General features: G+C 69.2%; 53 protein-coding genes and 2 pseudogenes (2 of these 55 running past the window's edge). 23 read left to right on the top strand and 32 right to left on the bottom strand.

The annotated features are described in order from the left end of the window. The 4 genes from G6048_RS01130 to G6048_RS01115 all read left to right on the top strand — a co-directional run. A protein-coding gene (locus tag G6048_RS01130) for an MMPL family transporter (protein ID WP_165337494.1) crosses the window boundary here: on the top strand, positions 1 to 218 show its 3' end. Its footprint begins 2,059 nt before the window's first position; the window shows 218 of its 2,277 coding nt (coding positions 2,060-2,277); its start codon lies beyond the left edge, outside the window; the stop codon is at positions 216 to 218. Between the two features lie 129 nt (positions 219 to 347). Beyond that, a complete protein-coding gene (locus tag G6048_RS01125; RefSeq protein WP_235989399.1) occupies positions 348 to 1,538 on the top strand; it encodes a helix-turn-helix domain-containing protein in 1,191 nt (396 codons plus the stop codon). Further along, positions 1,535 to 2,122, top strand: coding sequence for a hypothetical protein (locus G6048_RS01120; protein ID WP_165337493.1), 588 nt, complete (start codon positions 1,535 to 1,537; stop codon positions 2,120 to 2,122). The genes G6048_RS01125 and G6048_RS01120 overlap by 4 nt, the downstream gene beginning before the upstream one ends. A gap of 82 nt (positions 2,123 to 2,204) precedes the next feature. Continuing rightward, complete coding sequence (locus tag G6048_RS01115; protein WP_165337492.1) at positions 2,205 to 3,227, top strand: ketopantoate reductase family protein; 1,023 nt, start codon at positions 2,205 to 2,207, stop codon at positions 3,225 to 3,227. Positions 3,228 to 4,739: 1,512 nt separating this feature from the next. Here the strand turns inward: G6048_RS01115 and G6048_RS01110 are convergent. The 15 genes from G6048_RS01110 to G6048_RS01045 form a co-directional block, all read right to left on the bottom strand. After that, on the bottom strand, positions 4,740 to 5,219 hold the full coding sequence (locus G6048_RS01110; protein WP_165337491.1) for a hypothetical protein: 480 nt from the start codon (positions 5,217 to 5,219) through the stop codon (positions 4,740 to 4,742). A gap of 690 nt (positions 5,220 to 5,909) precedes the next feature. Then, positions 5,910 to 6,647, bottom strand: coding sequence for a sirohydrochlorin chelatase (locus tag G6048_RS01105; RefSeq protein ID WP_165337490.1), 738 nt, complete (start codon positions 6,645 to 6,647; stop codon positions 5,910 to 5,912). A gap of 6 nt (positions 6,648 to 6,653) precedes the next feature. Beyond that, positions 6,654 to 7,565, bottom strand: a complete 912-nt coding sequence (locus tag G6048_RS01100) for an ABC transporter permease (RefSeq protein WP_165337489.1) — start codon at positions 7,563 to 7,565, stop codon at positions 6,654 to 6,656. Then, positions 7,552 to 8,340, bottom strand: a complete 789-nt coding sequence (locus G6048_RS01095; protein WP_165337488.1) for an ABC transporter ATP-binding protein — start codon at positions 8,338 to 8,340, stop codon at positions 7,552 to 7,554. The genes G6048_RS01100 and G6048_RS01095 overlap by 14 nt, the downstream gene beginning before the upstream one ends. 59 nt (positions 8,341 to 8,399) lie before the next feature. Then, positions 8,400 to 9,521: an aliphatic sulfonate ABC transporter substrate-binding protein gene (locus G6048_RS01090; RefSeq protein ID WP_165337487.1), complete on the bottom strand. Its 1,122-nt coding sequence runs from the start codon at positions 9,519 to 9,521 to the stop codon at positions 8,400 to 8,402. A gap of 201 nt (positions 9,522 to 9,722) precedes the next feature. Continuing rightward, a complete protein-coding gene (locus G6048_RS01085) occupies positions 9,723 to 11,051 on the bottom strand; it encodes a sulfate adenylyltransferase subunit 1 (RefSeq protein WP_165337486.1) in 1,329 nt (442 codons plus the stop codon). Positions 11,052 to 11,223: 172 nt separating this feature from the next. Then, on the bottom strand, positions 11,224 to 12,159 hold the full coding sequence (gene cysD, locus G6048_RS01080; protein ID WP_165337485.1) for a sulfate adenylyltransferase subunit CysD: 936 nt from the start codon (positions 12,157 to 12,159) through the stop codon (positions 11,224 to 11,226). After that, entirely contained in the window at positions 12,156 to 12,725 is a 570-nt protein-coding gene (gene cysC / locus G6048_RS01075) for an adenylyl-sulfate kinase (protein WP_165337484.1), read from the bottom strand. The genes cysD and cysC overlap by 4 nt, the downstream gene beginning before the upstream one ends. Before the next feature lie 2 nt (positions 12,726 to 12,727). After that, on the bottom strand, positions 12,728 to 13,462 hold the full coding sequence (locus tag G6048_RS01070) for a phosphoadenylyl-sulfate reductase (protein WP_165337483.1): 735 nt from the start codon (positions 13,460 to 13,462) through the stop codon (positions 12,728 to 12,730). Beyond that, positions 13,459 to 13,638, bottom strand: coding sequence for a hypothetical protein (locus tag G6048_RS49125; protein ID WP_165337482.1), 180 nt, complete (start codon positions 13,636 to 13,638; stop codon positions 13,459 to 13,461). Before G6048_RS49125 ends, G6048_RS01070 begins: the two co-directional genes overlap by 4 nt. Positions 13,639 to 13,747: 109 nt before the next feature. Further along, entirely contained in the window at positions 13,748 to 15,445 is a 1,698-nt protein-coding gene (locus tag G6048_RS01060) for a nitrite/sulfite reductase (RefSeq protein WP_165337481.1), read from the bottom strand. A gap of 157 nt (positions 15,446 to 15,602) precedes the next feature. Next, positions 15,603 to 15,686, bottom strand: a complete 84-nt coding sequence (locus tag G6048_RS51265; protein WP_309486338.1) for a putative leader peptide — start codon at positions 15,684 to 15,686, stop codon at positions 15,603 to 15,605. Positions 15,687 to 15,823: 137 nt separating this feature from the next. After that, the gene (locus G6048_RS01055; RefSeq protein WP_165337480.1) at positions 15,824 to 16,393 is read right to left on the bottom strand and encodes a GNAT family N-acetyltransferase; all 570 of its coding nucleotides are present in this window, start codon (positions 16,391 to 16,393) and stop codon (positions 15,824 to 15,826) included. A gap of 48 nt (positions 16,394 to 16,441) precedes the next feature. Continuing rightward, positions 16,442 to 17,887 (bottom strand): hypothetical protein, encoded by a 1,446-nt coding sequence (locus tag G6048_RS01050; protein WP_165337479.1) that lies wholly within the window; start codon positions 17,885 to 17,887, stop codon positions 16,442 to 16,444. Positions 17,888 to 18,154: 267 nt separating this feature from the next. After that, on the bottom strand, positions 18,155 to 19,789 hold the full coding sequence (locus tag G6048_RS01045) for an acyl-CoA dehydrogenase family protein (protein WP_165337478.1): 1,635 nt from the start codon (positions 19,787 to 19,789) through the stop codon (positions 18,155 to 18,157). Between the two features lie 87 nt (positions 19,790 to 19,876). On the opposite strand from G6048_RS01045, the gene G6048_RS01040 reads away from it, so the two are divergent. After that, complete coding sequence (locus tag G6048_RS01040; RefSeq protein ID WP_165337477.1) at positions 19,877 to 21,037, top strand: YihY/virulence factor BrkB family protein; 1,161 nt, start codon at positions 19,877 to 19,879, stop codon at positions 21,035 to 21,037. On the opposite strand, the gene G6048_RS01035 is transcribed toward G6048_RS01040, so the two are convergent. After that, positions 21,034 to 21,870: an NAD(P)H-binding protein gene (locus tag G6048_RS01035; protein WP_165337476.1), complete on the bottom strand. Its 837-nt coding sequence runs from the start codon at positions 21,868 to 21,870 to the stop codon at positions 21,034 to 21,036. The two genes, G6048_RS01040 and G6048_RS01035, sit on opposite strands and share 4 nt — an antisense overlap. Before the next feature lie 81 nt (positions 21,871 to 21,951). On the opposite strand from G6048_RS01035, the gene G6048_RS01030 reads away from it, so the two are divergent. Together G6048_RS01030 and G6048_RS01025 are read left to right on the top strand one after the other, a co-directional pair. Beyond that, positions 21,952 to 22,887, top strand: coding sequence for an AraC family transcriptional regulator (locus tag G6048_RS01030; protein WP_165337475.1), 936 nt, complete (start codon positions 21,952 to 21,954; stop codon positions 22,885 to 22,887). 10 nt (positions 22,888 to 22,897) lie between these two features. Then, positions 22,898 to 23,587 (top strand): helix-turn-helix domain-containing protein, encoded by a 690-nt coding sequence (locus G6048_RS01025; protein ID WP_165337474.1) that lies wholly within the window; start codon positions 22,898 to 22,900, stop codon positions 23,585 to 23,587. On the opposite strand, the gene G6048_RS01020 is transcribed toward G6048_RS01025, so the two are convergent. Then, positions 23,567 to 23,971 (bottom strand): VOC family protein, encoded by a 405-nt coding sequence (locus tag G6048_RS01020; RefSeq protein ID WP_165337473.1) that lies wholly within the window; start codon positions 23,969 to 23,971, stop codon positions 23,567 to 23,569. The two genes, G6048_RS01025 and G6048_RS01020, sit on opposite strands and share 21 nt — an antisense overlap. A gap of 163 nt (positions 23,972 to 24,134) precedes the next feature. On the opposite strand from G6048_RS01020, the gene G6048_RS01015 reads away from it, so the two are divergent. Further along, positions 24,135 to 24,833 (top strand): DUF4389 domain-containing protein, encoded by a 699-nt coding sequence (locus G6048_RS01015; protein ID WP_165337472.1) that lies wholly within the window; start codon positions 24,135 to 24,137, stop codon positions 24,831 to 24,833. Positions 24,834 to 24,960: 127 nt separating this feature from the next. Beyond that, positions 24,961 to 25,662 (top strand): 2-phosphosulfolactate phosphatase, encoded by a 702-nt coding sequence (locus tag G6048_RS01010; protein WP_165337515.1) that lies wholly within the window; start codon positions 24,961 to 24,963, stop codon positions 25,660 to 25,662. 35 nt (positions 25,663 to 25,697) lie between these two features. Here the strand turns inward: G6048_RS01010 and G6048_RS01005 are convergent, their stop codons facing one another. Continuing rightward, positions 25,698 to 26,750, bottom strand: coding sequence for a LacI family DNA-binding transcriptional regulator (locus G6048_RS01005; RefSeq protein WP_165337471.1), 1,053 nt, complete (start codon positions 26,748 to 26,750; stop codon positions 25,698 to 25,700). A 272-nt stretch (positions 26,751 to 27,022) separates the two neighbouring features. Further along, entirely contained in the window at positions 27,023 to 28,156 is a 1,134-nt protein-coding gene (locus tag G6048_RS01000; RefSeq protein ID WP_165337470.1) for a protein kinase family protein, read from the bottom strand. Positions 28,157 to 28,396: 240 nt separating this feature from the next. Between G6048_RS01000 and thrS the strand changes: the two genes are divergently transcribed. The 3 genes from thrS (at position 28,397) to G6048_RS00985 (ending at position 31,578) form a co-directional block, all read left to right on the top strand. Beyond that, the gene (thrS, locus tag G6048_RS00995; RefSeq protein ID WP_408056106.1) at positions 28,397 to 29,665 is read left to right on the top strand and encodes a threonine--tRNA ligase; all 1,269 of its coding nucleotides are present in this window, start codon (positions 28,397 to 28,399) and stop codon (positions 29,663 to 29,665) included. Positions 29,666 to 29,818: 153 nt separating this feature from the next. Continuing rightward, positions 29,819 to 30,790, top strand: a complete 972-nt coding sequence (locus G6048_RS00990) for an ATP-binding cassette domain-containing protein (RefSeq protein ID WP_165337468.1) — start codon at positions 29,819 to 29,821, stop codon at positions 30,788 to 30,790. Then, complete coding sequence (locus tag G6048_RS00985; RefSeq protein ID WP_165337467.1) at positions 30,787 to 31,578, top strand: ABC transporter permease; 792 nt, start codon at positions 30,787 to 30,789, stop codon at positions 31,576 to 31,578. Before G6048_RS00990 ends, G6048_RS00985 begins: the two co-directional genes overlap by 4 nt. A 62-nt stretch (positions 31,579 to 31,640) precedes the next feature. On the opposite strand, the gene G6048_RS00980 is transcribed toward G6048_RS00985, so the two are convergent. Together G6048_RS00980 and G6048_RS00975 are read right to left on the bottom strand one after the other, a co-directional pair. Then, complete coding sequence (locus G6048_RS00980) at positions 31,641 to 34,784, bottom strand: ATP-binding protein (RefSeq protein ID WP_165337466.1); 3,144 nt, start codon at positions 34,782 to 34,784, stop codon at positions 31,641 to 31,643. Positions 34,785 to 34,880: 96 nt separating this feature from the next. Then, positions 34,881 to 36,257: an amino acid permease gene (locus G6048_RS00975; RefSeq protein ID WP_165337465.1), complete on the bottom strand. Its 1,377-nt coding sequence runs from the start codon at positions 36,255 to 36,257 to the stop codon at positions 34,881 to 34,883. Between the two features lie 126 nt (positions 36,258 to 36,383). On the opposite strand from G6048_RS00975, the gene mmuM reads away from it, so the two are divergent. After that, positions 36,384 to 37,319 carry a homocysteine S-methyltransferase gene (gene mmuM / locus G6048_RS00970; protein ID WP_165337464.1) on the top strand — a complete coding sequence of 312 codons (936 nt, stop codon included), beginning with the start codon at positions 36,384 to 36,386 and terminating at the stop codon, positions 37,317 to 37,319. A gap of 35 nt (positions 37,320 to 37,354) precedes the next feature. Here mmuM and G6048_RS00965 read toward each other — a convergent pair whose 3' ends face one another. After that, positions 37,355 to 37,735 (bottom strand): winged helix-turn-helix transcriptional regulator, encoded by a 381-nt coding sequence (locus G6048_RS00965; RefSeq protein ID WP_165337463.1) that lies wholly within the window; start codon positions 37,733 to 37,735, stop codon positions 37,355 to 37,357. A gap of 119 nt (positions 37,736 to 37,854) precedes the next feature. Between G6048_RS00965 and G6048_RS00960 the strand changes: the two genes are divergently transcribed. Beyond that, a complete protein-coding gene (locus G6048_RS00960) occupies positions 37,855 to 38,262 on the top strand; it encodes a RidA family protein (protein WP_165337514.1) in 408 nt (135 codons plus the stop codon). Positions 38,263 to 38,274: 12 nt separating this feature from the next. Here G6048_RS00960 and G6048_RS00955 read toward each other — a convergent pair whose 3' ends face one another. After that, complete coding sequence (locus G6048_RS00955; RefSeq protein WP_165337462.1) at positions 38,275 to 39,102, bottom strand: oxidoreductase; 828 nt, start codon at positions 39,100 to 39,102, stop codon at positions 38,275 to 38,277. 91 nt (positions 39,103 to 39,193) lie between these two features. Between G6048_RS00955 and G6048_RS00950 the strand changes: the two genes are divergently transcribed. Together G6048_RS00950 and G6048_RS51725 are read left to right on the top strand one after the other, a co-directional pair. Further along, positions 39,194 to 40,093, top strand: a complete 900-nt coding sequence (locus G6048_RS00950) for a LysR family transcriptional regulator (protein WP_165337461.1) — start codon at positions 39,194 to 39,196, stop codon at positions 40,091 to 40,093. Positions 40,094 to 40,211: 118 nt separating this feature from the next. Continuing rightward, positions 40,212 to 40,304: pseudogene (locus tag G6048_RS51725) on the top strand (RidA family protein); the annotation flags it as partial. Positions 40,305 to 40,332: 28 nt separating this feature from the next. Here the strand turns inward: G6048_RS51725 and G6048_RS00940 are convergent. Further along, the gene (locus G6048_RS00940; RefSeq protein WP_165337460.1) at positions 40,333 to 41,490 is read right to left on the bottom strand and encodes an FAD-dependent monooxygenase; all 1,158 of its coding nucleotides are present in this window, start codon (positions 41,488 to 41,490) and stop codon (positions 40,333 to 40,335) included. 92 nt (positions 41,491 to 41,582) lie between these two features. On the opposite strand from G6048_RS00940, the gene G6048_RS00935 reads away from it, so the two are divergent. The 5 genes from G6048_RS00935 to G6048_RS49115 all read left to right on the top strand — a co-directional run bounded on the left by G6048_RS00935 (position 41,583) and on the right by G6048_RS49115 (position 44,653). Continuing rightward, positions 41,583 to 42,140, top strand: coding sequence for a TetR/AcrR family transcriptional regulator (locus tag G6048_RS00935; RefSeq protein ID WP_165337459.1), 558 nt, complete (start codon positions 41,583 to 41,585; stop codon positions 42,138 to 42,140). Between the two features lie 166 nt (positions 42,141 to 42,306). Next, a complete protein-coding gene (locus tag G6048_RS00930; RefSeq protein WP_165337458.1) occupies positions 42,307 to 42,885 on the top strand; it encodes a GNAT family N-acetyltransferase in 579 nt (192 codons plus the stop codon). Between the two features lie 236 nt (positions 42,886 to 43,121). Then, positions 43,122 to 43,532, top strand: coding sequence for a hypothetical protein (locus G6048_RS00925; RefSeq protein ID WP_165337457.1), 411 nt, complete (start codon positions 43,122 to 43,124; stop codon positions 43,530 to 43,532). A 126-nt stretch (positions 43,533 to 43,658) separates the two neighbouring features. After that, a complete protein-coding gene (locus G6048_RS00920) occupies positions 43,659 to 44,075 on the top strand; it encodes a peptidoglycan-binding domain-containing protein (protein WP_165337456.1) in 417 nt (138 codons plus the stop codon). Between the two features lie 95 nt (positions 44,076 to 44,170). Continuing rightward, positions 44,171 to 44,653 carry a hypothetical protein gene (locus G6048_RS49115; protein WP_235989397.1) on the top strand — a complete coding sequence of 161 codons (483 nt, stop codon included), beginning with the start codon at positions 44,171 to 44,173 and terminating at the stop codon, positions 44,651 to 44,653. Between the two features lie 27 nt (positions 44,654 to 44,680). Here the strand turns inward: G6048_RS49115 and G6048_RS00910 are convergent. The 3 genes and pseudogenes from G6048_RS00910 to G6048_RS00900 form a co-directional block, all read right to left on the bottom strand. Continuing rightward, positions 44,681 to 44,959: pseudogene (locus G6048_RS00910) on the bottom strand (HD domain-containing protein); the annotation flags it as partial. A gap of 61 nt (positions 44,960 to 45,020) precedes the next feature. After that, the gene (locus G6048_RS00905) at positions 45,021 to 45,923 is read right to left on the bottom strand and encodes a serine hydrolase (RefSeq protein ID WP_165337455.1); all 903 of its coding nucleotides are present in this window, start codon (positions 45,921 to 45,923) and stop codon (positions 45,021 to 45,023) included. Next, positions 45,920 to 46,810, bottom strand: coding sequence for a LysR family transcriptional regulator (locus tag G6048_RS00900; protein ID WP_328825643.1), 891 nt, complete (start codon positions 46,808 to 46,810; stop codon positions 45,920 to 45,922). Before G6048_RS00900 ends, G6048_RS00905 begins: the two co-directional genes overlap by 4 nt. A gap of 137 nt (positions 46,811 to 46,947) precedes the next feature. On the opposite strand from G6048_RS00900, the gene bla reads away from it, so the two are divergent. Further along, positions 46,948 to 47,898 carry a class A beta-lactamase gene (gene bla / locus G6048_RS00895; protein ID WP_165337453.1) on the top strand — a complete coding sequence of 317 codons (951 nt, stop codon included), beginning with the start codon at positions 46,948 to 46,950 and terminating at the stop codon, positions 47,896 to 47,898. A 58-nt stretch (positions 47,899 to 47,956) separates the two neighbouring features. On the opposite strand, the gene G6048_RS00890 is transcribed toward bla, so the two are convergent. After that, on the bottom strand, positions 47,957 to 48,547 hold the full coding sequence (locus G6048_RS00890; RefSeq protein ID WP_165337452.1) for a GNAT family N-acetyltransferase: 591 nt from the start codon (positions 48,545 to 48,547) through the stop codon (positions 47,957 to 47,959). Further along, positions 48,547 to 49,548, bottom strand: coding sequence for a hypothetical protein (locus G6048_RS00885; RefSeq protein WP_328825642.1), 1,002 nt, complete (start codon positions 49,546 to 49,548; stop codon positions 48,547 to 48,549). The genes G6048_RS00890 and G6048_RS00885 overlap by 1 nt, the downstream gene beginning before the upstream one ends. Before the next feature lie 491 nt (positions 49,549 to 50,039). Between G6048_RS00885 and G6048_RS00880 the strand changes: the two genes are divergently transcribed. Further along, the gene (locus G6048_RS00880; protein WP_165337450.1) at positions 50,040 to 50,447 is read left to right on the top strand and encodes an ATP-binding protein; all 408 of its coding nucleotides are present in this window, start codon (positions 50,040 to 50,042) and stop codon (positions 50,445 to 50,447) included. Positions 50,448 to 50,728: 281 nt separating this feature from the next. On the opposite strand, the gene G6048_RS00875 is transcribed toward G6048_RS00880, so the two are convergent. From G6048_RS00875 to G6048_RS00865, 3 genes are all read right to left on the bottom strand, one after another. Next, positions 50,729 to 51,151 (bottom strand): hypothetical protein, encoded by a 423-nt coding sequence (locus tag G6048_RS00875; RefSeq protein ID WP_165337449.1) that lies wholly within the window; start codon positions 51,149 to 51,151, stop codon positions 50,729 to 50,731. Between the two features lies 1 nt (position 51,152). Next, positions 51,153 to 54,986 (bottom strand): hypothetical protein, encoded by a 3,834-nt coding sequence (locus G6048_RS00870; RefSeq protein ID WP_328825641.1) that lies wholly within the window; start codon positions 54,984 to 54,986, stop codon positions 51,153 to 51,155. Between the two features lie 743 nt (positions 54,987 to 55,729). After that, positions 55,730 to 55,821, bottom strand: partial view of a hypothetical protein gene (locus G6048_RS00865; RefSeq protein WP_165337448.1) — the final stretch only. The gene runs 208 nt beyond the window's last position; the window shows 92 of its 300 coding nt (coding positions 209-300); its start codon lies beyond the right edge, outside the window — the gene reads right to left on this strand; its stop codon occupies positions 55,730 to 55,732.

Genomic DNA, 55,821 nt, shown 5'->3' with positions numbered 1-55,821 from the left:
TGGGCGTCGGCCTCGCGGCGGCGGTCCTCATCGACGCGACGATCATCCGAGGCGTCCTGCTCCCCGCGGCGATGGCCCTCCTCGGTGAACGCAACTGGTACTTCCCGAAGTGGCTCAACCGCCTCCCGGACCTCACCCACGACGAGTCCCCGCAGGGACCGGTGTCTTCGCCGCCTCCGTCTCCGCCGGCGGTCGAGGGGGAGAAGGTGGGGGTCTGACCTTCTCGCGGTAGTCGCGGTGGTTCGGCACGTGGCCGGGGTGTGCGCATCCCGGCCACGTCGCTGTGTGCGGGGGTAGCCTGGTCGGGCGCGTTGCGATTTTCGCAAGACGTGGATACGGTGGGCGGTATGGACGAGACTGTGATCGACCGTGTGCGCAGGGTCATGGAAGCAGCCTCGATGAGCCAGGCCGCGTTCGCCGAGAAGGTGGGGCTCACGCCCGACAAGTTGTCGAAGTCCCTTGCCGGGGTGCGTCGATTCAGCTCGCTCGATCTCGCCCTGATCGCCGAGGCCGGCGGCCGGACGGTGGACTGGCTGCTCACGGGGCGGGAGCCGCTGCGCCCGTCGTTCGCGGCGCGTACGACCGCCGGATCGGCTCCCCGGCGGGACCGCGTGAGCGATGCCGCAGACCGCTTCACCGCGGCGTACGAGGTGCTGGAGCTGTTGGGCAGACCTCCGAAACTGCCGCCACTGCCCTCCCCGCGCTCCGACCTCGACCGCTTTGTGGACCAGGGGAAACGGCTGGCTCAGGACGCCGTCGACGTTCTGACGGCGGCGGGCGAATCCCGGCCCGTGGCCGATCTCGAGACCGATGTGCTGATCACTGAATGCGCCCAACTGTTCGGTGTGGACGTCTCGGTGACACGACTGCCCGACGGTGTGGACGGGCTCACCTGGCAGACGGACGCCTTCCGGCTCATCCTCGTCGGGCCCACGGAGACCTGGACCCGGCAGAGGTTCACGCTGGCTCACGAACTCGGCCACATCCTGGCCCGCGACGCCCAGGACCTCGTCGTCGAGTCACATGTGGCACCCGGCCGACAGAAGGACCTGACGGAGGTACGGGCCAATGTCTTCGCCTCGAACCTGCTGATGCCCGAGCCAGAAATCCGGCACCGGTTCCGGCAGGTGACCGACCGGCACAGCAAGCTCACCGACGAGGCCTTCGCCAAGCTGGTCGTCGCGTTCAAGGTCTCGCCCAGCGCGCTGGCCGCCCGGTTGAGCCAACTCCGCCTGATCGACGCGCAGTCGGCGCCGCACTTCCGGGGGCTGACGACGGAGACCTGCCACCTGCTGGCGGGCGCGACGGACGCCTTCCAGCGACAGCTCGCCTGGGCGGCGGCCGAGCGATTCCCCGTACGCCTCGTGGCCGCCCTCTACCAGGCCTACGCCGACGGCGAGACCACTCTCCGGCCCCTCGCCGCGCTTATGGGGATGGACGTGGACCAACTCCACGACCTTCTCGATCCGGCCGAGCCCGACACACCTGAACCGCTCGCCGGCGAAGCGGAAGAAGGGGACCTGGTCTTCCAGCCATGAGCACCTGCTGGTTCCCGGACAACACGGTGCTGTGCAACTTCGCGGCCGTCGACCGCCTGCCCCTGCTGGAGAAACTGCTCGACGGCCGCGGCCGCTGGACGGAGGCCGTGGCTCACGAAGCACAGCAGTCAGCCGCCTACCTTCCCCGCTTACGGGACAGAGTGGTGGCCGGCATGCTCGGCGAGCCGATCGCCATCACGGACGTCCGGGAAATCGCCGAGGTCGACCGTGTGCGCCGAGCCGTCTTCGGCGGTGTGGCCTCGGCACCGACCAAACACCTCGGCGAGGCCGAGACCTGCGTACTGATCACCATGCGTCGCGAGTTCCGCGACTCGGTGTGGATCACGGATGACCGGTCGGCCGGCGCCTTCGCGCGGCGATCGGGCATCACCACGAAGGAGACGTACGACCTGATGAACGAGGCCGTCGTCGGTGAGCTGGTCACTGCCGCGGACGGTCACGAGCTACTCGGTCGGATGGTGGCCGCCGGCCGCCACTTGCACCGCGTTTCGACGCGGCCCGACGAACTTATGCGCTGTAACCGCGGCGGTTCGCGCGGGCCTTCTCGTGCGGGCCCCCAGTAGCAGGGACATGCGAACTGCGGCGTGCGGTGGCCGAATCGAGCATGGGATGGGTGCTGCACGCGGCTGTGGCAGGCTCTGACCCATGCGATACATCATCATCGGAGCGGGGGCGGTGGGCGGGGCGATCGGTGGTCGTCTTGCCGGGGCCGGGTGCGAGGTCGTGTTGGTCGCGCGGGGGGCGCAGTACGAGGCGCTGCGCGAGCGCGGGTTGCGGCTGGTGGTGCCCGATGGGCCGCACGTGCAGCGGCTGACCACGGTCGACGGGCCGTACGCCCTCGGGGAGTTGCGGGCGGACGACGTGCTCGTGCTCGCCGTCAAGACGCAGGACAGTGCGGCGGCCCTGGAGAGTTGGGCTCCGGTCACGGTGGCGGGCGGAGGGACGGCGGGTGAGCGGCTGCCCCTGGTGTGCGCGCAGAACGGGGTGGAGAGCCAGCGGCTCGCGCTGCGGCGCTTTCGGCGGGTGTACGGCATGTGCGTCTGGCTGCCCGCGGCCTTTGTCGAGCCGGGCGTCGTGTCCGCCGCCGGCACGCCGCTGACCGGCATTCTGCACCTCGGCCGGTACCCGTCCGGCATGGATGAGATGGCCCGTCGTATAGCCGCCGACCTGGAGAAGTCCCGGTTCGAGGCGCCGGTCGTACCCGATGTGACGCGCTGGCAGTACGCCAAGCTCCTCGGCAACCTCGCGAACGCGATCGAGGCGGTCAGCGGCGTGCTCACCAGCGAGGAGGGCATCGCGCTCTACGACCGCGTCCGCGCCGAGGGCGAGGCCGTGCTCGCCGCGGCGGGCATCGCGTACGCCGGTGACGAGGAGCAGAAGCAGGCCCGCGCGGACAAGATGCGGTTCGAGCCCTTCGACGGCTCCGAGCGTGGTGCCGGCTCCTCCTGGCAGTCGCTCCACCGTGGCACCGGCACGATCGAGGCCGACTACCTCAACGGCGAGATCACCCTCCTGGGCCGCCTGCACGGCGTGCCGACCCCGCTCAACGACCTGCTGCGACGGCTCGCGAACGACTTCGCGCGCGAGCGCAGGGCGGCGGGGTCGATGCCCGTGTCCGAGCTGGTGCGGCTGGCCGACGAGGCGGTCGCGTCTGTTCAAGAGGACTGAGCGTCGCTTTTGCTCGGGCAGGGAAACAGCCGCGGGTCGTCCAGGTGGGAATGGTGCCGGTGACTGAGCGAGAGCGAGTGCCGGGGCCGGATGCGGTTGGCTGGCCCCGGCACTCACGCCGGGACGGTCTTCTTTGCCGGAGGGTGCGCTCTCGGTCTCCGTTCTTCGGGAGGGGAACGCGGGTTCTTGGGTCGAATAATCAGGCCATGAGTCACGAAGTCCGGTTCCGCGAGGGCGTGGAAGGGTCCGCAGATATACACAGTCAATGAGATGACTTCGTCGAACCAATGGTTCTGTCCAACAGGTGGCGTTGAGGTGTCGACAATTCGGCGTCGTCACCTTATTTTGCACGACCGCCCGTCAACGACTATGCGGTGCTGTGTCACGGTGCCCGAGGGGCTGACTGAATAGATATAACCCTTGTGGGTTACCAGCATGCTGTGTGCCTCGATTTTTGTTTCCTGCTTTGTGCCGAGGGTTGAAACGGTTGTCACTCTTTGGTCGGATATGAAGGCGCCACACTGACGAAATATTCCTATATCCCCGCCGTTTCTTGCGTGGATCGGAATGGAGGACTTCGAATGATTGGTCGAGGAGATGGAGATTTCTTGAGTGGAACTCTCGGCGTCCGCTGAGAACGCACCAAAAATGGTCGCTTCGTCGGAACTCACACAGTCGCTGGTGAATTTTTCCGAATTGCGCACCTTCCCGCCTGTGATCAATGAAACTTCAGCGGCCTTGTCGCCCGTCGTGAATGCTGTACCGTGCTCCGGTGAAAAGCAGCCGATTCCGCCGGGAAGTTTGGTAGATATTGTGGATGATGTTAGACGGTGCGCTCCTTCTAGAGGGAAGCGAAACGCGCTCCACCTGTTTGAGGAACCTGGCTGGATGGACACAACTAGCGTCTTCCTATCGATGGAAATTCTCCCCAAAGAGTCGGCTATTCCTCCCTTAAATTTCCTAGTGTGAATCCTGTTGTCTAGTGACCAGATCATAGAAGATTCCGATGTAGCTATCCAGTTGGTTTGATCCGAACTCCAGTGAACGGTGAGATTTTTAGTCGAGAATGAATGTTCAGTGGTGTCTCCATGGATTTTCCAGATGGCCTTTGATTTTGAGAGGCCTGGATTCATGTCAGTGGAGGCAGAAATTACAGCATTGGGGCATGAGGTTGCGCAATGTACGTCAGATGGAAAGTGCTGACGCTCTTTCCATTGCTCCGTGCCGCCTCGGGTATATCCGGTCAGGACTTCCCGTTGTGTGTCGTATGTGATATATCCGTTACTGTCTCCGTCGACGAGTACCAGGGATTCTTTTGAGGTCTCGCTCTTGTCGGCGTGTGACGCAGATGATGAACAGCCTGACGTCAGTACAGTCACGCTGACTACCGCCGCGATGACGGCAAGGGCAGGGCGAGTCCTCATTGGGTTTCCTGGTGGTCGTGACGTATGTGGCCGTTGGGTGTGAGTGGGTACGCCAGGCTACGATGTACCCACTCACGTCAGGGTGTGACTAGAACGCGAACGACTTGGAATTGCACTCGGTTGGCAATCCGTCCAGTGAATACCAGCCATGCGCGGCGAGGCGAGTATTCCCCCGCTTGGTCACCGGGCGCTCACTCTTGAGATATGTGAAACCCCAGCCGAAGTCACCCCAAGCGTGGCTTCCCTTCTTGGCCTCGTCGACTCCCTTACGTCGCTGGCCGTCCAGTAGGTAGCTGACGATGTTGAAGTCCCTCCGGGTCTTCCTTATTCCGTTGCTGGTCGGCCAGTATTGCCGCTTGGTGTGCTGCCAGGTCGTACGGGTTTTTGCCATGTAGAACGTCTTGACCTTAATCTTGGCGTCAGACGTAGACGTGATGGCTGCCGAACACGTCGTTTGCTTAGTGCGTTCGGTTGCGGCGGACGCTTCCGGTACTGCCAGCCCGGCGAACAGAATTCCGGCGATGACTGGTGTTGTCCATGCCGTTCGCCGCCCCGTGTGGTGTATCAAGGCCTTTCCTTTCCTTGTGGTGGCACCATCATGGGACGATTACTGCTGCTGGATCAAGGAAGTTGAGGATCATTTGAGCCTTGATCCACTGCGCGATAGTGGGCTGTGGACGGCGGAATGAGAAGAGGTTCCTGCTGACCTGGGATGATGGGAGTTCCTACGTCCTCATCAGTCCCACGAAGCAAGGCACCTCGTAAGTGAAAGTCTCCCGCAGCCCGGCGACGCTGTTCGCCGCGTTCGCCGCCCCGGATCTGATCGCCCGTGCCGGGATGGCCCCGACGATCCGGCTGGCCGAGCGGTGCGGCCTGCCCTAGTTGGTGGCCCAGAAGGTGAAGCTCACCGGCGCGAGGAACGGCGCCGGTACGGGGCCGCCGACACGAAGGCCCTGTCGATCGTGGGCGGCATGATCGCCGGGGCAGACAGCATCGACCCACGCGACCAACCTGCCCGTCCACAACCCGAAAGACCTTGGAGACCCCGCACCGGACAGCCATCCAGCAATAGCCGCTGCTCGCATCCCGAAGAAACACCCAGAACCCGCCCGACGCCCGTGATCAGAATTCACGCGGTGGATCGAGGTTGAGGTGATCATTCGTGCGGTGGCATACGGACGCAAAAGAAATGCGAACAGAAGGGATGAAATGGCCTGAGGTGATTCTTCTGGAATTGGCGGGCTATGAACCGGCTGCGTCAGGCCGTGCGCGTTGCAAGGCGCAGTGAGTTTGCTGCGTAATATCGAGCCAGTAGAATTTGTGCCACTTCTTGCGCCGATCCCAGCACATCCGCCAGTACATCCGCTTCCGCAGCACCCCGCGCGATTCGGTCCGGCAGGAATCCGGGCGCAAGGACATATGGGGCGACTGCGACCCGCGTGCAGCCAAGGGCGCGGAGCTCTCGGACGGCATCCTCCGTGCGAGGCAGTGACGCGGAGGCGAACGCAGGCCGCACGGCGCACCAACCGGTGTGCCGCCACTCCCGCGCGATTTCTGCGATCACTGCGATCGCCTCCGGGTCCGTGGACCCCGCCGAGGCCAGCACGACCCCGGTCGAGGACTTGGCGGCCGGGCTCAGCCCAGCCTCGTACAACCGCCGTTCGAGCGCGGCGGTCAGCAGCGGCGACGGGCCGAGGACCTCGGCCTGCCGGATCCGCAGCCGCGGCGGTGCCTCCCGCAGCACCGCCGGGATGTCGGCCTTCGCATGGAAGGCCCTGGTCAGGAGGAGCGGAAGGGCCACGACATCGCGTACTCCCCGTGCCGCCAGCGACTCCAGCACCCCTCCCACGGACGGGACGTTGAAGTCCAGGAACCCGGTCTCCACGCGCAGCTCCGGCCGCATGGCCCGCACCCGGCGTACCAGGGCGTGCACGGTCGCGGCATGCCGCGGGTCGCGGCTGCCGTGGGCGATGACGAGGAGGACCGGGTTGCGCATGGGAGTTCAGCTCCTCACGAGGAGACCGCGGCTGCGCAGGACCCACCGCTCCAGCGGACTGAAGATCAGCAGGTCGATGGCGATGCCGACGATCAGGATGAGGAAGATGGCGAGGAACACCATCGACATGGAACTGGTGTTGCGGCCGTTCTCCAGCAACTGGCCGAGGCCCACTCCGAGTTCGGGCGAGGACGCGATGATCTCCGCGGCCATCAGCGAGCGCCAGGAGAACGCCCAGCCCTGCTTGAGACCCGCCACATAGCCGGGCAGCGCCGCCGGCATCACGATGTGCCAGGTCCCGCGCAGGCCCGTCGCGCCGAGGGTGCGGCCCGCCCGCAGGAACAGCGGCGGCACCTGGTCGACGCCGGAGACGAGACCGTTGGCGATCGACGGGACGGCGCCGAGCAGGATCACCGCGTACATCATCTCGGGCTTCAGGCCCAGCCAGATCACGGCGGGCGGCACCCAGGCCACCGACGGTAGTGACTGCAGGCCGGACAGGATGGGGCCGATCGCCGCCCGTACGAACCTCACCCGGGCGACCAGCAGTCCCAGCGGGGTGCCGATCGCGAGCGCCATCACGAAGCCGAACAGACCGCGCGAGACGCTGGTCCAGATGAAGTCGAGCAGCGTGCCCTGCAGCCACGCCTCGCGGACTTCGCCCCACACGTCGGACGGCGAGGGCAGCTTGGCCGGGTCGTCGACGACCTTGAAGGTGATCAGCGCCTGCCAGACCACCAGGACCAGTGCGACGGCGACGATCGGCGGGAGGATCTTCTGGACGAGGGTCTGGCGGAACGGGGTCCGGCTCGTCTGGACCGTCTCCAGCGCGTCGAGGCCCGCCTCGAGACCGGCGAGATCATTGGCGTGCCCGCTGTCCTTGGCGTTCCCGTCGGCCTTGGTCTCAGTGCTGGCCATGGCGGCGGATCTCCCCACGCAGTTGTTCGGTGATCTCGACGGACAGCTCGGCGACGGCGGTGTCCTCGATACGGCGCGGCTGCGGAAGGTCCACCGTCCACTCGCGCGCGATCCGCCCGGGACGCGAGGAGAGGAGTACGACGCGCTGCGCGAGCCGTGCCGCCTCTCGCACGTTGTGCGTCACGAACAGGACGGACAGTTTCGTCTCGCGCCAGATACGGGTCAGCTCGTCGTGCAGCACGTCCCGTGTGATGGCGTCGAGGGCCGCGAACGGCTCGTCCATCAGCAGCAGCTTGCTGTCCTGGGCGAGCGCGCGGGCCAGCGCGACCCGCTGCCGCATACCGCCGGACAGCTCGTGCACCCGCTTCCCGTACGCGCCCTTCAGCCGGACGAGTTCCAGCAGCTCGTCCGCCTTGTCGCGGCGCTCGGACTTCGGAACTCCCCTGAGCTTCAGGGCGAGTTCGATGTTCTTGCCCGCGGTCAGCCACGGAAAGAGCGCGTGCTCCTGGAACATCAGGGCCGGTCGGCCGTCCGTCGTGATGCTGCCCGCGGTGGGGGCGTCGAGACCCGCGACCAGGTTCAGCAGCGTCGACTTGCCGCAGCCGGAGGCCCCCAGCAGGGTGACGAACTCGCCCGGCGCGACATCGAGCGTGATGTCGTCGAGGACGAGCTGCTGTCCGGCGGGTCCGGCGAAGGACTTCGAGACGTGCTCGATCCGCGCGGCGTACTCCACCGACGTCGTGGCGTCGGCGGCCTTGGCGAGGGCGGTTGCCATGGTCGTCACCTCCTGGGAACTCATCAGTGTCGGCTTGTGGACTTGCTCGGCCGGCGTGCTCACTTGGCTTGCTCGACGCCGAGACCGGCGTCGTCGACGGTGCTCTTGCCCTCGGCTGCGAGGACCTTGTTCAGGAGCCTGAGGTCGTAGATGCCGCTCAGATCGGGCTTCTTCAGCAGGCCCGCCTTCACCGCGTGCTCAGCCTCGGTGCTGAGGGTCGAGGCCAGCGGGTCGTCGGTCATCTGGATGGACTTCCAGGCCGGATCGAGCACTTCCGCCGGAAGCGGCTTGCCGGTGTCGGCCTTCAACTGCGCGTTCGCCGCGGCCTTCGCCTGGTCCGGGTTGGCGCTGATCCACGCGTTCGTCTTCACCGAGCCGCGCAGCACGGCCTCGACGACCTTCGGGTGCTCCTCGAGGAAGCTCTGCGACACGATGATGTTCGTGATCACGAACTTCCTCTCGGGCCACAGCGTCGACTCGTCGAGCAGTACCTTGCCGCCCTCGGCAACCAGCTTGGACGCGGTCGGCTCCGGCACCCAGGCGCCGTCGATCGAGCCCGACTTGTAGGCGTCCGGGGTGATCTTGTTGTCCGTGCGGACGACGGAGACATCGCCCTTGCCGCTCTCCGCGTCGACCGTCCAGCCCTTCTCCGCGATCCAGTTGAGGAACGCGACGTCCTGGGTGTTGCCGAGCTGCGGCGTGGCGATCTTCTTGCCCTTGACGTCGTCCAGGGTCTTGATCTTGTCCGGGTCGACGACGAGCTTCACACCGCCGGAGGCGGAACCGCCGATGATGCGCAGGTTTTTGCCGTTCGACTTGGTGTAGCCGTTGATCGCCGGAGAGGGGCCGATCCAGCCGATGTCGATGGACTTCGAGTTGAGGGCCTCGATCTCGGAGGGGCCCGCGTTGAAGGTCGCGTACTCGGCCTGCGTACCGCCCAGTTCCTTCTGGACGAAGCCTTTCTGGTTGCCCACGAGAGCGGTGGCGTGCGTGAGATTTCCGAAGTAACCGATCTTGACGGTGTCGAGGCCGTCGATCTTCGCGCCCTTGGCGGCGACGTTCGCCGTGTCGTCCTTCGCCTGAGAGCCGTAGCCGCAGGCCGTCGCGGCAAGCGCGAGGAGCGGAAGCGCGGCAAGGGCGGCGAGGCCGCGGCGCAAGGTACTTCGGGTGCTGGCAGGCACGGGAGGAGTTCCTCTCGTTGGCCCGGCGGTCACGTCTCTCAGGTCGTGGCCGGGAAGGCGGCGGGTTTTCGTCTGGCACGCAGGCAGTGCGCGTACGTCATCGCGCACATCGCGCCACCCCGCCCTCCCCGCTGCCGAGGGCACCGCTGCCGACGCGGCCGCCCTCCTTCGCGAAGGTCGAGAAGATGTCGGTGGTCATGGCTAGAAGTCCCACCCGTCGTCGTCCGTGTCGCCCTTCACCGGCTCCGGAGAGGCGAAGGACTCGCCGACCATGCCCGCGGTCAGCGTCGTCCCGTCCGCCGGGTCGATCAGGATGAACGAGCCGGTGCGCCGGGAGTCGGCGTACGCGTCGACCGGCAGCGGCTCGGCGGTACGGATCTTCACCCGGCCGATGTCGTTGGCGACCAGGTGCCCCGGGTGCGGGTGCAGGGACAGGTCGTCGAGGGTCAGCCGGGAGGGGATGTCCTTGACGATCGCCTTGACGGTGCGGGTGCCGTGCTTGAGCAGCACACGGTGGCCGATGGTCAGCGCCGCGTCCGCGACATGGCACACCGTCGCCTCGATGTCCTGCGTGGTCGCGGGCGCGTCCTTGCTGGGCACGATCAGATCGCCGCGCGAGATGTCGATGTCGTCCTCGAGCAGGACCGTCACCGACTGCGTCGTCCAGGCCACGTCCACCGGCCGGCCCAGCAGATCGATCCCGGAGATCTTCGACGTACGGCCCGAGGGCAGCACGGTGACGTCCTCGCCGACGCGGAAGGCACCGGCCGCGATCTGGCCCGCGTAACCCCGGTAGTCGGGGTGCTCGGCGGTCTGCGGCCGGATCACGTACTGCACGGGCAGGCGCGCGTGGCAGGTGGCCAGGTCGTGGGTGACCGGGACCGTCTCCAGGTGCTCCAGGAAGGTCGGGCCGCCGTACCAGTCCATGTTCGCGGACGGGTCCACCACGTTGTCACCGGCGAGCGCCGAGATGGGGATCGCGGTGATCTCGGGGACGCCCAGTTCGGAGGCGTACGCCGTGAACTCCTCGGCGATCGCGGCGAACACGGTCTCCTGGTAGTCGACGAGGTCCATCTTGTTGACGGCCAGCACCACGTGCGGCACCCGGAGAAGCGCCGCGATCGCGGCGTGCCGGCGGGTCTGCTCGACGACGCCGTTGCGGGCGTCGACCAGGATCACCGTCAGCTCGGCCGTGGAGGCACCCGTCACCATGTTGCGGGTGTACTGCACATGGCCGGGGGTGTCGGCGAGGATGAACCGGCGGCGGGCGGTGGCGAAGTAGCGGTACGCCACGTCGATGGTGATGCCCTGCTCGCGCTCGGCCCGCAGTCCGTCCGTGAGCAGCGCCAGGTCGGGTGCGTCCTGACCGCGGCTGCGCGAGGCGTGCGCGACGGCCTCCAGCTGGTCGGTGAGGACCGACTTGGAGTCGTGCAGCAGCCGTCCGACGAGCGTGGACTTGCCGTCGTCGACGGACCCGGCGGTCGCGAACCGCAGCAGGGTGGTGTCCCTGACCTGCTCGACTGTCGTCATGCGTAATCCCTTTGCTACATTCCGTGGTGGCCGCCGGGTCGGCGGTTTCGGCCTGTGGAGCCGATGTAAGACCTCGGCTTGGGTTCGTCCCGGGGGCTGTCGGCGGTGAAGCAGGAAGCCCGGTGAGCGATTGCCGGAATCCGCGGTCCTCGGACGGTGGGAGAGGCCAACGTTAGAAGTACCCCTCTCTTTTGCGGTCTTCCATGGCCGCCTCGGAGAGCTTGTCGTCGGCTCGCGTCGCGCCTCGTTCGGTGAGGCGCGAGGCGGCGATCTCCCTGATCACGGCCTCCAGCGTGATGGCGTCGGAGTCGACGGCACCGGTGCAGGACATGTCGCCCACCGTGCGGTAGCGGACGAGGCGCTTCTCGACGGTCTCGTCGTCCTTCGGGCCGCCCCAGTCACCGGCGGTCAGCCACATGCCGCTGCGCTGGAAGACCTCACGCTCGTGGGCGAAGTAGATCTGCGGGAGTTCGATCTTCTCGCGGGCGATGTACTGCCAGACGTCCAGCTCGGTCCAGTTGCTGAGCGGGAAGACGCGTACGTGCTCGCCGGGCGCGTGACGGCCGTTGTACAGGTTCCACAGCTCGGGCCGCTGCCGGCGCGGGTCCCACTGGGAGAACTCGTCGCGCAACGAGAACACCCGCTCCTTGGCCCGTGCCTTCTCCTCGTCCCGGCGCCCGCCGCCGAACACCGCGTCGAACCGCTCGGACTGGATCTTCTCCGTCAGCGGCACCGTCTGCAGCGGGTTGCGGGTGCCGTCCGGCCGCTCGCGCAGCTTCCCGGCGTCGATGTACTCCTGTACGGAGGCCACATGCAGCCGCAGCCCGTGCTCGGCCACCACCCGGTCCCGGTACTCGATGACCTCCGGGAAGTTGTGCCCGGTGTCCACGTGCAGCAGCGAGAACGGAATCGCCGCCGGGGCGAACGCCTTGAGCGCCAGGTGCAGCATGACGATGGAGTCCTTGCCGCCGGAGAACAGGATCACCGGCCGCTCGAACTCGCCCGCCACCTCACGGAAGATGTGCACACCCTCCGACTCCAGCGCGTCCAAGTGCGAGAGCGCGTACGGGCTGTCCGTCTCCTCAGGGACAGTGGCGACGGTCGTCATGCGAGACCCCTTTCGATGAGCAGCGCGTGGACCGTGGCCGCGGACTCCGGCACGGTCTGGTTGTGCGACTCGATGCGCAGATCGGGCGACTCGGGCTCCTCGTACGGGTCGTCGACCCCGGTGAGCCCGGAGATCTCGCCCGCCGCCTGCTTGGCGTACAGCCCCTTCACATCGCGCTCGGAGCACACCTCGACCGGCGTCGCGACATGCACCTCGAGGTACGCGGTGCCGCTGGCCATGTGGCGCTTGCGCACCGCCTCGCGGCTGTCCGCGTACGGCGCGATCACCGGGACGAGCGTCTTGACGCCGTTACGGGACAACAGGTCGGCGAGGTAGCCGATGCGCTGCACGTTGGTGTGCCGGTCCTCGCGGCTGAAGCCGAGGCCAGCCGTCAGGAACGTACGGATCTCGTCGCCGTCGAGCACCTCGACGCGGTGGCCCTCCGCACGCAGCCGGTCGGCCAGCTCGTACGCGATCGTGGTCTTGCCGGCACTCGGCAGACCCGTGAGCCAGATGGTGGCTCCGGTCACTTGGTTCTCCTGGTTCCTCGGCAGCGCAGCGGTCATGGTCAGTCGTGGATCCCGCACTCGGTCTTGGCGCGGCCCGCCCAGCGGCCGGCGCGCGCGTCCTCGCCCTCGAGCACCCGGCGGGTGCAGGGGGCGCAGCCCACGGAGGGGTAACCGTCCATGAGGAGCGGGTTGGTGAGGACGCCGTGCTCGGTGACGTACGCGTCCACGTCGTCCTGCGTCCAGCGGGCGATCGGCGAGATCTTGACCTTGCGGCGCTTCTCGTCCCAGCCGACGACCGGGGTGTTCGCCCGGGTCGGGGACTCGTCGCGGCGCAGGCCCGTGGCCCATGCGGTGTACTTCGTCAGCCCCTCTTCCAGGGGCTTGGTCTTCCGCATCGCGCAGCACAGGTCGGGGTTGCGGTCGTGCAGCTTCGGCCCGTACTCGGCGTCCTGCTCGGCCACGGTCTGCCGCGGGGTGAGCGTGATGACGTTGACGTCCATCACGGCCTCGACCGCGTCCCGGGTGCCGATGGTCTCGGGGAAGTGGTAGCCGGTGTCCAGGAACACGACGTCCACGCCGGGCATGGCACGGGCGGCGAGGTGCGCGACGACCGCGTCCTCCATGGAGGAGGTCACACAGAATTTCTTGCCGAAGGTCTTCGCGGCCCACTGAAGGATCTCGAGCGCGGACGCGTCCTGGAGGTCACGGCCCGCCTGCTCGGCGAGCGCCTTCAGTGCTGCGTCCTCATCGGCGTGATCCGTCTCGATATCAGGCTCTGCCTGAACCGTCGTCATATCTGGTCCCCTCCACCGTCAGTGCGCTGAAGCCCCCGGGAAAGCAACCCGAGGAACTTCAACTGGAAGGCTCGATTGCATGCTCCGCATTCCCACGCGCCATGCCCTTGCTCGCTCGGACGCAGGTCCTCGTCGCCGCAGTACGGGCAGTAGAACGGCGCGGCTCGTTCGCTCACCGCTGCCGCCCTCCGTCCGCATCCATGCGTACGTGACCTGCGAGGGCGCCGAATACGGCACCCGCACCGGCGAGCAGGAGGACGCTCATCGCCGCCACCACGAGGGCGCTCATGACAGCGACTCCTCGCTGGCCCGCGCGGCCCATGTGGCGAACCTCTCGCCGTCCTCGCGCTCCGCCTCGAAGCGCTTGAGGACCCGCTCGACGTAGTCCGGCAGCTCCTCCGAAGTGACCTTCAGGCCACGGACCTTGCGGCCGAAACCGGCCTCCAGGCCGAGCGCGCCGCCGAGGTGCACCTGGAAGCCCTCGACCTGGTTACCCTCGTCGTCCAGGACCAACTGGCCCTTGAGACCGATGTCCGCGACCTGGATACGGGCGCAGGCGTTCGGGCAGCCGTTGATGTTGATGGTGATCGGCTCGTCGAACTCGGGGATGCGGCGCTCGAGTTCATCGATCAGCGAGGCCCCGCGCGCCTTGGTCTCGACGATCGCCAGCTTGCAGTACTCGATGCCGGTGCAGGCCATCGTGCCGCGCCGGAACGGCGACGGCTTGGTGGTGAGGTCGAGCGCCTCAAGGCCCTCGACGAGCGAGGCGACCTTCGACTCCTCCACATCGAGCACGATCATCTTCTGCTCGACGGTCGTACTCAGCCGGCCTGAGCCGTGCGCCTCGGCCAGCTCGGAGATCTTCGTGAGGGTCGTGCCGTCCACCCGGCCAACACGCGGCGCGAAACCCACGTAGAAGCGGCCGTCCTTCTGCCGGTGCACCCCGACGTGGTCGCGCCAGCGCTCCACGGGCTGGTCGGGCGCCGGACCGTCGATCAGCTTCCGCTTCAGGTACTCGTCCTCGAGCACCTGACGGAACTTCTCCACGCCCCAGTCGGCGACCAGGAACTTCAGGCGGGCGCGCGTACGAAGGCGCCGGTAGCCGTAGTCCCGGAAGATCGAGATGACGCCCTCATACACATCCGCCACCTCGTCCAGCGGCACCCAAGTACCAAGCCGCTGGCCGATCTTGGGGTTGGTGGAGAGCCCGCCGCCGACCCAGAGGTCGAAGCCGGGACCGTGCTCGGGGTGGTTCACCCCGACGAAGGCGACGTCGTTGATCTCGTGCGCCACGTCAAGGAGCGGCGAACCGGAGATCGCGGACTTGAACTTGCGGGGCAGGTTCGAGAAGTCCTTGTTGCCGATGATCCGGCGCTGGATCTCCTCGATGGCGGGGGTGCCGTCGATGATCTCGTCCTCGGCGATCCCGGCGACGGGCGAGCCGAGGATGACGCGGGGCGTGTCACCGCAGGCCTCGGTCGTGGACAGGCCGACGCCTTCGAGGCGCTCCCAGATCTCGGGCATGTCCTCGATACGGATCCAGTGGTACTGGACGTTTTGCCGGTCCGTGAGGTCGGCGGTGCCGCGCGCGAACTCCTGCGAGATCTCGCCGATCACCCGCAGCTGCTCGGTGGTGAGCCGGCCGCCGTCGATCCGCACCCGCAGCATGAAGTACTTGTCGTCCAGCTCCTCCGGCTCCAGGATCGCGGTCTTGCCGCCGTCGATCCCGGGCTTGCGCTGGGTGTAGAGGCCCCACCAGCGCATCCGGCCGCGCAGGTCGTTGGGGTCGATCGAGTCGAAGCCCCGCTTGGAGTAGATCGTCTCAATACGTGTCCGTACGTTGAGACCGTCGTCGTCCTTCTTGAACTGTTCGTTGCCGTTGAGCGGGGTGAAGTGACCCACGGCCCACTGGCCCTCGCCGCGGTGACGGCTCACCTTGCGGCGGGGCGCGGCGGCAGCAGGGTTCTGTGGGGTGGCGGCCATGGTGTACGTCCTTCGGGACAGACGGGGAAAGCGACTCGGACCCGCGCAGGGGGCGCATGGGGTCATACGCGCGCGTCATTGCGCGGGCGAGGCAAGGAGGGAGAAGTGCGGCGGCGATGCTGCCCGGGACCGGAAGGGCCCTGTCGGATGCAGCTGCTCAGCTCGCCGGACAGATGGCGCTGGACATGCGGCCGAGGTCGACGTGGCGCCGACTCACCAAGGCAATTCCAGTTCCAGACATGACGGAAGCGTGTCATGGCGATCTGGACAGAGTCCAGCTTCGTCCGCGATGCGGACACCCTTGTCCCGTATCGCGAGACAAGGGTGTTGTTGGTCACAAGCCCTGACACGGGGCTTGTCTTTCCCGGTCTCACCAGGTCAGACGGGCAGCGCCCCCGGCCAGGGACCGGCGGTGGCGATGTCCGGCTCCTCCGCCACCTTGGTGTCGAAGAGCTTGAAGCCGCGCCGCAGGTAATTGTCCATCGCATGCTCCCCGTCCTTGCTGCACGTATGCAGCCAGACCCGCTTCGTCGGCGGCCTGCCCGGCCAGCGCTCGGCCACGTCCCAGGCGCGCGCGACCCCGTACGACAGGAGGTGCCCGCCGATCCTCCGGCCCCGGAAGGCCGGGATCAGTCCGAAGTAGACGATCTCCACGACGCCTTCCGGCTGGGCCTCCAGTTGTACGTAGCCGGCGGGCGTCCCGCGCTCGTACGCGACCCAGGTCTCGACCCCCGGCCGCTCCAGGTCCTCCTGCCACTGGGTGTACGTCCAGCCCAGCCGGTCGGTCCAGCGGATGTCGCCGCCGACCGAGGTGTACAGGAAGCGGCTGAACTCGGGCGAGGGCACCTCGGAGCGGACGATCCGGACGTCGCCGGCCGGCTCGGCGGCGGGCAACAGGTCGGCCGGAGACGTCTGCTCCAGCGACCAGGTGGTGACAGCGATGCTCATGCGGGTCAGCGATACCACGAGGGCGAGCCCCGCTTCAAAACAACCGGGTCACTCCAACGAGTGGTCCACCGCGGACAGCGGAACCGCGTACAACACCCGTTCGGACACCGTGCCCGGCTGCCACGCGGTGGCCCGGTCCGCCGCCCGCCCGGGAAGCTCGTGCGCCCGGCCCGAAGCGGTCGCCGACCGCCCGGTCAGCGTCCACAGCTCGCCGGTCTCCTGCCAGTACGACAACGACTCCGTGTCCCGTCCCCAGCAGGCGTACGACTCCTCGGCGCCGCACTTCGCGGCCTTGGCGGCGCTCTTGTTCTGCCGCCACAGCGTGCCGTGCTCGCCGCGCGCGTCCGGTGCGTGCCCGGCGTACCAGTTCGGCTCGCTCGCGCCGCTCGGCCGGTGCGAGAGGACCCCTTGCAGGCCGACGGCGTCGGTCTCGTACGCCTCGTCGGCGTGGACGCGTCCACGGCGGTCGGCGGCGAGCAGGCCCGTGCGGTCGCTCGCGGTGCTGTAGTCGTAACGCCACACGCGGCCCGGCTCGCCGCTGTCCGGGCGGAACCACTCGTTGGCGACCAGGCTGTGCGGCGTGGAGGTGCGGTCCAGGGAGACCGAGGCGAAGCAGGGGACGCGGTCGTTGGTGGTGGCGTCGCAGGCGCCGCCGGTGAGGCTGTACGAGCCCATGGCCGGCATCACATAGCGGTAGCCGTGCGCAGACCAGCCGTCCTTCACCTTGCCGACCGCGCCGCTGGTGACGTCGGCGCGCAGGATGCGGTTCATGTCGAAGACGTACAGGGCGTCGTCGCCGGCGGCGCCGTTCCGGGCGGTGACGATCAGCTTGTCCTGGTACCAGACCATGCCGCCGATCCGGGAGCGGACCGCCTCGAAGTCCTTGCCGCCGTCCAGCGGGGCGACCAGCAGGACCCAGCGGTATTTCAGGTTCGCCGGGTCGTTCGCGTCGACGAAGGCGACCCGGGCGAGGCCCTTGTCCTCCTCCTGCGCGCCCGCCGGCTGGCCGTCGTGCGTCCAGCCGGACAGGATCACACGGTTTGAGCCCCACCTGCCGTCCTCGTCGGAGTCTCCGGAGGTGGTCACCGACTGGGGCAGCCACTTCTGGGTCCTGGCGTCGCTGTCCGCCCAGCAGTACGCGCGCGTGGCGGCCGGTTCGACGGGCAGTGCGGCCTTCTCCGAGGCACTGCAGTCGGCTCTGCCCCGCATCGAGTGGTTGGCGTTCTTCAAGACCGCATCCACGCCGACGTTCCCGCCCATTCCGCTCTCGAGGGCGTCGAGGGTGTCCTCGCCGACGAGGTTCTCCCGCAGCCCGAGCTTGTCGGTCTCGGACGAGGAGCCGAGCGCGGTGAGGGCGCCCGGATTGTCGCTGCTCGCGGCCTGTGACGTGCTGATGAGGCCCGCGGCGACGGTGAGGGCGAGAGCGGTTCCGGCCAGGCTCGCGCGCAGCGCGCGGCCCTTCTTCCGGCGGCGGTGCCTGCCTCGATACGCCATCGTTCCTCCCGCGTTGGCGGCCAACTGCCCTTCCCGATCAGTGCGTTGAAACCGGGCGGACGGTATGGAGAGCCGTGAGAGGGATGGTACGTCAGGTGTCGCCGGGCCTGGGCGAATACGCCGGAATAGGTGGTACGAGAGGGAGGCGCCGGTTCGACAGGGCGCCTCCCATGTCGTACGTCTGCCTACGGCCCGTGCCGTACGCCTGCCTAGGCCCGAGCCGTGTGTCCGCCTACGGCCCGAGCCATGTGTCCGCCCAGGGCCCGACTACGAGACGGGCCGTGCCCGCTCCACCACCGAGGCCAGGTCCAGGCTGTGCGGCAGGGTCCCGAACGCCGCACCCCAGTCCCCGCCGAGACGCGACGCGCAGAACGCGTCAGCGACCTCCGGAGGCGCGTACTGGACGAGCAGCGCGCCCTGGAGCACCAGCGCGATCCGCTCGGCCAGGCGTCGGGCGCGGCCCTCGATGCCGTCCAGGTCGGCGAGTTCGGAGAGCAGGTTCTTGATCGCTCCGTCCAGCCGGTGGTCGGCGCCGCGAGCACGGCCGATCTCCTCCAGGTAGGCGTTCAGGGCGTGCGGCTCGCGTTGCATGGCACGCAGGATGTCCAGCGCCTGGACGTTGCCCGCGCCCTCCCAGATGGAGTTGAGCGGCGACTCGCGCAGCAGGCGCGGCATGCCGGACTCCTCCACGTACCCATTGCCGCCCAGGCACTCCGAGGCCTCCACGACGAGGGGTGTGCAGCGCTTGGTCACCCAGTACTTCGCGGCCGGCACCGCGATCCGCAGGAACGCCCGCTCCTGCTCGCTCCCGGCGTCGTACGCGGCGGCCAGCCGCAGCGACAGCGTCGTCGCCGCCTCTGACTCCAGGGCGAGATCGGCCAGTACGTTGCGCATCAGCGGCTTGTCGATCAGCTTGCCGCCGAAGGCCTCGCGGTAGGTGCAGTGGTGGACGGCCTGCGCGACCGCCTGCCGCATCAGCGCGGCGGCACCGAGCGCGCAGTCCAGCCGGGTCACCGCGACCATCTCGATGATCGTGCGCACCCCGCGCCCCTCGTCCCCCACCCGGCGCGCCCAGGTCCCGTCGAACTCGACCTCGCTCGACGCGTTCGACCGGTTGCCCAGCTTGTCCTTCAGCCGCTGGATCAGGAACACATTGCGCGTGCCGTCCTCCAGCACCCGCGGCACGAGAAAGCACGTAAGCCCGCCGGGCGCCTGCGCCAGCACCAGAAAGCCGTCCGACATAGGTGCCGAGCAGAACCATTTGTGGCCCGTCAGCTCGTACGTCCCGTCCTCGGCGAGCGGACGCGCCATCGTCGTGTTCGCCCGTACGTCGCTGCCGCCCTGCTTCTCCGTCATGCCCATGCCGAAGAGGACGCCGGCCTTCTCCGAAGCGGGCCGCAGCCCCTGGTCGTACACGGTGGACGTGAGCCGCGGCTCCCACTCGGCCGCGAGCTCCGGGTCCGTGCGCAGCGCGGGCACCGCCGCGTGCGTCATCGACAGCGGACAGCCGTGGCCCGCCTCGACCTGCGTCCAGACCACGAACCCGGCCGCCCGTCGCAAGTGCCCGCCCGGCCGCGCCCACGCCGCCGTCAGACCGGCCGCGACGCCCTTGCCCAGCAGCCGGTGCCAGGACGGATGGAAGTCGACCTCGTCGACGCGGTGACCGTAACGATCGTGCGTGCGCAGCCGGGGCGGATTCTCGTTCGCCAGTACCCCCCAGTCCTGGGCCTGCGCGGAACCGGCGGTGCGCCCCAGCCCCGACAGCTCCTCACGCACCAGGTCCAGCAGCCCCGGGTCGAGATGCCGTTCGACCGCTTCCGTCAGGACCCGGTCGGCGCCGTAGACGTCATAGCCGACAAGGGGCGGAACCTGGTTCGTGACTGCGTGGGTGCCGGTTGCCATGCAGAAAAACTACCCCCGGGTAGGACGGCCGTCACCTACGAGTGCGGAGGGTGAGGAACGCACGTCGCGACCGATACGGTTAGGAGCGTGCAGCCAGCAAGTGAAACACCAGAGAGCCCGCCCGGCCGGCTTCACCGGGCACGTGCTCTCTACCGGAATGTCTCCAAGCGGAGGACCGCCTGGCTGCTGGTCAAGGACACCGTCAACTCCTGCATCGAGTACCGGATCCTGGGCCTCGCCGCGGAGGCCGCCTTCTTCACGCTGCTGTCCGTGCCGCCGCTGCTGCTGAGCATGCTGGGACTGCTGGGCTACGTGGACTCCTGGACCGGCGCCGACACCATCGCCAGCGTCGAGACCAACCTGCTAGAGGCCTCGCGCACGATCCTCACGGACAAGGGCGTCACGGAGATCGCCCAGCCGATCCTCCACGACGTGATGAAGGGCGGCAGACCCGACGTCATCTCCCTCGGCTTCCTCTTCGCCCTCTGGTCGGGCTCGCGCGCCGTGAACGTCTTCATAGACACCATCACCGTCATGTACGGCCTCGACGGGGTTCGCGGCATCGTCAAGACCCGGCTGATGGCGTTCCTGCTGTTCCTCGTGGCACTGCTGATCGGCTCCGTGGCGCTGCCGCTGATGGTCGCGGGCCCGGACGCCGTGGTGAACCTCGTGTCGTGGTCGACGACCGTCGTACAGATCCTGTACTGGCCCGTCGTCATAGTCCTGTCCATCATCTTCCTGACGACGCTGTACCACGTGTCCGTACCGGTGCGCTCCCCCTGGATCGAGGACGTGCCCGGCGCCCTGGTCGCGCTCGGCATGTGGGTCCTCGGCAGCTTCCTGCTGCGGATCTACCTGGCCAACACCGTAGAAGGACCCACGATCTACGGCTCCTTGGCCGCCCCCGTCGCCGTACTGCTGTGGATCGGTGTCTCGGCCTTCGCCGTGCTCGTCGGAGCGGCCGTCAACGCGGCCATCGACCGGGTCTGGCCGGCCGCCGCCACGGCCGCCGCCCGCGCCGTCAACGAGCAGCTGCGCGCCGCGCAGGCCGCCGACATCGTGGCCCGCGCGGCCGCCGCCCGGGCCGCCGCCGACCCCGACGACCCGGACATGCCCTCCGAGTTCCCGGAGCGCTGGTCCCGCTTCCTCCCCCCGGAGGACGTCACCTCACGACTGCGGACAACACATGTGAAGAGCTCACCGAAGAACGGCGACGAGCCGCCCGCGCAGGACCGACCGTCGGACTAGGCCTTCCACGCCCCCTGCGCCGCGTGCTCCCGCGCGAAGTCCGTGAAGTCGCGCGGGGCGCGGCCCAGGACCTGCTGGACATCGCGGGTGACCTCACCGTCGGTGCCGTCGAGCAGCCCCTCGAAGACCTCCTCCGTGAACGCGACCTCCTCCGGCGACAGACCGAACCCGGCCAGGATGGCGCCGTACTCCTTCACCGACACCGGCGCATACCGGATCTCCCGCCCCGCCGCAGCGGAGATCTCCGCCATGGCGTCACGGAAGGACAGCTGCCGCGCCCCCGTGATCTCCAGGGTCCGCCCCACGTACGAGGAGTCGGTCAGCGCCCTTACGACCACATCCGCGATGTCCCGCGTGTCGATGAACGGCTGCCGCCCCTCGCCCGCCGGGAACACGAACTCACCGCTCCGTACGCCCTCCAGCAGCAGACCCTCGCTGAAGTTCTGCATAAACCACGTAGCCCGCACGACGGTCCACTCGGCACCCGACTCGCGCAGCGCCCGCTCGGCCGGCTCCGCCTGCCGCTCACCGATCGCCGATAGCAGCACCAGGCGCCGTACGCCGAACTCCTGCGCCCGGCGCGCGAACGCCGCGATGTTCTCGTCCGCGCCCGGCGCGCCTACGTCCGGCGAGTACGCCAGATACGCCGCGTCCGCGCCGCGCAGCGCCTCGTCCCACGTCGAGGAGTCGTACCAGTCGAAGCGCACCTCACCACCGCGCGAAGCGGCCCGTACACCGAACCCGGCGGCCTTCGCCGCATCCGCCCCCTGACGCCCCGTCTTGCCCGAGGCCCCTGTCACCAACACCGTCTCGTTCCGCGTGTTCTCCGTCATGAAAACCAGTGAACTGCCCTGCTCGGAAAGGGAACATCGCTGAACCTCTCATTCCCATAAGAGCCCGTCTACGCTGGCCTCATGGACGCCCTTGCAGGCCTTCTCGAGGGTCCACGCGCGCGTGGCGCCTTCATGATCCGAGCGTGTTTCGATCCACCGTGGTGCATCCGCGTCGAGGACCGCGCCCCGCTCACCGTGATGCTCCTGCTCCGCGGCGACGCCTGGATCACCCCGGACGAGGGGGAGCGCCTGCATCTGCGGGCCGGCGACCTCGCCATCGCGCGCGGCCCCGACCCGTACACCTGCGCCGACGACCCCTCGACCACGCCGCGGGCGGTGATCCTGCCGGGCGCCGAGTGCTTCTATCCCGACGGGCGGTCCATGAAAGGCACGATGGACCTGGGGGTACGCACCTGGGGAGCCAGACTCGACGGCTCCATGGTGATGCTCATCGGGACGTACACGATGCAGGGCGAGATCAACGGCCGGCTCCTCGACGCCCTGCCACCCCTGCTCAGCCTGACCTCCGAGGAGTGGGCCTGCCCACTCACCCCGCTGTTCACCGAGGAGATCGTGCGCGACGAGCCCGGCCAGGAGGTCGTCCTCGACCGGCTGCTCGACCTGCTGGTCATCGCCGCGCTACGGGCCTGGTTCTCCCGCCCGGAAGCCGAGGCGCCCGCCTGGTACCAGGCTCTCGCGGACCCCGTCGTCGGCCGGGTGCTCAGGCTCGTCCAGGACGACCCGGCGCACCCCTGGACGGTCGCCACCCTCGCCGCGAAGGCGGGCGTCTCCCGGGCCGCGCTCGCCCGCCGCTTCAGCGAACTCGTCGGCGAGCCCCCGATGACGTACCTCACCGGCTGGCGCCTCGCCCTCGCCGCGGACCGGCTGCGTGACACCGAGGACACGATCGGCGCGATCGCCCGCCAGGTCGGCTACGGCAGTGCGTTCGCCCTGTCCAGCGCCTTCAAGCGGGTGTACGGGGTCAGCCCGCAGGAGCACCGGACCCGAACCGCGTAGCGTGGTGTACGTGTACACGGAGCGGCCGTCCCGCCTCACGGGCGCCGTCGTCTGGACGAACACCCCGTCCGGCACCGGCGCCGGGCCCGTCCTGCCCGACGGCTGCATGGACCTCCTGTGGAACGAGGGTCGGCTGCTGGTCGCCGGTCCCGACACACACGCGTACGTCACCGAAGGCGCGCCGCGCTCTTGGGCGGGTGTCCGCTTCTATCCCGGCACCGGGCCCACGCTCCTCGGGGTGCCCGCCCATGAACTACGCGACCGGCGGGTGGAGTTGACCGACGTCCGGCCGCCCTCCGAGGTGCGGCGCCTCACGGCGCACGTGAACGCGGCCGACGACCCGGCGAGCGGCCTCGAAGAGGTGGCGCTGCGCTGGGCATCGGCCGCCGCGCCTCCCGATCCGCTGCTCGGACAGGTCGTGACCGCCCTCCACGCGGGCCGCCCAGTCGCCGCCACCGCCGACCAACTCGGCGTAGGCGCCCGCCAGTTGCACCGCCGTTCCCTGGCAGCCTTCGGCTACGGCCCCAAAACCCTCGCCCGGGTCCTGCGGCTGCAGCGCGCCCTCGCCCTGGCCCGCGCCGGGGTGCCCTTCGCGGACACGGCGGCTCGGACCGGGTTCGCCGACCAGGCTCATCTGGCGCGGGACGTACGGGAGTTGGCGGGCATGCCGTTGGGTGAGCTACTCGCCCGCACCGGGTAGCGGCGCGAACAGCCCGACGTCGTTGCCGTCCGGGTCGAGCAGGCTCGCATACCGCTGCCCCCAGTCGGCGTCCCAGGGCTTGAGCCCGCTGTCGTACCCGGCGCCGACCATCTCCTCGTACACGGAGTCGACCTCGGCCGGACTCTCACACAGCAGGGCCAACGACATACGCCCGCCCCCGCTCGGCGGCTGCCACTCCGGCGCGAACTCGCGGATGCCCTCCTCGCTGTCGAGCATCAGCCGCAGCCCGCCCGGCAGCTGGGCCTCGGCATGCGGCTGCTTCTCGGAGCCCTCGGGGAAGTCGAGTCCGAGGCGGCGGTAGAAGGTGACTGAGGCGGCCATGTCGGAGGCCACCATGCCGATCGCATCGAATCGTGGAGTCATACGGCCACGGTAGGCAGGCAGTTGGAGCGCGGTCTTGTAGGAATCGGACACGTCCGGGCTCGGCCCCTTGCCCTGCCCGCCACGCGCCGGTACACGGGAACAAGGGCCCGTATGCGGCGAAAGCGGGCGGATCTGTTCCGCCCTGTGGGGGGAGATGCACGCCATGTCCGACGTGACGACTGAGCTCGGAGACCAGTCAGAGAATCCCGGAGGCAGCACATCGAATCTCGGGGGCCACGCGAAGAGTCCGGCGAGTCCGGTCACCCTGGAGACGGTGTACGACGCCGCCCCGTCCCGCTGGTTATGGCTGCTCAAGTGGCTACTGGCGATCCCGCACTACCTCATCCTCGGCTTCCTCTGGACCGCCTTCGTCATCGTCACAGTGATCGCCTTCTTCGCGATCCTGATCACCGGCACCTACCCACGCGCCCTGTTCGACTTCAACGTCGGGGTCCTGCGCTGGAGTTGGCGAGTGGCGTACTACGCGTACGGAACCCTCGGCACGGACCGCTACCCACCCTTCACCCTGGCGGACGTACCCGACTACCCGGCCCGCCTGGACATCACCCACCCCGAACACCTCTCCCGCGGCCTGGTCCTGGTCAAGTGGTGGCTCCTGGTCCTCCCGCAGTTGTTCGTGGTCGCCCTCATCGCAGGCGGCTCCGCCGCCACGGGCGGCCTCGCGGGCCTGCTGGCCTTCTACGCGGGCGTCGCCCTGCTGTTCACCGGCCGTTATCCGCGCGGCATGTACGACCTGAATGTGGGGCTGCATCGCTGGGTGATGCGGGTGGTGGCGTACGGGACGCTGCTGACGGACGTGTATCCGCCGTACCGGTTGGATCAGGGGCCGCGTGAACCGTGAGTCTCGAGTCTCCCGCGTCCGATCGCCCGGGATGCAGACAGCCGGAGGTGTCGCATTCCGAGACCGGCGACGTGAAGCGGATCACCTTCTGGGTGCTTCGAGTCGGGCGTGCGCCATCATGATCGGAATGGACGCTCGATTCCTTGGCATCGATGAGCTGGTCGAAGCCCCGTCCGTGGCGGTCGTCGTCGACGTCATGCGCGCTTTCACCGTGGCTGCCTGGGCTTTTGCCCAGGGGGCGGAAAAGATCGTTCTCGCTGAGTCGCTGGACGCAGCCCTGGCGCTCAAGGCGCGTCACCCGGATTGGGTGGCGCTCAAAGACGGTCCGCCCGCGCCCGGGTTCGACGCCGTCAACTCGCCGGGCCTGCTGCGGTCTGTTGACCTCGGCGGACGGACCGTTGTGCAGAAGACCACGGCAGGGACGGTCGGCGCCCTTGCGGTCAAGGAGGCGTCGCTGGTGCTGTGCGCCGGCTTCGTGGTGGCGGAGGCAACGGCGCGGCTGCTGCGGACGCGTGAGTGCGACAGCGTCACGTTCGTGGTCACCGGCGAGGGCGGCCGAGCCGAAGAAGACCTGGCGTGCGCTCAGTACATCGCTCGGCGGGCCACAGAGTCCGGCACGGATGCCGCCGAGTTCCTCCGCCGCGCCGCAGAGTCGCGCGCCGCCGCCGAACTGGCGGAGGGCGTGCGCCAAGGAGTCCATCCTGATGACGTCGCACTCTGTCTTGAGCTCGACCGGTTCTCCTTTGCCATGGTGGCGGCCTTGGAGGACTCGCTCATGATCCTGCGCCCGTGCGCCGTGCCTTCGCCGGCCGCCGACGCCTCGATCTGATGGGCGGGCGCCGGCATCCGGTCGCGTATGCGGCATCAGCTACAGGTTCCGACGGCCCCCGGCGCCGGCCCCGCACTCTCCCGAATCACCAGCCGTGTGGACAGCTCCGTCCGTGTCCCCTCCGGCCGTTCGCCCGCCATCATCCGCACCAGCAAGCGCAGCGCGGTCGCGGCCATCTCCGACAAGGGCTGGCGGACCGTGGTCAGCGGGGGAGTGGCCCACTGGGCCTCGGGCAGGTCGTCGAAGCCGACGATGCTCATGTCGTCGGGGACGGTCAACTTCCGTTCGGCCAGGGCCTGGTAGCAGCCGAGGGCCATCTTGTCCGAGCAGACGAAGACGGCCGTGGGCGGTTCGGGCAGGTCGAGGAGTTCCAGCATGCGGCGGTGGGCGCCGACCTCGTTGAAGCTGCCGTAACGGAGGTACTCGGGCCGGTGCCGGACACCGGCCGCCGCGAGCGCCGAGCGGTAACCGGCCACGCGGGCGCTGCTGCACATCTTGCGCCGGGAGCCGGCGATGACCGCGATCCGTTCGTGGCCGAGCGAGAGCAGATGCTCGGTGGCCGTCACACCGCCCTGCCAGTTGGCGGCGCCCACCGAGACGACGCCGGGCGGCGGATCGACCACCGGGTCGATCAGGACGAACGGGATGCGGTGCTGGTCCAGCCAGGCGTACTGGGACGGGGTGATCTCCGCCAGGTTGAACAGCACCCCGGCGGAGCCGCGCGTGGACAGCTTGTCCAGCCAGCCGCGTTCGGGACGGCCACCGCGCGTCCGGGTCAGGCCGGCCGAGACGACCACCTCCAGGCCCGCATCGTGCGCGGCCTCCTCCACGCCGTGCAGCACGGCACCCGACCAGGAGGAGTCCAGCGAGTGCACGACCAGATCGACCAAGCCCGGTGACTTCGCGGCGGCGAACCGCGGTCGGCGTACGTAGCCCAGCCGGTCGAGCGCCTCGGTGACCCGGCGGCGGGTCTCCGGCGCCACGTCCTCCCGGCCGTTGACCACCTTCGACGCCGTCGGCACGGACACCCCGGCCTCGCGGGCCACGACCGCCAGCGTCGGGCCGGCCTCGCTCCCGGTACGCACCATGGAAGCCCCACCTCTCCGCCCCGTCCCGAGGGCCGGCGAAAGTTTCGTGTCACCACGGTCTGGCACGCGGGAGGGTGTCGACCGGTTAGAAAGCGCTTCCTATGTTACGGCCGCAGGGAGTGTACGGGGAAGGGGGCGGGTTTCTACGGAAGTCCCGTAAGCCGAAACTTTCGAAATGTCGAACAGCAGGTGGAGGCGGGGGCTTCTGGACTCAGTGGGCGGCTTCTGGACTCGGCGATCCCGGATCAGCGATCCCGGTTCAGTGGTCCGGTTCAGTGAGGGAAGCCGAGTTCGGTCGCCAGCACGCGCGCCTCCCGGGCCCAGTCCGCCAGGAAACCCAGCACCACGCCGCGCTCGCGGTAGCGGTGCTCGGCCTCCACGGTGCGCCTGCCGCCGTAGTCGAGCTGCTGGGCGTCGCCCGCAAGGGACAGCATCAGGGCGGTGAGCCAGTCGTACTTCACCGCGGAGGCGCACATTCCGAGCCGGACGAGCCGTACGTCGCCCTGCCAGCCGCTGTCGCGCAGGCCTCGTACGTAGCCCTCGTACGCGGCGGTCGCCAGCTCGGGCAGCCGGGCGGCGGGCAGGAACCCGTCGAAGATCGTGTCGGGGATGTAGTTGCCGATGTCCTCGCCGAGGGCACCGTCGCCCGCGAACGCCCAGTCGAACAGCACGCTTTGGCCCGGGTGTGGCGAAGTGAGGTTGGCCGGCCACTGGTCGAGGTGGCTGAAGACGCGCGGCAGTGACTCCATGACGCTCAGGAACCATTCGCGTTCGTGGCGCAGCCGCACCATGTCCTCGCGGAGGCCTTCGGGGAAGTGGTCGCGTACGAGCGGCTGTTGCCAGGCGGTGTCGTCGTCGAGCAGGTCCCGGCCGGTCGTCTGGGCGGCGGTGTAGTCGCGGAGGAAGCGGCGGCTGAGCCAGGGGTGGTCGAGCGGTTCGGCCCGCTCCGCGAGTGCCCGGCCGTGGGCCGCGCCCAGGCGGCGGGCGTGCCCGGCGTGGGCGGCTGTGGACCAGCCCGTGGCCGGTTCGCCGCGCACGTCCTCCAGCCACAACGCCACGTCGCCGTCGGGGCGTTCGACGGAGGCGAGCAGCTCGGGCGCGGTGATGCCCCACGGCTCCCAGACCCGGGCGACGCCCTCCTCGTACACGTACGCCTCGCGCCGCCAGAAGTTCCAGTGCCGCGGGTCATCCGAGGACGCCCAGGTCTCGGTGGTGTCCTTGCCCCGGGTCAGCACCTTCAGCACGGCCGACCGGTCGCCGACGCTGACGCGCCATACGCCTGCGGTGACGCCGTTCTTCGGGTTGTGGGTGAGGGGCTCGAACTCCGCAGCAATGGGTGGGACTTGAAATATCTCCCGGACTTCGTCGGCGAGCTGGGGGGAGAGGGCGCTGGGGGGTCCGGGCATGCGGCGATCTTAAGGTCCGGGGTGATTTGGGGCGAGTGCGCGTGGGTTGAGACGGGGCGCGCCCGCCCGGCCCAGCGGCAGTGCACCGGCGGCCAGAAAAATCCGGGCGGGCGCGCCCACTCCGCTGCTACCGTCCCCGCCATGAAGCGCGCCCACATGACGACGACGCCGGAGAGTGTCCCGGCGCGCTGACCGATGTCCGAGTCCGAAGCCCCGGGGCGAGTGCCCCGGGGCTTCGGCTTGTGCGGTTACTCGCTCGGAGCCGTCCGCGAGGAGACCGCCATGAACGACCACCGCAAACTCGGCCGTGAGCTCGGCCTGTTCGACACCGACCCGCTGATCGGGGCGGGGCTGCCGTACTGGTTGCCCGACGGCGCGGTCGTACGGCACGCCCTGGAGGAGTACATCCGTACCGCCGAGCGAGAGGCGGGGTACCGGCATGTGTACTCGCCGGTGCTCGGCAAGCGGGAGCTGTACGAGATCTCGGGGCACTGGTCGCACTACAGCGACGACATGTTCCCGCCGATGGACCTGGGCGGGGAGCAGGTCGTGCTGCGGCCCAGCCTGTGTCCCCATCACGCGGTCATCTATCGCTCGCGTTCGCACAGCTATCGTGAACTGCCGCTGCGCATGGCGGAGTTGGGCGGCATGTACCGCTCCGAGCTGTCGGGCGTACTGGGCGGGCTGACCCGCGTACGGGCCATCCAGCTCAACGACGCGCACATCTTCTGCACCCTGGATCAGGTGGCGGAGGAGGCGCAGGCCGCCCTGGAGATGATCCGCCGGGCCTATGCGGCGCTCGGTATCAGCCCGGCGCGCTACCGGCTTTCCCTCCCCGGCTCCGGCGGGAAGTACGTCGCCGCCCCAGAGTTGTGGCAGCGGTCCACCGCCCTCCTCACCGAGGTGCTGGAGCGGTCAGGTCTGCCGTACGAGGCTGCCGAGGGCGAAGCCGCGTTCTACGGGCCGAAGATCGACGTCCAGGTCGTCGACAGCGCGGGCCGGGAGTCCACCCTGTCCACCGTCCAGGTCGACTTCCACCAGCCGGAGCGGTTCGGTCTGCACTACATCGGCGCGGACGGCGCGAAGCACCGGCCCGTCATGGTCCACCGGAGCATCATCGGCAGTGTCGAGCGGGCCGTCGCGCACCTCATCGAGGAGCACGGTGGCGCCTTCCCGGCCTGGCTCGCGCCGACCCAGGTGGTGATTCTTCCCATTTCCGCCGCCGAGCTGCCGAACGCCGCCCAGTTCGCGGGGAGTTGCGCTCGCCACGGACTGCGGGCCGAGATCGCCGAACCCGAACGCGGCAGCCTGGGCGCCCGTATCCGGGAGGCCCGCCTCGTGCCGTACCAGGCGGTGATCGGTGCCAAGGAGGCGGCCGATGATCTGGTCGCCGTGCGTCTGCGGGACGGTCGCCGGCTCGATCCGCTGCCCGTCGAGGACGTCCTCGGCCGGATCGCCGCCCTGGTGAGCGGCCACCGCACCGACCTGTGGGAGGGAGCACCCCGCTGAGGCCGTATCCGGGGCGGGCCGGCCCGAAGGGCCCCGGCGCGAACTCCTCTCGGACGGTCGGCGCACCACAACCATCCGACGCAAGCCTCGGTTTCAGGGCGCTGAAACCATCGTGAAAGCGCCCTGAATGCGCCCTCCCGCAAGCTCTGCGGCATGACGACAACGACATCGCACTCACTCGCCATCGCGGCCAAGGGGCTGCGCAAGGCGTACGGGGACAAGACGGTCCTCGACGGCATCGACCTGGCCGTCCCGGCCGGCACCGTCTTCTCGCTGCTCGGTCCGAACGGTGCAGGCAAGACCACCGCCGTCAAGATCCTCTCCACGCTCATCACCGCCGACGCCGGTGATCTGCGGGTCGGCGGCCACGACCTGGCCCTCGACCCGCAGGCGGTGCGGGCCGCGATCGGTGTCACCGGGCAGTTCTCCGCCGTAGACGGCCTGATCACCGGCGAGGAGAACATGCTCCTCATGGCCGACCTGCACCTGCTGCCCCGCAGCGAGGGTCGCCGTGCCGCGTCCGAACTCCTTGAGCGGTTCGACCTCACCGAGGCCGCGAAGAAGCCCGTCTCCACCTACTCCGGCGGCATGAAACGCCGCCTCGACCTCGCCATGACCCTGGTCGGCAATCCGCGGATCATCTTCCTCGACGAGCCGACCACAGGCCTCGACCCGCGCAGCCGCCACAACATGTGGGGCATCATCCGCGAGCTGGTCTCCGACGGGACCACCGTCTTCCTCACCACCCAGTACCTGGAGGAAGCCGACGAACTCGCCGACCGCATCGCGGTACTGAACGACGGGAAGATCGCCGCCGAAGGCAGCGCCGACGAGCTGAAGCGGCTCATCCCCGGCGGGCACGTCCGGCTCCGCTTCACCGACCCGGCCGCCTACCAGTCCGCCGCCCGCACCCTGCGCGAGGCCACCCGGGACGACGAGGCGCTGGCCCTGCAGATCCCCTCCGACGGCAGCCAGCGCGAGCTGCGCTCCATCCTCGACTGGCTGGACTCGGCCGGCATCGAGGCCGACGAACTGACCGTGCACACCCCCGACCTCGACGACGTGTTCTTCGCCCTCACCGGCGGCACCAAGGTCCCCAACCAGCCCAAGGAGTCTGTCCGATGAGCACCCTCTCCGTAGCCGTACGCAACTCGAACACGATGCTGCGCCGCAACCTCCTGCACGTGCGGCGCTACCCGTCCATGACCCTGAACCTGCTGCTCACGCCGATCATGCTGCTGCTGCTCTTCGTCTACATCTTCGGCGACGCGATGAGCGCGGGCATCGGTGGCGGCGGCGCGGACCGCTCCGACTACATCTCCTACATCGTCCCTGGCCTCCTGCTGATGACCGTCGGCTCCACCGTGATCGGAGCCGCGATCTCCGTCTCCATGGACATGACCGAAGGCCTCATCGCCCGCTTCCGCACGATGGCCCTCTACCGCGGCTCGCTGCTCGTCGGGCACGTCGTCGGCAGCGTGCTGCAGGTGCTCGCCAGCCTGGTCCTGGTCGGCGCCGTCGCCGTGGCCATGGGCTTCCGGTCCACGGACGCCACGGCCCTGGAGTGGCTGGCGGCGTTCGGACTGATCGCGCTGTTCACCCTGGCGCTCACCTGGATCGCGGTCGGGATGGGCATGGCCAGCCCGAACCCCGAGGCGGCCAGCAACATGACATACCCGCTGATCCTGCTGCCGCTCATCTCGAGCGCCTTCGTCCCCATCGACGCGATCCCGGGCTGGTTCCAGCCGATCGCCGAATACCAGCCGTTCACTCCGGCCATCGAGACCTTGCGCGGCCTGCTGCTCGGCACCGAGATCGGCAACAACGGGTGGATCGCGATCGCCTGGTGCGTCGGCCTGACCGCGCTTGGCTACCGCTGGTCGACGGCACTGTTCAACCGCGACCCGAAGTAGCCGCCATGGCAACGGCGTTGTTCAGCCGCGATCCGAACTCGCCATCGCGACAACGGCGTTGTTCAATCGCGACCCGAACTCACCGCCATGACAGCGTGGGCCGCCTCCCGCAGCTCGTCCCGCCCCAGGGCGGCGTACTCCGACACCGCGTCGGCGTATGCCGCCCCGGCAGCGTTCCCGGCGGCCCGGACCGCCTTCCGGGCACGGTCCGCCGACATCGTCGGCTGGAACTCGCGCAGCACCCGCAGCCGTTCGGCCAGCGCGATCATCCGTACGGCACCGGTGTCGCCGGAGGTGAGCCCTGCCATGCCGAGCGCGTGGAGCACCGTCCCGAACAGATGGAGATCCATGGGTGAGCCGGACGGACCGGAGAGCAGGGTCCGCAGTCCCTGCCGCAGCCGGTCGACCGGCTCCGCGACCAGCTCGAGGCGGCCGGCGTGCGCGTGCGCCGTCACCGCCGTCGACTGGATCTGCAGCGCCCACCGGTCGAGGAAGGGGTCGCCGCTGTGCATCGAGCCGAACGCGGCTATCTGCTCCGCGGCGCTGCGCCACAAGCCGAGCCCGACCTCCGTCAGTCCGCGGGCGAGCGCGATCTCGGCACGGCCGCCGAGGTCGGAGAAGTCGTCGTTCTGCAGGGAGTTGGCGTCCTCCGCCTGCCGCAGCCAGTACTCGGCCTCGTCGGGGTCGCCGCGCTGCAGGCAGGCGAGGGCGAGGCCCCAGCGGACGCCGATGAAGTCCTGCTCGCCGCCGAGCTGCGGCAGCGCCTCGAGTACCGCCTTGAGGTGCTCGTACGCGGCCTCGCCCTGCTCCGTCTTCAAGCACAGCTCGCCCAGCCGGGCGTGGCCCATGACCTGCAGGAACGGGTTGTCGACCGGCGCCAGTGCGACGATGATCCGGCGCGCCGAGGCGAGTGCGCGGTCGACGTCGTGCTCGTACTCCCAGACGTAGGTGGCGACGCACTCGGCGACGCCGGCGAGCAGCGGCTGCTCGCTGTCGCAGAGCTTCCGCAGCACTTCGTAGTCGGGAGGCACCATCTCGGGGACCGCGCTGAGCACCACCGCGGTGGCGCGCAACAGCGTGTCCGGCGGGGCCGGGGGCAGCCGCCGGAGGGTGACGAGCTGGCGTACGGCGACCGGGCCGTAGCCCATGAACAGGCTCGCCGCGCACATCACCGCGGCGGCACGGGCGACTTCGACGTACTCGGGCTCCGGGTAGTAGTGCGACAGCGGCGGACCGGTGTCCGCGGCGAGGTTGGCGAGGCGGGCGTAGTCGGAGCCGGTCGACCACAGGGCGGTGAGGACGGCTGTGAGGGCGGCGATGGTGGGGCCGTCCGTACGGGCCAGGGCGTGCCGCAGGGCCAGTACGAGGTTGTCCTGCTCGGACCTGATCCGCTCTGAGGTGGCCAGCTGATGCGAGCCGAAGAACCAGTCGTGGTACGCGACCCCGAAGTCCCGCGCCCAGGCGAGGAACCGGCCGACGGCCGCCTCGTCCTCGCCCGCCTCCGTACGCCGGGCCGCGCTGAACTCCCGTACGGTCTCCAGCATCCGGAACCGCACCCCGGTCGGCGTGTCGGCGACGGTGAGCAGAGACTGATCGGCCAACTGCTCGAGCAGGAACAGCGCGTCCTCGCCCAGCACCTGCTCCGCCGCCTCACCGGTGAAGCCGCCGGGGAAGACGGACAGCGTGCGCATGGCCGCCCTGGCGTCCTCCTCCAGCAGGTTCCAGCTCCAGTCCACGACCGCGTGCAGCGTGCGGTGGCGCTCCGGCACGTCCCGCGCCCCACCGCGCAGCAGCGCGAAGCGGTCGCCGAGGCGGCGCGCGATCTCCGGCACCGACAGCACCCGCACCCGCGCCGCGGCCAGCTCCACGGCGAGCGGCAGCCCGTCGAGGTGGCGGCACAACGCGGCCACCGAGTCCGGCGGCAGCTCCACGCCGGGCCGGGCGGCCCGGGCCCGCTGCGTGAACAGCTCGACGGAGGTGGCGAGTTGGAGTTCCGGCAGCGCGTACACGGCCTCCGATGTCAGGCCCAGCGCGGCCCGGCTGGTGCCGAGCACGCGTAGGTCCTTCGAGGACGAGACCAGGGCCCGTACGAGATCGGCGGCGCCCCTGACGACCTGCTCGCAGTTGTCCAGCACCAGCAGCGCGGGTCCGGAGCCGAGCACGCCGAGGATGCCGGACACCGGGTCGGCCGAGGTGGGTCCGCCCATGCCGCCGGGCCGCCCCTCGCCCGCACCGAGCGCGGAGGCCACCTCCGCGGCCACGTCCTCGTCCGCGGTGACGCCGGCGAGCGGCACGAAATACACCACGCGCTGCTCGGCCCGGCGGCTCACGGCGTGCGCGAGCCGGGTCTTGCCGAGCCCGCCCGGGCCGACGACGGTGACGGCCCGGGAGGCGCCCAGCAGCCGCCGCACCGCCGCGATGTCCTCGTCCCTTCCCAGCAGCGGGTTCGGCTCGTGTGGCACGCCATGCCGGACCGTGGGCGCCTCGCCCCGCAGCAACTCCTGTTGTACGGCCTTGAGTTGAGCTCCCGGATCCGTGCCGAGCGTCTCGCGCAGCTCACGCCGGTACGCCTCGTATCGCGTCAGCGCCGCGGACGGGCCCGCCGTCGCCGCCTCGGCGCGCAGCAGCTCGGCGAGCACCTCCTCGTCGTGCGGATACTCCGAGGCGGCCACGGCAAGCGGCCCTGCTGCCTCCGCGTGCCGGCCGAGGCGGGCGAGCGCGAGCGCCCGCGCGCGTACGAGGGTGCTGTGGACGGGGGCGCGCTCGGCACGTAACGCGGCCACGGGATCGTCGGCGTCGCCGCTCCCATCAGGGGTGCCCTCCCATAGCGCGAGCCCGGCCTGGGCCGCGGCCAGCGATCCCGCGTGGTCCCCTGCCCTGGCCCGGTCCGCGCTGGCGGCGGCGTGCAGTACCAGGGCGGAACTGTCGACCTGGTCCTCGGCGAGAGCGAGCCGATACCCGGTCGGCGTGCTGACGACGGCATCGGCGCCCAGCAGCACCCGCGCCCTGGACACAAGAACCTGCAGCGCCTTCCCCGGCCGCTCCGGCAACTCGTCCGGCAGCCACAGCCCGTCCACCAGCCGCTCGATGCTGCAGCCGGTACGCAAGTCGCCCGCCAGCAGCGCGAGTAGACCACGGAGCCGGGGCGCGGTGACCTCCTGCCCGCGATAGGCGACGCGCGGCAGAAGGGTCAGGTCGGTGGTCACTCATGCAGATTAGCCAAGGCCCGGCCACCGCAGCCGCGTTCGCCCCTCGGGAGGCCGGTCTCTGAGACTCGACGAACTCGCAGCCTCGAACCCGCCTCACTCAGCCGAGCGCCCTCGCATCCACACGTACACCGGAATTCCCGCGAACAGGAACAACACCCCCTGGTAGACCGCCGCATACCCCGCCCCCGCGATCAGCCAGAACGAGAAGGCGAAGGACAGGACCGCCACGATCAGGTCGCGGGCCAGCCCCGCGGGACGTACCCGCTCGCGGGTGCCCTGCGCGAGCCAGTACAACTGCGCCGCGGCAGACAGCAGATACGGCACGCAGCCGGTGAACGTGGTGATGAGGACGAGGACGCGGAACGTGGTGTCCGGCCCGGCCGTGTAGTTGAGGGCGATCAGCAGCGTGCCGAGGACCGCGCAGGCCAGCACGCCGAAGCCGGGGACACCGCCCTTGCCGACGCGGGCGAAGGGCGCGGGGAAGAGGCCGTCGCGGGCGGCGGCGTACGGCATCTGGGCGCTCATCAGGATCCAGCCGTTGAGGCAGCCGACCATCGAGGCGACGGCGACCGCGGCGATGAGCGTGCCGCCCCAGTGGCCGCCGGCCATCGCGTCGACGGCGTCGGCGAACGGCGCCCCGGACTCGGCGAGTTCACCGTGCGGTACGAGGCCGAAGACCGCGACCATGCCGAGCAGATAGACGAGCGCGGAGCCGAGCGTGCCCAGGACACTCGCGCGGCCCACCGTGCGCTCCGGGTCGCGGACCTCGCCCGCGCTCATCGCGGCCGACTCGACACCGAGGAAGCTGTAGAGGAGCAGCGCGGCGGAGGCGGCGAGAGCGCCGGGCACGCTCTCGCCGGAGGCGTTGAACGGGCCGAAGTTGTCGGTGTCCACGAAGAAGAGGCCGACGGTGGCGACGAGGAGCAGCGGCACGAACTTCAGGATCGTCGAGACGATCTGCACGCCGCCGACCCAGCGGGTGCCGGCGAAGTTCGCGGCGGCCGGCAGCCACAGCGCGGCCAGCGCCACCGCCGCCTGCAGCACCTTGTTGTCGCCGAGCGGCAGCAGCACGTCGGCGTATCCGACGGTCGCGACGGCGAGTGCGGCGATGCTGACCCAGGTCATCGTCCAGTACGACCAGGCCGACAGGAAGCCGGCGAACTCGCCGAACGCGTCGCGCGGGTACACGTACAGCCCGCCGGTGACGGGGCTGCGGCGCGCGAGCTTCCCGAAGAGCAGCGCGAGCAACACCGCGCCCACGGACAGGACGAGGAAGGCGAGCAGGCTGACCGTGCCGTACGGGGCGACGGTGGCGGGCAGGGCGAAGATGCCGCCGCCGATGATGTTGCCCATGACGAGAGCGGTGGCGGCGGCGAGACCGAAGCCCTTGGGGCGTATGGACGCCGGGGGCTCGTCGGTCGGCGACGGGGGTACGGGCTCGGCGGCGTCGGTGGTGTCTGTGGCAGGCATGGGGCGTCCACGGGGAGAAGGGCGAGGGAAGGCCGTGATCGTAACCCGCGATCCCACATCGTGGTCGATCTGTTCATGTACTGGACACACAGGGGGGTTTGTGCCCTCTTCGGTTAGCGTCGTGACATGACCAGCGACACCCTCTCCTCCGCTCCTCTCCTCGCCGACGCCCTCGCCGCGGGGACGCTCGTGCTCGACGGCGGCATGTCCAACCAGCTGGAGTCCGCCGGGCACGATCTGAGCGACGAACTCTGGTCGGCGCGGCTGCTCGCGGAGCGGCCCGAGGCGATCACCGAGGCGCACCTCGCGTACTTCGAGGCGGGTGCGAACGTCGCGATCACCTCCAGCTATCAGGCCACCTTCGAGGGCTTCGGAAAGCGCGGGATCAAGCGGGAGCGGGCGACCGAACTCATGTCCCTGAGCGTCGAGTTGGCCCTGGACGCAACCCAGGAGGCGCGCGCGAAGGGCGTCACGCGGCCGCTGTACGTGGCGGCCTCGGTCGGGCCGTACGGCGCGATGCTCGCGGACGGTTCCGAGTACCGCGGCCGGTACGGGCTGAGCGTGGCCGAACTGGAAGCCTTCCACCGGCCCCGCATGGAGGCACTGGCATACGTCGGGCCGGACGTCCTGGCCCTGGAGACGGTCCCGGACGCCGACGAGGCCGAGGCGCTGCTGCGCGCGGTGCGCGGCCTGGGGGTGCCGGCCTGGCTGACGTACAGCGTGGCCGGCGACCGCACCCGCGCCGGGCAGCCGCTTGAGGAGGCGTTCGCCCTGGCCGCCGACGTGGACGAGGTGATCGCGGTCGGCGTGAACTGCTGCGCCCCCGAGGGCGTGGACGGCGCGATCGAGACCGCCGCCCGTGTCACCGGCAAGCCGGTCGTCGTCTACCCCAACAGCGGCGAGACCTGGAACGCGGAGGCCCGCGCCTGGGCGGGCCGCTCCACCTTCGCGACCGAGGAGGTGCGCGGCTGGGAGGAGGCCGGTGCCCGGCTCATCGGCGGGTGCTGCCGGGTGGGGCCGGAGGCGATCTCGTCGATCGCGGGGGCGCTCAGGGCGGGTTGAGGAGCGGAGCTGGTCGGCATGAGCGCCTGTGACCCTCAGGCGTCGAAGCGGCGGCGGGAGGCCTCGATATGGGCGAGGTAGTTGCGGGTCCAGGCGCACATTCCGTCGATCGTCGCTCGCAGGCCCTGGCCTGCCTCGGTGAGCGTGTACTCGACCCGTGGCGGCACGGTCGGATGCACGCACCGCTCGACCAGACCATTGCGCTCCAGCATGCGCAGGTTCTGGGTGAGCATCTTGTGGCTGATGCCCTCGACCTCGTTCCGCAGCTCGCTGAAGCGCAGGGTGCGGTCACCGAGGAACTCGATGATCAGCAACGCCCACTTGTTGGCGACGTCCGAGAAGATCTCCCGCGCCAGAGAGTCCGCGCGCATCAGGTCCGCGTCCTCGGGTGAGCCCGTGAACTGCTTGGTCTCCATTTGGTGCCCCAGTCACTGAAAAGTGCGTTCTTCCATGTCAGCGCTCACTCTCTTACAGTTCCTGAGTAACCACAAGAGAGCACGAGCTCTCGGACTTTCACGACATGGAGGCTGACACCATGGCCATCAATCTGCTCAACCCCAGCGGACTTCCGGAGATCCCGGTCTACCGACAGGTGTCGATCGCGACCGGCTCGAAGCTGGTCTACATCGCCGGGCAGGTCGCCTGGGATGCCGACGGGGTCGCGGTCGGCGAAGGCGACCTCGCCGCTCAGGTCGAGCGGGCCTATCTCAACGTCGGCACCGCCCTGACCGAGGCCGGCGCGACCTTCGCCGACGTCGCGAAGCTGACCGTCTACGTCGTCGACTGGACCCCCGACAAGATGCCCGTGCTACTGGAGGGAATCGACCGGGCCTCGGCAAAGCTCGGCGTCACACCGATGGCGCCGGCCACGCTGATCGGCGTCGCGGCACTGGACGTACCGGAGCATCTGGTCGAGTTGGAGGCCACCGCGGTCATCGACTGAAGCCGTCAAACCTCACTCGCTGAACGCCGTAGCCCGAGTCACCTTCTCCCACGCCGCGATCTCCCCCCGTACCCCATCGAGATGCCCGACCACCGCATCCACGGCGTCGTCGCCCAGGGGAAGTCGTAGCGGAGTCTGCTCGGCGTTCAGCGCGGCCAGGATCGCAGCCGCCGCCTTCGCCGGATCACCGGGCTGGCTGCCGTCACCGGAGGCGACCATCCGCCGTGTCGGCCCCACCGTCTCGGCGTACGCGTCGAGTTCCGCACTCGTGCTGATGTTGCCGAACAGACCCGTACGGAAGGCACCCGGTTCGACGATCAGCACCTTGATGCCGTACGGCCGCACCTCGTCCGCCAGCGCCTCCGACATGCCCTCAAGCGCGAACTTCGTCCCGCTGTACGCGGAGAATCCGGCGAACGACATCTGACCGCCCATGCTGCTCAGCTGCACGATCGCCCCGGAGCGGCGGTCGCGCATGTGCGGCAGCACGGCGCGGACCAGGGCGGCGGGTCCGAAGACGTGCACGTCGAAGAGGTCCCGCAGCTCGGTGTCCGTGGTCTCTTCGAAGGCGCCGACGTGGCTGCGGCCCGCGTTGTTGACCAGCACGTCGATCCGCCCGTGCCGTTCCACCACGTCCCGCACGGTCGTCTCGATCCGCGCTGAGTCGGTCACGTCCAGGGCCACCGCCTCCACCTGGTCGGGGTGCGCCGCGACCAGGTCGTCCAGCGTGGCCGGACGGCGCGCCGTCGCCACCACGACATCGCCCGCCGCGACCGCCGCCTCGGTGATCGCCCGCCCGAAGCCGCTGTTCGCCCCGGTCACCAGCCATACCTTGCTCATCTCAGACTCCTCGCTCGTCAAATCCCTGTGCCGACAAGCCTGTCCGTACACCCGGTCGCCCGTCCAAGACCTGTCGTGATAACCGTTGGTTATGGACGTGCACGGCAGGGATCTGAGGTACTTCGTCGCGGTCGCCGAGGAGTTGCACTTCACGCGCGCTGCCGAGCGGCTGTATGTCTCGCAGCCCGCCCTGAGTAAGCAAGTCAGGGCGCTGGAGCGGCAGTTGGGAGCGCCGCTGTTCGAGCGGGACAGGCAAGGAGTACGGCTGACACCGGTGGGCGCGGCGCTGTTGCCGTACGCCCGTCGCGTCCTCGCCGACTGGGAAGAGGCCCGGGACGCGATGGAGCGGGCCAAAGCCGAGCAGGCCGCCGTCCTCGTCGTGGGCATGAGCACCAGCCCCGCGCGGGGCGGCCTGCTCCCGGCGATCCGCTCCCGGTTCACCGAGGCGCGCCCGGAAGCCACCGTGCGGCTACGACAGATCGGCTGGGAGGACCCGACAGCCGGGCTCGCGGACGGCTCGGTCGACGTGGCGTACGTATGGCTGCCGGTCCCCGACCTCGACCGTTATACGTACGTCGTGGTCGCCGAGGAGCCGCGCCTGGTGGCCCTGCCCCAGACGCACCCCTTCGCGGCGCGCGAGTCCGTCGACTTCGCCGATCTGCTGGACGAACCGTTCCTCGCCCTGCCCAAGAGCGCCGGTGTGCTGCGCGAGTACTGGCTCGCCTTCGACGAACGGCCCGGCGGGCCGCCGCGTATCGGAGCCGAGATCGCGAGCACGGACGAGACGTACGAGGCACTGGTGGACGGCCGGGGCGTCTGCCTGGTCGCGGCTGGGAACGCGCCCCTGATCAGCCTGGGCGGAGTCGTCACCCGCCCGGTCCACGGCCTGTCACCCAGCAGACTCGCCCTCGCCGCCCGCACCGACGACCACCGCCCACTGGTACTCGACTATCTGCGGGCGGCCCGGAGAGTGTCGAGCCTCACCCGCTGAACATCCACGATGGCTCTCGCCGCATGTCGTCCACCCCTCCTCCCCGTACGCCTCCTCCGCCTGCTCACCGGCACCATCAGCGCCGCGAGGCCTCCCGGAACAGCCGCGGCCACCCACCACGCGAGCGGTACGGAGCACACTGATCGGCGTTGCGGCACTGGACGTTCCCGGGCATCTGGTGGAGGTCGAAGCCACCGCGGTCATCGCCTGAAGCCCCTCCTGGAGTGGGCCTGGGGCCGTCAGCCCAGGCCAGGCGGTGTCCAGTTGGCGTGCCGCAGGATGGTGTGGACGGTCGCGCGGGAGGGGGCCAGCCGGAGGGCGGTGTTGCGTGCGGCGACGGCCAGGGGGTGCGTCAGTTGGTGGCCCATCCGGCCGGCCTGGCGGGCGGCGCGGGCGATGGACTGGCTGCGTGGGCGGCGCTCGGTGTCGTAACGGGCCAGCGCCGATTCGACGGTGGGCTCGGTGGCGAGTGCGGCGGCCAGCACGGCCGCGTCCTCCAGCGCCTGGCAGGCGCCTTGGCCGAGGTTCGGCGTCATGGCGTGGGCCGCGTCACCGAGTAGAACGATCCGGTCCGCGGTGTAGGCGGGCAAGGGGGCCGCCAGTTCGTGGATGTCGTGGTGCAGGACGTCATCGGGCCGGGTCGCGTCCAGCAGGGTGGGGATCGGGTGGTGCCAGTCGCCGAAGCGGCGGCGCATCGCGCCAAGGGCGTCCTTATGTCGCACCCCGGGTGGCGAGTTGAGTACCGCGTGCCACTCGGCCCGGCCGTCGGCGAAAGCGATGTGGCCGAACTCGGCGCCCTTGCCCCAGGTCAGTTCGAAGTCGGTGTCCAACTCGACCGGTCGCTCGGTGATGGCGCGCAATACGGTTGACCCGCTGTAGGCCGGGCCAGGGTGCTGTGGGAACAGCTGGGCGCGCAGCCGGCTGCCCACTCCGTCGGCGGCCACGACCAGGTCCGCCTCCAGGACGGCGTCCTCGAGCGGTATCCGCATCCGGTTCGGGTCGATGCGGTCGACGGACGTCACCTCGGCCCCGGCCATCAGGCACTCGGACGGCAGCGCCGTGCGCAGCAGGTGGTGCAGCACGGCCCGGGGGATACCGACGATCGGCGTTCCCAGCTCGCGCTGGAGAGCGGTCCCGTCCATCCGGGCCAGCCAGCCACCGCCGGGGACACGCGTGCCCCCGGTGTACTGCGGCCGCGCAGCCGCGCGCACCTCCTCGCCGACACCGAGGAAGTCCAGGGCGCGGATGCCGTTGGCGTGCAGGGAGATGCCTGCACCCCCATCGGCCAGGACGGGGGCGCGTTCGACAACCGTCACCTCCCAGCCGATCAGGCGCAGACCGATCGCGGCGGCCAGCCCGCCGATGCCTCCACCCACCACCACTGCGCTGCCGCTCATGCCGCCGCCCGCCCTCCCTCGCCCCGCCGTAATCCTTCTACAGGTGTAGAAGGAGAGAGTAACCCGCTCCACTACAGGTGTAGAAAAGAGGGATGCCCATAGACCGACGTACCGTCCTCGCCGACGCGGCCATCGACGTGCTCGCCGAGACCGGAATCCGAGGGCTGACCCATCGCGCTGTGGACCGGGCGGCGAACCTGCCCCCCGGCACCACATCCGCCTACTACCGCACCCGCCAAGCGCTACTCACTGCACTGGTCCGGCGCCTGGTCGCCCTCGACCAGGCGGAACTCCAGGCGATCGGAGAGCAGACACCCGTGCCGCGGGATGCCGAGGAACTGGCAGCCGGGATCGCCGTCTTCATCGAGCACCGGCTCACGGGAGACGGCCGTCGGCGCTCCCTCGCGCGTTACGCGTGCGCCCTCGAGAGCGTGCACAAGCCCCAGCTGAGGGAGATCCTCGTGCCGCGCGAGAACGCGGGGCGCCAAGTCGTACACGACTTCCTGGCCGAACACGGCGTCACGGACGCCGAGGACCGTACTGTCACGCTGCTGACCTGCGTGGACGGGCTGGTCTTCGACCGCCTGGTCAACGGGGGAAGGGTGTCGTCCCGGGAGATCCGTGGGCTGGTGGCGGCGGCCCTGCGATAGCCCACACATTGCCGACACCGGGCGGGCCCGAACGGGCAGATGCTCGTTGGTCCCCCGGGTCGTCGCATGCACGATCTGCTGGTAGGCGGTGCCTTGGTCGTGAGGGCCGGACCGGGATCGGATATTCGGTTTTCTGCCCGCCCCGTGAGGACACAAGATGGCCCGCATGACGTTGGCCACCCCCATATTGGACACCGCTCGCCTGCGACTGCGCGCCTTCACCGACGCCGACGCGGACCCCCTCTTCGCGCTGCACAGCAGCACCTCCGTGATGCGCTACTGGGACTCCCCGCCGTGGAACGAACGGGCCCGCGCCGAGCGCTTCATCGCGATGTGCCGGAAGATGGCGGACGAAGGCACCGGGGCGAGGGTGGCCATCGACCGTGCTTCTGATGGGGCCTTCGTCGGCTGGTGCGGTCTGACCGGATGGAACCCGGACTACCGCAGCGCGTCGTTGGGCTATGTCCTCGACGAGGCGATGTGGGGCCACGGCTATGCGACGGAGGCCGCACACGCCTTGCTGCAGTGGGCATTCGACACACTGGACCTGAATCGAGTACAGGCCGAGACCGATACGCGCAACGTGGCATCTGCCCGGGTCCTGGAGAAAATCGGATTCATGCGTGAGGGGACGTTGCGGGAAGACTGCGTGGTGAACGGCGAGGTATCCGACTCGTGGGTGTTCGGGTTGCTCAGGCGGGAGTGGCGGCCGTCGGCTGTGCCGATTCCAGCCCGCGAAGTGTGACGTTAAGTCCTCGATCTGGCTGCGGAGTTCACCGGCACGGCCTGTTGTCGTTCTCGGTCCGTCCAGCGGATCGTTCTGGTTGGTCGCAGGTTGGTCGCAGCGGGCCGCTAGCCGATTATCGGTGTGACGCGCAACCTGAACTGTTTCAGGTACCCGTGGCACCTGTGTTCAGGCGACAGTCAGGTGTGTCTGACCGGGCATGTACCCACCAGGGCGAAACGGGGAGCTGATTCCTTGTGCGTGTACGAGTGAACTGCACGACGACCAAGCGCATGGCCGTCGTGGGGACGGCGGCCGCTGCCCTCGCCACCACCACGTTGGCCATGGCGCCCACCGCTTCGGCTGATTCCTACAGAGGGTGCGACTGGCCGCGCGTCTGCTTCTATCTGACCTCCAGCGACTGGGGCGACAAAGACCCCACGGCCGCGTACCAGGACGTCACCACCTCCTACCAGGATCTCGGCTCCCGGAGCCGAGGCGCCGACCACGTCACCAACACGCGCAACGACGACCGGGTCTACCTGCGCTACATCCGCAATAGCACCGGTGCGACGTCCTACAAGTGCCTGCCTCCGAACCACTTCCAGTACTTCAGTAGTGCCTTCACGGTGACCGGGATCCGCATCGACACCGCCTCCAGCTGCTGACGTAACTGACGAAGCCGCATCACGAGTTGCCGGCCCCGAGGGTCCGGCGACTCGGGCAGCGCCTTTCAAGGCGACATGCCCCCCTTTCGCACCCAGATCGACCACACCCTTTTCCAGGAGTCTTTTATGGCACTCACCGCAACTCGCAGGCGCACCGCGAGCGTGCTCGCCTCCCTCATCGTGCTGGGCGGTACGGCCACCGGCGGCGTCGCCGCCGCGGCCGAGACCGGCGCCACCGCTGCCGCGGCCTACCCGTGCGACGTGAACATGAGCTCCAGCGGCCGGCTCTCTGCCGGCTACTACAACGGCAACACTGTCGTCCCCTCCTCCTCGCAGGTGACCGCCGCCGGCAAGGAAGCCCAGTGCCTCCTCCAGTACCAGGGCTACGATCCGGGGACCATCGACGGCATCTTCGGCCGCAAGTCCCAGGCAGCGGCAAAGAAGATGCAGGGCGTCGTCAACCACGCCTGCGACACCAACCTGGCCGAGGACGGCAAGGTCGGCCAGCAGACCTGGCCCTACCTGCGCCGCCTCTACTGCTGACCCAACGGTGACATGGTGGTGCCCTCCTCCTCGCAGGTGACCGCCGCCGGCAAGGAAGCCCACGGCTCCCTTCATCTGGGTGGTGTACTCGGCCAGTGCCGCGCGGCTGCGCGGCACTGGCCGACGACCTGGAGGCCAGCGGCCAACTCACCGACCCCACATGGCGGAAGGTGTTCGAGACCGTTCCGCGCCACCCCTACGTGCCAGAGTTCTGGACCCTGACCGGCCAGGGGCAGCGGCGCGTGACGTCCGCCGACCCGGGCCGGCTTGACGTGGTGTACACGGATGACGCGCTGGCCACCCAGCTGACCGACGGCGTGTCGTTGTTCAGGTGCCATGGCCGCAGGGTCAGCACGAAGACGTCGGAACCGCTGTTGCGGACCTTGGCCGTCGTCGCCGGGGGTGGGCCGGGTGAAGCGGTAGCATTGGTCGACTGCTGCCCCCGAGCTCGAGACGACGGCGGAGACGGTCATCGTGTCCCCCTCACGCACCACGCTCTTGACGTCGAAGGAGCGCCGTCCGGTGGGGTCGAGAGCCTTCTGTACTCCGGCTCGCGTCAGGTCCTCGGCAGAGGTTGAGTTCGCTGACGCGGGCGGGGCTGTCAGTCATGGCGTACGCCAGCTCTGCTTCTCTCCATGTGCCGTACGCAGCCAGTCCAGGGACCCGGTCGCCAGCACTGCGTCGGCGAGTTCGTTGGCCGACTTCGTGGTGAGCCGGCTGCGGCTGTTGTCGGTCCACCGCTGCGCCTTCTCGTAGCCCTGGGCCTTGTACTCGACGCCCTGGATCATGCACTCCAGCTGGTCGGCGTCCCGCGCGCAGATCGCCTCGGCGGATTCCTTCGCCTCGTACTCGGCGACGAGGTCCCGCACGGCCGAGGCCAGGAGGCAATGCTCCGCTGGTCGGACGAACCGGGGACGGGGAGTGGGGCGATGACGGCCTGCGCCGCTAGAGCTGCCGCAGGTGGTCACGGAGCGTGCGGGCGATCTGTGCCATGAGAGCCTCGGCACCAGGCTGGGAACTGGCCGGAACGAGTGATTCCGTGAGGGCGGCGATGGCGAAGGCCTGACCGTCGGAGTGCTCGACGACACCGATCTCGTGGCGGAGGTTCAGGAGCGTGCCGGTCTTGGAGGACCAGGTGGTGGCGTCGGAGCTGAAGTCAGGGGCAAGCCGGTGCCGGAGCACGTTGTGGGCCATGAGGTCGCGTACGCGCTCGGCCACCTCGGGGTGGATCTTCGACGGTGTCCACAGGGCCTGGAGCAGTTCGGCCCAGGCGCGTGCGCTGCCGGTGTTGGCGCGGGTGGTGTCGAGCTGCGGCACCCGGTGTCCGCGACCGCTGGTGCCGGCGTCGATGGCGAGGGAGTGGGCGAGATGGACGTCAGCGGCGTCGAAGCGCTCGACGGGAGTGTCCATGAGCTCGTTCATGGTGTGCCGGACGGTGATGTCGCGCAGGCCGAGCTCGTGGAGGATGTCGGCGACCCGGGCGGGCGGGGTGAGGCCGAACAGCGCGTCGGCGGCGTGGCTGTCACTCAGGCAGGTGCTCAGGTAGAGGAGGTCGTCGACCGCGATCCGGGCGGGGTGGCGAAACCGGCTCAGCCCGATGGGGCCGGCTGTGGTGATCCGCCCGGGTGGCACGTCAAGGGGCGTCGCTCCGTCGAGCTCGCCCCGTCGGACGCGTTCGAGCGTGGCCAGCGCGAGCGGGACCTTGACCAGGGACGCGGACGGCAGTTGGGTGTCCGGCTCGATTCCCAGCTCCTCTCCCGTGTGCAGGTCCCGCACGAGCAGGCAGCCGTGCAGGCCGCCATCGCGCAGTTGTCCACGCAGGTCGTGCAGTAGTGCCTCGGTGCTCAAGTCCCTTCCCCTCCTGAGGTTCCCGCGCCCAGACAGCGGGCGACGGCGTCGCCCAGGCGCGCTTCGATGAGCTGTGGATTGCCGTCTCCGGCGGCGGCGAGGGCGAAGCCCCGGCTGATCGTGATCTCGCCGACGGGCCGCCAGGCCAGGTCGAGTTCCTCGGCCTGGGCGGGGGAGCACAGCAACAGGTCGCGTGAGCACAGGACTTCCGCCGCGGCGGTCGTCAGGTCGGGTGCGGCGACGAGTTGTGCGGGCCGCAGGCCGACCGCGTCGCGCAGGCGAGTCAGCGGGTCGCGGATGTGCGGCACGTCATCCTCCGGCTGGATCCAGACGCGGCGGGCAGGGCCGGAGGATGCTCTTCCGACCCGCAGTGTTTCGAGATAGACGCGCTTCACGCCCGGATTCCGGGCACCGCCGAGTCCGAGCGGCACGGACCACCTCGCGTCGTCCGGCGGCACCGCGAGCAGCGCGGCCCGCACTTGCTGTGCGTGGAGGAGCTCCGTGCGCTGCGTCGGTCCCGTGACGCGCAGATCGAGGGTGACGCCGTGCCCGCGTGCCTCGGCGACGAGGCGGGCGAGACCGGCCGTGGAGCAGATGCCGGGCACCGCGAGCCGCCACGGCTTGCGCTTGGCGGCCTCCGCCTCGTGCAGCAACACGTCGGCCGCCTGTACGAGTTGCCTGGCCGTCGGCAGCATGTCCCGGCCGAAAGGGGTGAGAACGGCCCGTCGTGACGTGCGCTCGAACAACGGCTCACCGAAGCGTTCCTCCAGGGCGGCGACGCGACGGCTGGCCACCGACTGGGACATCTGGGCGGCGGCCGCCCCGACGGTGAAACTGCCGTGCTCGCTCACGCTGACAAACGCACGACACGCTCCCACCAGTTCCACAGCCGGAACCTTATGCCAGATCCATGGCCCGCTCTCATGCCGAATCAGCATGGAACGGCGCGTTCGCGTATTGGACCGCATGGCCGCCCGCCGGTGAGGGTGATCTCCGAACTCATGACCACCCAGGAGGTTGGACCATGCAGACCCCGCAATACACCCATGCCCGCACCGCCCTTCGCGGTGCGCTCGCCGCGCTCGCCCTCGTCGTCCCGCTCGTCGCCTGCGGCCAGGATGGTTCCTCGGCCTCGTCGCCCTCGTCGGCGGCGCGGTCCGCCGTGACGACGACTCCGATCGCGGAGACGACCTCGTTCACCGGCGAGTTAAAGGAACTGGAGAGCAAGTTCGACGCCCGGCTCGGTGTCTACGCCATCGACACCGGCACCGGGCGCGAGGTGGCCTACCGGGACGGCGAGCGATTCGGCTACCACTCCACGTTCAAGGCACTCGAAGCCGGCGCCGTGCTGCGGAAGTACTCCCTGAACGGCATGAACAAGGTGATCAAGTACTCCAGTGACGACCTGGTCGCCAACTCGCCCATCACCGAGAAGCACGTCGAGAGCGGGATGACCCTGCGCGAGCTGTGTGACGCCGCCGTCCGCTACAGCGACAACACCGCGGCCAATCTGCTGTTCGACGCACTCGGCGGCCCCAAGGGTCTCGAGGCGGACCTCAGGAAGCTGGGCGACAAGGTCACCCTGATGGAGCGCATCGAGCCCCATCTAAGCGACTGGGTGCCGGGCGAGACCCGGGACACGACCACCCCCCGGGCGCTTGCCAAGGACCTGCGCGCGTACGTGCTCGGAGACGTCCTCCGCAAGCGCGAGCGCGCCCAGCTCGCGACGTGGCTGAAGACCAACACCACCGGGAACGAGGTCATCCGGGCAGGGGTACCCAAGGGCTGGGTGGTCGGCGACAAGACCGGCAGCGGCAGCGGCTACGGCGCCCGCAATGACATCGCCGTCGTGTGGCCCCCCGACTCCGCCCCCATCGTCATGGCGATCCTGACGAACCGTGGGAAGGCGGAGGACGTCCACGACAACAAACTGATCGCGGAAGCGGCGTCCGTGGTCGCCGAAACGCTGTCCTAGCGGGAGACGGGGCCGCGGCCGAGCACCCCCAGGGCGCCGAACCGCCCGGCCGTGGCGGTCACAGCGCGTCCCGGTCGCATCGGCCGGGTCGGTGGCCTGGGTGCAGTACGCGGATCATGCAGTCGTACAGCGGCGCCTCAGCCCATGGATGGGACACGCCGACCTTCCGGTACCCCCATGCCGCGTAGGCGGACTGGGCCGGCGCGGCCTCCGGCTCGGGCCGCATCGTCAGAGTGACCCGCTCTACGTCCAGGCCCTCGAGGAGTTGCGCGTGCAGCGCGGCTGCGATACCGCGTCGTCGCCACGCCTTCCGCACAGCCAGCTCGATGATGACGAACGTGCGCCGGCCGTCCTCGCGCGTGAAGTCCTCCGGCAGCTGCACGTCCTGGAGGTTCTTCCACCAGCGGGTGTCAGGGGCGAGGCGGTAGCCGTAGGTGAAGCCAACGGTCTCGTCCCCGTCGCGGGCCAGGACGAGATGGAAGCCGGGTCGCTGGGCGTGGACCTGGTAGTGGTCGATGAACTCGGCGACGTCGCGCGGTCCCTCGCGGTACGGCGGCTCGGCGTACACCTCCTCGTAAGAGGGGAGGAAGGCGTCGAGCATGCGGACGCCATCCGGGCCTTCGTACCGTTCGTACGTCACCTCGGCCATCACACCGCTCCCTTCAGCCCGGTGTACTCGGTCAGCTCCTCGACGGCGTCGCGGACGCACACAGAGTCCACGCTGCGCAGCAGGTCGCGGACCTCGGTCACCCGTCGGTTCACGCGGCCGGACTCCACCTCTTCGAGATGGGTGAGACTGGCGACCGCCTCGGCCGCTCCCTCGTCGACCTCGCCGGCCTGGATGAGGCTGCGTGCGAGGGTCATCCGGTACAGGGCCCGGTTACGGCCGTACGACCGGTCTTGGTGGGCGAGCGCTGCGCGCAGGAACGGCACCGCGGCCTTGTGGTGGCCGGTGTCGGAGTACAGCAGGCCCTGGGCGTAGTCGAGTTCGGCGTGCCCGTGGAAGGCGGCCCAGTCCGGGGCGGGGCGCCCGCTGTCGGAGCGGTCCACCATGCGCATGGAGTCGGCGAGCCTCCTGCGAGCGGTGCTCTGATCCTTCATGAGGGCCAGGGCGCGGGCCTCGCGAGCGGCGATCAGGGAGAGCAGCACGGAAGAGCCGAACGGAACTGCGAGCGAATGGGCTGCGCGCGCGAGGTCGTAGCCGTCGCGCGGCCGATCCTCGCAGCTGGCCTGCATGCTCAGCGAGATGAGTACCAGGACCTGAAGGCCGGCGTCGTGCAGCATGGTCGCGGTGGTGAGGGCCTCGCCCCAGTAGCGGCGGGCGGTGTCCTGCTGGTCGGCGTCGTAGTAGAGCCACGCGCAGTGCTCGGCGGTCTCGCCGACGAGGAGCTGGAGTTGGCGACCGATGGTGTCCGGGTAGCTGCTGGTGTTGATGATCCGGCGCACACGCCGGAGGTGGCGGACGGCGAGGGATCGGACGTCGCCGCCTCCGTAGGCGTCATCGAGCGTGTACAACGACCGCAGACCTTCGCGGAGTTCGAGGAGGTGAGCGACGCCGACGGCCTCCGGGAGCCCGTTGCTCTCCCGAGGCCCCACCGCCAGGCCGGCGGCGACGCCGATCGAGTCGGCGACGAACGTCCTGCGATCCACGTTCACCTCATTCGGCGGCACTTGCGGGGCGTACGCCGTCGAGCTTGGCCCTGGCCCCGGGAAGCCGAGGTCGGCGGGGCTCATGCCGAACATCGCGTGCAGCACCCGCCAAGCCGGAGGGTGCGGCCTCGGTGGACTCGGCTGTCGCCACCTCCGGAACTGACGGTCGGTGACGGTCACCTCTTCCCCGCCTAATTCGGCGGTCGCCTCGAAGGCCGGGATGAACGATGACGGCTTGGCCCATCCGCGTTCGATGCAGGCGTGTGCGAACGGCGTCAGCGCTACATCCACTCTGACCTCCCCGAAGGTCTTCTGCTCTCGTCGACCGTAGCCGCTGTGCCGGACCCGAAAAGTCCGGTGACTGAGAAAAAGTCCGACGAAGGTCCGCGTAGAGGTCCGATGGCGCTCCGTGAATAGCGGTTATCTCTACGTGACAGCGGATGCGCTGTTGACGTCGAACACGGGCACCACCGAGGGACGCGACGATGACCATGACGGCTGCATCGGTAGGACCACCGCGCTATCAGGAGCGCTATGCGGCGAAGTTGGAAGCCGCTCAGCATGCGCGTCGGGACATAGCGCTGGCCCTGGAGAGCTGGGGCCTTCCCCACCTGGTCGAGGTGGCCGAGCAGATCGTCACGGAACTCGTTGCCAACGCCGTGGAGCACACCGACGCTGCCACGGTCGGCATCTCCATCACCCGGAGCGGCGAGGAGGCCGTGCGGATCGTCGTCACGGACACCTCCCGCACCAGACCCACCCTTGGCGAGCCGTCCAGCGACGACGAGAACGGGCGTGGCCTCCTCCTCGTCGACGCGCTCGCCCACGACTGGGGGAGCGAGCTGGTCCACGGTGGAAAGCGGGTGTGGGTCGAACTGCGTGGGGACGGCGAGAAGTGAGCGGGCAGCCCGTGGCCGGCCCGTCGGACGTCGGCCTGCCCAGCCCCGACAGCGGGCGCAGCCCGGACCCAAGCATTTCCGCCGCACGAAACATTTCCACGGTCGGCGGCAGCAGTCTCCGAAACCGACTCAGGAAGATCGAAAACGATGCAGGCTTCCAGATCATCGACCGCACCACCGAGCCCCTCACACCCACACCATGCGGACGCGAGTTCCTCGCGGAGGCACACGAGACCCTGCGTGTCGCAGCCGGTACACCCGAAGCTCCAGGTATCGCGCTCTCAGCTCAGACCGCTGTGGCAGTCAGCGAGCCGTGCACTGTTGACAACAGTGTGATTGTTCAATGGCTGCTGCAAGGTGAACTGGTAACAGCCCCTCGCTGATCCGTCGTCGGCCGGGTAGGTGACCATGATCCGGACGGCCTTCTCGTCGGGTGCCCTGCTCCAGCGGGCGTCGCCGACCGCGTAGGTGATCTCCTTCGCAGTGAGCGACCCGTCCCCCGCTGCGTCGCGGAGTCTGTATTCGGTGAGTCCGGCCTTCTTGGCGAGGACTTCATCGGAGGGCGGCTCGTGGCGATCGAAGAATCCCTGCACGGCGAGGGACACCAGGATCCCGGCCGTGGCGAGCGCCAGGAAGGCGACGATGATCAGGGCCACGCACCCGGCCGCGAACGGCCGGGTGCGGTTGCTGGTTTCCAGCGTCACGTCATGATCCCTTGTAGCCGATCTCGCCCAGCCGCTTGCTCATCACCCCGGCGTACCCGGTGGTGCCGGCGTCCTTGGGATGGAAGGATTCACGGCTGATGCAGGTGTCGCCCGCCACTCCCCACAGGCAGGACGCCGGGACGGCGGCCGGGTCGCCCTTGTGGAAATCGCCGTCGCCGTTGGGGCCGATGACAATCTTGTTGATCCACTCAGGGTCGTCACAACCTCCGTGCCCAACGAACGCACTGACCGGGTTAGCGTACTCGGCCTTGACCTTCAAGGCGCCGGTGCGCAAGGCGTCAACCATGTTTTTCTGCTGGCCGTCGGCGTAGTTGACCAGTTCAGCCAGGACCTTGACCTCGGTCATGTCGTAGTACCACGAGCCCGTGCACTTGACGCTGCGACTGAGCAGCTCCGGATAGCCCATCAGGACAATCTGTGCATTCGGCGCCTTAAAGGCGATGTCCTCCAAGACGGCTCGCAAGTCAGGGATCATCCGGTCAACGATCGTCTTGTACTTGGGCAGGAACCCGGAGTCGTTCGAGCAGTCTCCGAGCCCTCCGCACTCCTGCATCGCGCGGGCGAAGCCACCCTCGTCGTTGCCGCCGAGACTCAGCATGACCAGGGTCGTATCGCTGCTGAGGACACCGGAGTCCGTTTGCAGGATCTCGTGGAACTGGCCCTCGAGGTGGGATTGGGGGTTGTTGTCCGACGGGACGAGGGCGACGTTCTTCGTCATTGCGCCGGAGCAACTGACATCCAGGAAGTCGACGGTGGCGCTCCTGCTGTTCGACAGCTCGCCGATGCTGGTGCTCTGACCGGGCAACAGGACCTTGCGCGGCCACGAGTTGTCGCTGCGCCGGCAGGCGTTCCAGCTGCTCTTCCCGTGGCCCCTGTCCGACTCGGGCGAATAGGCCCCGGCACCCTCACCGGATGTGTAGGAGTCACCCATGGCGACGACCATGTGCTTCGGCTTGCCCGCCAGTGGCTGGAAGGCGACGGCGTCCCAGGCGACGTCCTCGTCTGCGGTGCCGTCGTCGGTGGTGTTCGTCAGCTCCACCCGTGGGGTGCCGGTGAAGCGGTAGACGCCGAGTTCGACCCAGGTGTTCTTGCTGAAGTGGGTGTTGACGTAGCGGTGGCGGTCACCGCCCGCGACTCCCTTGATCATGTAGTGGGCCTGCTGGGTGTGCGCCCCGGTGTCCGGCATGTGCGCGTAGACGCGGGCCCACTCGACGTTGCGGTCCAGGGTCCAGGTGCCGTCGATGGTCATCCGGCCGCCGAGGCCGCCGAGATGAGCGGTGTCACGGGTGTGCGTGTACCAGAAGTGGCCACCGTGCCCACCGCCAATCTGGTGCAGGTCACCTTTTGCCTCGAACGGGCCCAGACCCGGTCCGGTCGCCGCCGGGTTGGGGTGGAACGTGAACTGGAAGTTCCCGGCGTCGGTGCCGGACGATCCGCAGGAACTGTAGGTGTCGAGGTTGTCGGGGACGGACTCCACGATCATCGCCCCTGCGGGGGCGGCGCCGCACTCCGGGGTGCCGTACTTCAGCCGGTGGCCGCGGCCCGGTTCCTCGCGCAGTGTGACGTACTTGATGCTCTCGTTGCCGCAGTCGGTGTCACAGTTCGGCTTCCACGTCACGTTCGAGCCGCGCCACCAGTACTTCTCGTAGCACTTGGCGTCGGGACAGTCAGGCGGGTTGGCCGCGTCGCAGTTGTTGGTGGCGTTGCAGAACGCGTCCAGTGGCGGCTTGACCCGGTCGCGCTGCCCCGGGTTGATCCACCAGGCGGGCCGGAAACCGGCGCTGGAGAACCCGGACTCGCCGGGCCAGTCCTGCCGCCCGTCGCTGGAGTAGGAGTAGCCGGTGTCCATGGACCAGGCGGACCAGCCCATCACCTTTTCCTGGTACGGCCAGTTCTGAGGCTTCGCGGCGTCACGCGGGTTGGACATGAACGGGTGCCGCGAGGCCGGGTAGGACGGGTTCGCGGGGTTGTTGTACCAACCCAGGCCCCACGGCTTGCCGTCGCCCTTGTTCTCGTTGAAGCCGAGGTTGTAGTTCCACAGCGCGGCGAACCAGTTCTCCGGCTTCGAGGGGTCGTCGTTGTTGACGGTGATGGTCTGCCCCGCGGTGTGCACCTGGTTCCACTTGTCCGCGAGGATGTACATCGACGCGGCGATGTTGACCGCGTAGTCCAGAGCGACGGCCTTCTGCTTCGCCGGAGACAGAGAGGTCTCGCCGGGCTTTTCGAGGCCGGCGAGGCGCATGCCGTCGGTGACCTGGCCGACGCCGTAGCCGCAGTCCGACTGGTGCCAGTTGATCCTCCAGTACGCCTCGGACGTCTCCCCCTTGTGCCCGTAGAAGCCCGCGATCGCCGCCTGCGTGTTGCCCATCTGGCCGGGGATGGCGCCGCCTTCGGCCTGCCACAGGTTCGACTCCTGCGCGAGTACACCCAGCAGCACCTGGGCGGGGATGCGCCCGCCGCCCTTCAGAGCGGGGGCCGGGAACAGCCCTTGCGGGTCGACGGTGCCCAGGCCTGAGCGCCAGCCGCCCTGCTTGATCCACTTGGAGCGAAGTTCGCCGCGGATCGCCATGTTGACGGCCCACTCGACCTGGTTGGGCGTCGGCTGCAGCGCGAGCGCCTTGACGTCGTTACGGGGGATGGAGCACCAGCGGTCCGTGTCGACCGGATTGTGCGCGTCGGCCGCCTGTGCGGCCCGCCCGCTCTTCTCGGATGCCCGCCCGCTCTTGCCAGCCGCGCCCAGGGCGGGCGAGAAGGACTCCTTGCCAATGCCGCTGGTCGTGTCGGCGACCGTCTGGGTGATCTTCTTGCCGGTAGCGGTCGCGACACTGGTCACGGTCGGCGGCACCGGATCCCCGTCCGTGGGGTCCTGGGACGTGCGCGCCCGCGACGAGGGTTCGGCCTTGGCGAAACCCTTACCCGCGTTCCCGATCCGCTCCAGGCCCGCACGTACGCCGGACATGAGCACGGGGTCGACGGCCAGTCGGCCGTGGCTGGACACATCCGTGTCCGCCGGAACGTCCAGGCGGGCCACCGCCGTACCCGTGAGCTTCGCGTCCGTGGTGTCGCCGGTGAGGAAGGCCCGGCCCCCGGTGCCCTGTTCGAGAGCCAGGTCTCCGAGCTTCCCCGAGGCGAGCGTTGACGGCGTGCCCCCGCCCTTCCACAGCTTGGCGCGAGCCGAGCCGCCACTGCGGTCGAGGAACGCGATCCCCTTGCTGGTGGGGCGGATGTCGAACGGCACACTGTCCGCGGCAGCCAGCTTCCGGAGGTTCCTGTCCGCGGGGTCGACGTGGACCAGGTGGCGGCCGTGGGCGGCGACGAGGCCGTCCTTCACGGGGACGGCCGAGGTCACTTGGCCAGTGACAGTCGTGTCGGTGGTCGTCCTGCCGCTGGTGTCGACCGTGAGGAGCCGGGTCTTGCTGTCGCGGGACGCGGTGAACGCCGCCGTGCGCGTCTCGGGGTTGCACGACGGGTCGAAGTAGGCCAGCGAGCCGGTGAACGGCAGCTTCGTGACCCGGCCGGACTTCAGGTCGACGACCGCGGTGAATGCCCCGCCCTGCATCAGGTCCGGCTTGTTCGTGAACGTACGCGGCGCGTACACGACCGCGGCGTGATCACGGTCCATGACGCAGGAGTTGCCGATCCACGAATCCGCCGGCATGCCGGGCTCCGCCAGCGAGGCGACGATCCGCCACCGGTAGGCGTCCTCGCTGTCTGCCACAAGGACCTTGAAGCCGCCGCTGTCCGCCGCGGTGGTCACAGCCCGGTCCACCGAGGTCTTCCAGCCCTTCCCGAGCCTCTTATCGGGATCCGGCACACGCGTCGGCGGTTCAGTCGAAGGACTGCCGGACGGCTGCGGATCGGGAGGGCTGGTGTCGGCGAACGCCGGCGCGGCTTGTATGAGCCCGCTCAGGACCGCGCTGGCCGCAAGGGCCACGATCCCGGCACGGGCCGGTCTGCGAACTCTCAACTGCTCTCCTCCAATGGGAGTTTTCGGGCATGGGCGAGAAACCGACGCAGCCTTGAGTGAGACAGGGAACTGCGACAGTCGACTGTGGTTACGTCCTCCCGGCTCTCAAGACCGGGACTTCATGGCTGGAAACCGGGTGAGAGATTGGTTATTGGTATTGGCGTCGGCGAGGACCGCCCGCGCCTTCTCCACCGTGAAGATCGACCCCGGCGGTGGCGCAGCTCGGCCTCTGAGACCGAGCCGGAGAGGAGCCTCCGTACGAGGGTGGATGCGTTCGACGGGACGCATGGGACCGCTCCCGAAGAGAAGGCCGACCGGTCACTCGCACCCGTCGATGCCAGTGCGGTCCCTGACGCAGAGTGCGGTCTCTGCGTCAGGGACCGAGTCGGCGACGGTTGTTCTGCTCTGTCGGAAGATCAGCCAGGCTGTCTTCGGGCTGCTTCCGAGCAGCAACGCGTTCAACTCCCACGCTGTCGCGGCGATCGGCCGACGATGCTCCTCAGGCTCCGCTACGCGGAACAGAATCGGCTCGGTGCGATGCGCGGCGGGCTTGATGGCCCAAATGGCTCAGGCCGCAGCGCCGATACGCTTCAACCTCGGGTCTGCTCGAAGCTCACCAGCGTGGCCGCAGGATCATCCGGAACAGGCCTCTCGTCCTGGTCGATGAGCAGCCCGGCCTCGC

Origin of the sequence: Streptomyces ureilyticus (assembly GCF_011045025.1) — a bacterium.
Taxonomy (GTDB): Bacteria; Actinomycetota; Actinomycetes; order Streptomycetales; family Streptomycetaceae; genus Streptomyces; species Streptomyces ureilyticus.
This window is presented reverse-complemented; position numbering and strand designations above follow the sequence as displayed.

What these genes read in the sequence shown, in the direction of transcription:
- G6048_RS01115 (WP_165337492.1), top strand. Translation starts at nt 2,205, where the DNA reads ATGCGATACATCATCATCGGAGCGGGGGCGGTGGGCGGGGCGATCGGT.
- G6048_RS01050 (WP_165337479.1), bottom strand. Translation starts at nt 17,887, where the DNA reads ATGGCGTATCGAGGCAGGCACCGCCGCCGGAAGAAGGGCCGCGCGCTG.
- G6048_RS00940 (WP_165337460.1), bottom strand. Translation starts at nt 41,490, where the DNA reads ATGAGCGGCAGCGCAGTGGTGGTGGGTGGAGGCATCGGCGGGCTGGCC.
- G6048_RS01015 (WP_165337472.1), top strand. Translation starts at nt 24,135, where the DNA reads ATGTCCGACGTGACGACTGAGCTCGGAGACCAGTCAGAGAATCCCGGA.
- G6048_RS01100 (WP_165337489.1), bottom strand. Translation starts at nt 7,565, where the DNA reads ATGGCCAGCACTGAGACCAAGGCCGACGGGAACGCCAAGGACAGCGGG.
- G6048_RS00985 (WP_165337467.1), top strand. Translation starts at nt 30,787, where the DNA reads ATGAGCACCCTCTCCGTAGCCGTACGCAACTCGAACACGATGCTGCGC.
- G6048_RS01045 (WP_165337478.1), bottom strand. Translation starts at nt 19,789, where the DNA reads ATGGCAACCGGCACCCACGCAGTCACGAACCAGGTTCCGCCCCTTGTC.
- G6048_RS01060 (WP_165337481.1), bottom strand. Translation starts at nt 15,445, where the DNA reads ATGGCCGCCACCCCACAGAACCCTGCTGCCGCCGCGCCCCGCCGCAAG.
- bla (WP_165337453.1), top strand. Translation starts at nt 46,948, where the DNA reads ATGCAGACCCCGCAATACACCCATGCCCGCACCGCCCTTCGCGGTGCG.
- G6048_RS01000 (WP_165337470.1), bottom strand. Translation starts at nt 28,156, where the DNA reads ATGCCCGGACCCCCCAGCGCCCTCTCCCCCCAGCTCGCCGACGAAGTC.
- G6048_RS01105 (WP_165337490.1), bottom strand. Translation starts at nt 6,647, where the DNA reads ATGCGCAACCCGGTCCTCCTCGTCATCGCCCACGGCAGCCGCGACCCG.
- G6048_RS01070 (WP_165337483.1), bottom strand. Translation starts at nt 13,462, where the DNA reads ATGACGACGGTTCAGGCAGAGCCTGATATCGAGACGGATCACGCCGAT.
- mmuM (WP_165337464.1), top strand. Translation starts at nt 36,384, where the DNA reads ATGACCAGCGACACCCTCTCCTCCGCTCCTCTCCTCGCCGACGCCCTC.
- G6048_RS00950 (WP_165337461.1), top strand. Translation starts at nt 39,194, where the DNA reads ATGGACGTGCACGGCAGGGATCTGAGGTACTTCGTCGCGGTCGCCGAG.
- G6048_RS01055 (WP_165337480.1), bottom strand. Translation starts at nt 16,393, where the DNA reads ATGAGCATCGCTGTCACCACCTGGTCGCTGGAGCAGACGTCTCCGGCC.
- G6048_RS00955 (WP_165337462.1), bottom strand. Translation starts at nt 39,102, where the DNA reads ATGAGCAAGGTATGGCTGGTGACCGGGGCGAACAGCGGCTTCGGGCGG.
- G6048_RS01030 (WP_165337475.1), top strand. Translation starts at nt 21,952, where the DNA reads ATGGACGCCCTTGCAGGCCTTCTCGAGGGTCCACGCGCGCGTGGCGCC.
- G6048_RS01085 (WP_165337486.1), bottom strand. Translation starts at nt 11,051, where the DNA reads ATGACGACAGTCGAGCAGGTCAGGGACACCACCCTGCTGCGGTTCGCG.
- G6048_RS01035 (WP_165337476.1), bottom strand. Translation starts at nt 21,870, where the DNA reads ATGACGGAGAACACGCGGAACGAGACGGTGTTGGTGACAGGGGCCTCG.
- cysC (WP_165337484.1), bottom strand. Translation starts at nt 12,725, where the DNA reads ATGACCGCTGCGCTGCCGAGGAACCAGGAGAACCAAGTGACCGGAGCC.
- G6048_RS01120 (WP_165337493.1), top strand. Translation starts at nt 1,535, where the DNA reads ATGAGCACCTGCTGGTTCCCGGACAACACGGTGCTGTGCAACTTCGCG.
- G6048_RS01005 (WP_165337471.1), bottom strand. Translation starts at nt 26,750, where the DNA reads ATGGTGCGTACCGGGAGCGAGGCCGGCCCGACGCTGGCGGTCGTGGCC.
- G6048_RS01020 (WP_165337473.1), bottom strand. Translation starts at nt 23,971, where the DNA reads ATGACTCCACGATTCGATGCGATCGGCATGGTGGCCTCCGACATGGCC.
- G6048_RS51265 (WP_309486338.1), bottom strand. Translation starts at nt 15,686, where the DNA reads ATGTCTGGAACTGGAATTGCCTTGGTGAGTCGGCGCCACGTCGACCTC.
- G6048_RS01010 (WP_165337515.1), top strand. Translation starts at nt 24,961, where the DNA reads ATGGACGCTCGATTCCTTGGCATCGATGAGCTGGTCGAAGCCCCGTCC.
- G6048_RS01125 (WP_235989399.1), top strand. Translation starts at nt 348, where the DNA reads ATGGACGAGACTGTGATCGACCGTGTGCGCAGGGTCATGGAAGCAGCC.
- G6048_RS00920 (WP_165337456.1), top strand. Translation starts at nt 43,659, where the DNA reads ATGGCACTCACCGCAACTCGCAGGCGCACCGCGAGCGTGCTCGCCTCC.
- G6048_RS00890 (WP_165337452.1), bottom strand. Translation starts at nt 48,547, where the DNA reads ATGGCCGAGGTGACGTACGAACGGTACGAAGGCCCGGATGGCGTCCGC.
- cysD (WP_165337485.1), bottom strand. Translation starts at nt 12,159, where the DNA reads ATGACGACCGTCGCCACTGTCCCTGAGGAGACGGACAGCCCGTACGCG.
- G6048_RS00935 (WP_165337459.1), top strand. Translation starts at nt 41,583, where the DNA reads ATGCCCATAGACCGACGTACCGTCCTCGCCGACGCGGCCATCGACGTG.
- G6048_RS00990 (WP_165337468.1), top strand. Translation starts at nt 29,819, where the DNA reads ATGACGACAACGACATCGCACTCACTCGCCATCGCGGCCAAGGGGCTG.
- G6048_RS00930 (WP_165337458.1), top strand. Translation starts at nt 42,307, where the DNA reads ATGACGTTGGCCACCCCCATATTGGACACCGCTCGCCTGCGACTGCGC.
- G6048_RS00960 (WP_165337514.1), top strand. Translation starts at nt 37,855, where the DNA reads ATGGCCATCAATCTGCTCAACCCCAGCGGACTTCCGGAGATCCCGGTC.
- G6048_RS00965 (WP_165337463.1), bottom strand. Translation starts at nt 37,735, where the DNA reads ATGGAGACCAAGCAGTTCACGGGCTCACCCGAGGACGCGGACCTGATG.
- G6048_RS01095 (WP_165337488.1), bottom strand. Translation starts at nt 8,340, where the DNA reads ATGGCAACCGCCCTCGCCAAGGCCGCCGACGCCACGACGTCGGTGGAG.
- G6048_RS00975 (WP_165337465.1), bottom strand. Translation starts at nt 36,257, where the DNA reads ATGCCTGCCACAGACACCACCGACGCCGCCGAGCCCGTACCCCCGTCG.
- G6048_RS00880 (WP_165337450.1), top strand. Translation starts at nt 50,040, where the DNA reads ATGACGGCTGCATCGGTAGGACCACCGCGCTATCAGGAGCGCTATGCG.